This is a genomic window from Bacteroides faecalis (genome assembly GCF_003865075.1).
Taxonomy (GTDB): Bacteria; Bacteroidota; Bacteroidia; order Bacteroidales; family Bacteroidaceae; genus Bacteroides; species Bacteroides faecalis.
Genome location: NZ_BHWB01000014.1, coordinates 1 through 57,671, shown reverse-complemented (window position 1 = coordinate 57,671; position 57,671 = coordinate 1). Strand labels below are relative to the sequence as shown.

Annotated in this window: 52 protein-coding genes and 2 pseudogenes (1 of these 54 running past the window's edge); 20 read left to right on the top strand and 34 right to left on the bottom strand. The window is 40.7% G+C overall.

What is annotated here, in order from left to right; all coding sequences use genetic code 11:
• Positions 1 to 263, bottom strand: partial view of a DUF2867 domain-containing protein gene (locus EJF25_RS18580; RefSeq protein ID WP_117943556.1) — the 5' portion only. Its footprint begins 175 nt before the window's first position; only the first 263 of its 438 coding nucleotides appear in the window; it begins with the start codon at positions 261 to 263; its stop codon lies off the left edge, out of view.
• Between the two features lie 6 nt (positions 264 to 269).
• Positions 270 to 1,076 carry a KilA-N domain-containing protein gene (locus EJF25_RS18575; protein WP_125042318.1) on the bottom strand — a complete coding sequence of 269 codons (807 nt, stop codon included), beginning with the start codon at positions 1,074 to 1,076 and terminating at the stop codon, positions 270 to 272.
• A 286-nt stretch (positions 1,077 to 1,362) separates the two neighbouring features.
• Between EJF25_RS18575 and EJF25_RS18565 the strand changes: the two genes are divergently transcribed.
• From EJF25_RS18565 to EJF25_RS18540, 6 genes are all read left to right on the top strand, one after another.
• Positions 1,363 to 2,433, top strand: coding sequence for a DUF6047 family protein (locus EJF25_RS18565; RefSeq protein WP_004311888.1), 1,071 nt, complete (start codon positions 1,363 to 1,365; stop codon positions 2,431 to 2,433).
• A gap of 20 nt (positions 2,434 to 2,453) precedes the next feature.
• Positions 2,454 to 4,220, top strand: coding sequence for a DUF6047 family protein (locus EJF25_RS18560; RefSeq protein WP_004311887.1), 1,767 nt, complete (start codon positions 2,454 to 2,456; stop codon positions 4,218 to 4,220).
• Between the two features lie 11 nt (positions 4,221 to 4,231).
• The gene (locus EJF25_RS18555; protein ID WP_004315703.1) at positions 4,232 to 5,434 is read left to right on the top strand and encodes a DUF6047 family protein; all 1,203 of its coding nucleotides are present in this window, start codon (positions 4,232 to 4,234) and stop codon (positions 5,432 to 5,434) included.
• Positions 5,434 to 6,306: a hypothetical protein gene (locus EJF25_RS18550; RefSeq protein WP_004318625.1), complete on the top strand. Its 873-nt coding sequence runs from the start codon at positions 5,434 to 5,436 to the stop codon at positions 6,304 to 6,306. The genes EJF25_RS18555 and EJF25_RS18550 overlap by 1 nt, the downstream gene beginning before the upstream one ends.
• A 209-nt stretch (positions 6,307 to 6,515) precedes the next feature.
• Positions 6,516 to 8,408 (top strand): type IA DNA topoisomerase, encoded by a 1,893-nt coding sequence (locus EJF25_RS18545; protein ID WP_005680137.1) that lies wholly within the window; start codon positions 6,516 to 6,518, stop codon positions 8,406 to 8,408.
• Between the two features lie 11 nt (positions 8,409 to 8,419).
• Positions 8,420 to 8,638 carry a hypothetical protein gene (locus EJF25_RS18540; protein ID WP_004318621.1) on the top strand — a complete coding sequence of 73 codons (219 nt, stop codon included), beginning with the start codon at positions 8,420 to 8,422 and terminating at the stop codon, positions 8,636 to 8,638.
• Positions 8,639 to 8,672: 34 nt separating this feature from the next.
• Here EJF25_RS18540 and EJF25_RS18535 read toward each other — a convergent pair whose 3' ends face one another.
• Entirely contained in the window at positions 8,673 to 9,080 is a 408-nt protein-coding gene (locus tag EJF25_RS18535; protein WP_182423308.1) for a dihydrofolate reductase family protein, read from the bottom strand.
• Between the two features lie 658 nt (positions 9,081 to 9,738).
• Between EJF25_RS18535 and EJF25_RS18525 the strand changes: the two genes are divergently transcribed.
• Together EJF25_RS18525 and EJF25_RS18520 are read left to right on the top strand one after the other, a co-directional pair.
• A complete protein-coding gene (locus EJF25_RS18525; RefSeq protein WP_008771129.1) occupies positions 9,739 to 9,906 on the top strand; it encodes a helix-turn-helix domain-containing protein in 168 nt (55 codons plus the stop codon).
• Between the two features lie 5 nt (positions 9,907 to 9,911).
• The gene (locus EJF25_RS18520) at positions 9,912 to 10,223 is read left to right on the top strand and encodes a helix-turn-helix domain-containing protein (protein WP_004311879.1); all 312 of its coding nucleotides are present in this window, start codon (positions 9,912 to 9,914) and stop codon (positions 10,221 to 10,223) included.
• A gap of 65 nt (positions 10,224 to 10,288) precedes the next feature.
• On the opposite strand, the gene EJF25_RS18515 is transcribed toward EJF25_RS18520, so the two are convergent.
• From EJF25_RS18515 to EJF25_RS18475, 9 genes are all read right to left on the bottom strand, one after another.
• Positions 10,289 to 11,518 carry a site-specific integrase gene (locus EJF25_RS18515; protein WP_004311878.1) on the bottom strand — a complete coding sequence of 410 codons (1,230 nt, stop codon included), beginning with the start codon at positions 11,516 to 11,518 and terminating at the stop codon, positions 10,289 to 10,291.
• 503 nt (positions 11,519 to 12,021) lie between these two features.
• Entirely contained in the window at positions 12,022 to 12,657 is a 636-nt protein-coding gene (locus EJF25_RS18510; protein ID WP_125042317.1) for a M23 family metallopeptidase, read from the bottom strand.
• 16 nt (positions 12,658 to 12,673) lie between these two features.
• Positions 12,674 to 13,336 (bottom strand): B3/B4 domain-containing protein, encoded by a 663-nt coding sequence (locus tag EJF25_RS18505; RefSeq protein WP_125042316.1) that lies wholly within the window; start codon positions 13,334 to 13,336, stop codon positions 12,674 to 12,676.
• A gap of 28 nt (positions 13,337 to 13,364) precedes the next feature.
• The gene (gene pgeF / locus EJF25_RS18500) at positions 13,365 to 14,177 is read right to left on the bottom strand and encodes a peptidoglycan editing factor PgeF (RefSeq protein WP_125042315.1); all 813 of its coding nucleotides are present in this window, start codon (positions 14,175 to 14,177) and stop codon (positions 13,365 to 13,367) included.
• Positions 14,174 to 15,334, bottom strand: coding sequence for a GTPase ObgE (gene obgE, locus EJF25_RS18495; RefSeq protein ID WP_125042314.1), 1,161 nt, complete (start codon positions 15,332 to 15,334; stop codon positions 14,174 to 14,176). Before obgE ends, pgeF begins: the two co-directional genes overlap by 4 nt.
• Before the next feature lie 20 nt (positions 15,335 to 15,354).
• Positions 15,355 to 15,924 carry an adenylate kinase gene (locus EJF25_RS18490; RefSeq protein ID WP_125042313.1) on the bottom strand — a complete coding sequence of 190 codons (570 nt, stop codon included), beginning with the start codon at positions 15,922 to 15,924 and terminating at the stop codon, positions 15,355 to 15,357.
• A 33-nt stretch (positions 15,925 to 15,957) separates the two neighbouring features.
• A complete protein-coding gene (gene hpt, locus EJF25_RS18485; RefSeq protein WP_125042312.1) occupies positions 15,958 to 16,494 on the bottom strand; it encodes a hypoxanthine phosphoribosyltransferase in 537 nt (178 codons plus the stop codon).
• A 40-nt stretch (positions 16,495 to 16,534) separates the two neighbouring features.
• The gene (locus EJF25_RS18480; RefSeq protein WP_125042311.1) at positions 16,535 to 18,079 is read right to left on the bottom strand and encodes a peptide MFS transporter; all 1,545 of its coding nucleotides are present in this window, start codon (positions 18,077 to 18,079) and stop codon (positions 16,535 to 16,537) included.
• Positions 18,080 to 18,263: 184 nt separating this feature from the next.
• Positions 18,264 to 18,488: a winged helix-turn-helix domain-containing protein gene (locus EJF25_RS18475; protein WP_125042310.1), complete on the bottom strand. Its 225-nt coding sequence runs from the start codon at positions 18,486 to 18,488 to the stop codon at positions 18,264 to 18,266.
• Positions 18,489 to 18,780: 292 nt separating this feature from the next.
• On the opposite strand from EJF25_RS18475, the gene EJF25_RS18470 reads away from it, so the two are divergent.
• The 3 genes from EJF25_RS18470 (at position 18,781) to EJF25_RS18460 (ending at position 21,739) form a co-directional block, all read left to right on the top strand.
• Positions 18,781 to 20,292 (top strand): NAD(P)H-hydrate dehydratase, encoded by a 1,512-nt coding sequence (locus EJF25_RS18470; RefSeq protein WP_125042309.1) that lies wholly within the window; start codon positions 18,781 to 18,783, stop codon positions 20,290 to 20,292.
• A 72-nt stretch (positions 20,293 to 20,364) separates the two neighbouring features.
• Positions 20,365 to 21,429, top strand: a complete 1,065-nt coding sequence (locus EJF25_RS18465; RefSeq protein ID WP_125042308.1) for a DUF4831 family protein — start codon at positions 20,365 to 20,367, stop codon at positions 21,427 to 21,429.
• Between the two features lie 19 nt (positions 21,430 to 21,448).
• A complete protein-coding gene (locus tag EJF25_RS18460) occupies positions 21,449 to 21,739 on the top strand; it encodes a hypothetical protein (RefSeq protein ID WP_125042307.1) in 291 nt (96 codons plus the stop codon).
• Here the strand turns inward: EJF25_RS18460 and EJF25_RS18455 are convergent.
• The 15 genes from EJF25_RS18455 to EJF25_RS18380 form a co-directional block, all read right to left on the bottom strand.
• The gene (locus tag EJF25_RS18455; RefSeq protein WP_125042306.1) at positions 21,704 to 22,069 is read right to left on the bottom strand and encodes a PqqD family protein; all 366 of its coding nucleotides are present in this window, start codon (positions 22,067 to 22,069) and stop codon (positions 21,704 to 21,706) included. The genes EJF25_RS18460 and EJF25_RS18455 overlap by 36 nt on opposite strands.
• A 110-nt stretch (positions 22,070 to 22,179) precedes the next feature.
• On the bottom strand, positions 22,180 to 23,568 hold the full coding sequence (locus EJF25_RS18450; protein ID WP_125042305.1) for an MFS transporter: 1,389 nt from the start codon (positions 23,566 to 23,568) through the stop codon (positions 22,180 to 22,182).
• A 246-nt stretch (positions 23,569 to 23,814) separates the two neighbouring features.
• Positions 23,815 to 24,213 (bottom strand): preprotein translocase subunit SecG, encoded by a 399-nt coding sequence (secG, locus tag EJF25_RS18445; RefSeq protein WP_125042304.1) that lies wholly within the window; start codon positions 24,211 to 24,213, stop codon positions 23,815 to 23,817.
• A 7-nt stretch (positions 24,214 to 24,220) separates the two neighbouring features.
• Entirely contained in the window at positions 24,221 to 24,979 is a 759-nt protein-coding gene (locus EJF25_RS18440; protein WP_125042303.1) for a DUF8458 domain-containing protein, read from the bottom strand.
• A 5-nt stretch (positions 24,980 to 24,984) separates the two neighbouring features.
• Complete coding sequence (lptE, locus tag EJF25_RS18435; RefSeq protein ID WP_125042302.1) at positions 24,985 to 25,512, bottom strand: LPS assembly lipoprotein LptE; 528 nt, start codon at positions 25,510 to 25,512, stop codon at positions 24,985 to 24,987.
• Positions 25,499 to 26,722, bottom strand: coding sequence for a sigma-54 interaction domain-containing protein (locus EJF25_RS18430; RefSeq protein WP_125042301.1), 1,224 nt, complete (start codon positions 26,720 to 26,722; stop codon positions 25,499 to 25,501). Before EJF25_RS18430 ends, lptE begins: the two co-directional genes overlap by 14 nt.
• Positions 26,723 to 26,729: 7 nt before the next feature.
• Positions 26,730 to 27,824 carry a 4-hydroxythreonine-4-phosphate dehydrogenase PdxA gene (gene pdxA, locus EJF25_RS18425; RefSeq protein ID WP_125042300.1) on the bottom strand — a complete coding sequence of 365 codons (1,095 nt, stop codon included), beginning with the start codon at positions 27,822 to 27,824 and terminating at the stop codon, positions 26,730 to 26,732.
• Between the two features lie 4 nt (positions 27,825 to 27,828).
• Entirely contained in the window at positions 27,829 to 28,866 is a 1,038-nt protein-coding gene (locus EJF25_RS18420; protein ID WP_125042299.1) for a DUF4837 family protein, read from the bottom strand.
• Between the two features lie 19 nt (positions 28,867 to 28,885).
• Positions 28,886 to 29,920 (bottom strand): dual-specificity RNA methyltransferase RlmN, encoded by a 1,035-nt coding sequence (rlmN, locus tag EJF25_RS18415; RefSeq protein WP_125042298.1) that lies wholly within the window; start codon positions 29,918 to 29,920, stop codon positions 28,886 to 28,888.
• Between the two features lie 140 nt (positions 29,921 to 30,060).
• Positions 30,061 to 32,199, bottom strand: coding sequence for a peptidylprolyl isomerase (locus EJF25_RS18410; protein ID WP_125042297.1), 2,139 nt, complete (start codon positions 32,197 to 32,199; stop codon positions 30,061 to 30,063).
• A 120-nt stretch (positions 32,200 to 32,319) separates the two neighbouring features.
• Complete coding sequence (locus tag EJF25_RS18400) at positions 32,320 to 33,576, bottom strand: hemolysin family protein (RefSeq protein ID WP_125042295.1); 1,257 nt, start codon at positions 33,574 to 33,576, stop codon at positions 32,320 to 32,322.
• A gap of 19 nt (positions 33,577 to 33,595) precedes the next feature.
• Entirely contained in the window at positions 33,596 to 34,195 is a 600-nt protein-coding gene (gene lptC, locus EJF25_RS18395) for an LPS export ABC transporter periplasmic protein LptC (RefSeq protein WP_125042294.1), read from the bottom strand.
• Positions 34,196 to 34,238: 43 nt separating this feature from the next.
• Positions 34,239 to 35,564, bottom strand: a complete 1,326-nt coding sequence (locus tag EJF25_RS18390) for a tetratricopeptide repeat protein (protein ID WP_200832942.1) — start codon at positions 35,562 to 35,564, stop codon at positions 34,239 to 34,241.
• A 73-nt stretch (positions 35,565 to 35,637) separates the two neighbouring features.
• Complete coding sequence (bamG, locus tag EJF25_RS18385; RefSeq protein WP_125042293.1) at positions 35,638 to 36,912, bottom strand: BamG family beta-barrel-assembly machinery protein; 1,275 nt, start codon at positions 36,910 to 36,912, stop codon at positions 35,638 to 35,640.
• Positions 36,899 to 37,687 carry a type III pantothenate kinase gene (locus EJF25_RS18380; protein ID WP_200832941.1) on the bottom strand — a complete coding sequence of 263 codons (789 nt, stop codon included), beginning with the start codon at positions 37,685 to 37,687 and terminating at the stop codon, positions 36,899 to 36,901. Before EJF25_RS18380 ends, bamG begins: the two co-directional genes overlap by 14 nt.
• Before the next feature lie 370 nt (positions 37,688 to 38,057).
• On the opposite strand from EJF25_RS18380, the gene lnb reads away from it, so the two are divergent.
• The 5 genes from lnb (at position 38,058) to EJF25_RS18355 (ending at position 46,001) form a co-directional block, all read left to right on the top strand.
• On the top strand, positions 38,058 to 39,242 hold the full coding sequence (lnb, locus tag EJF25_RS18375) for a lipoprotein N-acyltransferase Lnb (RefSeq protein WP_125042291.1): 1,185 nt from the start codon (positions 38,058 to 38,060) through the stop codon (positions 39,240 to 39,242).
• The gene (locus tag EJF25_RS18370) at positions 39,242 to 40,816 is read left to right on the top strand and encodes an alkaline phosphatase family protein (protein ID WP_125042290.1); all 1,575 of its coding nucleotides are present in this window, start codon (positions 39,242 to 39,244) and stop codon (positions 40,814 to 40,816) included. The genes lnb and EJF25_RS18370 overlap by 1 nt, the downstream gene beginning before the upstream one ends.
• Before the next feature lie 105 nt (positions 40,817 to 40,921).
• Positions 40,922 to 44,242 (top strand): preprotein translocase subunit SecA, encoded by a 3,321-nt coding sequence (gene secA / locus EJF25_RS18365; protein WP_125042289.1) that lies wholly within the window; start codon positions 40,922 to 40,924, stop codon positions 44,240 to 44,242.
• Positions 44,243 to 44,379: 137 nt separating this feature from the next.
• Positions 44,380 to 45,492 carry a DUF6340 family protein gene (locus EJF25_RS18360; protein ID WP_125042288.1) on the top strand — a complete coding sequence of 371 codons (1,113 nt, stop codon included), beginning with the start codon at positions 44,380 to 44,382 and terminating at the stop codon, positions 45,490 to 45,492.
• Between the two features lie 62 nt (positions 45,493 to 45,554).
• Positions 45,555 to 46,001, top strand: coding sequence for a hypothetical protein (locus EJF25_RS18355; protein ID WP_125042287.1), 447 nt, complete (start codon positions 45,555 to 45,557; stop codon positions 45,999 to 46,001).
• A gap of 82 nt (positions 46,002 to 46,083) precedes the next feature.
• Here the strand turns inward: EJF25_RS18355 and EJF25_RS18350 are convergent, their stop codons facing one another.
• From EJF25_RS18350 to EJF25_RS18340, 3 genes are all read right to left on the bottom strand, one after another.
• Positions 46,084 to 47,991, bottom strand: coding sequence for a sensor histidine kinase (locus tag EJF25_RS18350; RefSeq protein WP_125042286.1), 1,908 nt, complete (start codon positions 47,989 to 47,991; stop codon positions 46,084 to 46,086).
• 113 nt (positions 47,992 to 48,104) lie between these two features.
• A complete protein-coding gene (locus EJF25_RS18345; protein ID WP_125042285.1) occupies positions 48,105 to 50,744 on the bottom strand; it encodes a valine--tRNA ligase in 2,640 nt (879 codons plus the stop codon).
• Between the two features lie 62 nt (positions 50,745 to 50,806).
• Positions 50,807 to 51,445, bottom strand: coding sequence for a hypothetical protein (locus EJF25_RS18340; protein WP_125042284.1), 639 nt, complete (start codon positions 51,443 to 51,445; stop codon positions 50,807 to 50,809).
• 153 nt (positions 51,446 to 51,598) lie between these two features.
• On the opposite strand from EJF25_RS18340, the gene EJF25_RS18335 reads away from it, so the two are divergent.
• Genes EJF25_RS18335 through mazG form a run of 3 tightly spaced genes read left to right on the top strand, consistent with a single transcriptional unit; the run spans position 51,599 to position 54,449 of the window.
• Positions 51,599 to 52,507, top strand: a complete 909-nt coding sequence (locus EJF25_RS18335) for an IS1595-like element ISBbi1 family transposase (protein ID WP_005807145.1) — start codon at positions 51,599 to 51,601, stop codon at positions 52,505 to 52,507.
• 53 nt (positions 52,508 to 52,560) lie between these two features.
• Positions 52,561 to 53,637, top strand: a complete 1,077-nt coding sequence (locus tag EJF25_RS18330; protein ID WP_125042283.1) for a DUF3810 domain-containing protein — start codon at positions 52,561 to 52,563, stop codon at positions 53,635 to 53,637.
• A gap of 23 nt (positions 53,638 to 53,660) precedes the next feature.
• Complete coding sequence (gene mazG / locus EJF25_RS18325; RefSeq protein ID WP_125042282.1) at positions 53,661 to 54,449, top strand: nucleoside triphosphate pyrophosphohydrolase; 789 nt, start codon at positions 53,661 to 53,663, stop codon at positions 54,447 to 54,449.
• A gap of 77 nt (positions 54,450 to 54,526) precedes the next feature.
• Here mazG and EJF25_RS18320 read toward each other — a convergent pair.
• The 4 genes and pseudogenes from EJF25_RS18320 to EJF25_RS18305 form a co-directional block, all read right to left on the bottom strand.
• Positions 54,527 to 54,987: pseudogene (locus EJF25_RS18320) on the bottom strand (hypothetical protein).
• A gap of 25 nt (positions 54,988 to 55,012) precedes the next feature.
• Positions 55,013 to 55,387, bottom strand: a complete 375-nt coding sequence (locus tag EJF25_RS18315; protein ID WP_125042281.1) for a hypothetical protein — start codon at positions 55,385 to 55,387, stop codon at positions 55,013 to 55,015.
• Positions 55,388 to 55,434: 47 nt separating this feature from the next.
• Complete coding sequence (locus EJF25_RS18310) at positions 55,435 to 55,983, bottom strand: RNA polymerase sigma factor (protein ID WP_125042280.1); 549 nt, start codon at positions 55,981 to 55,983, stop codon at positions 55,435 to 55,437.
• Between the two features lie 43 nt (positions 55,984 to 56,026).
• Positions 56,027 to 56,953: a ribonuclease Z gene (locus EJF25_RS18305; RefSeq protein WP_125042279.1), complete on the bottom strand. Its 927-nt coding sequence runs from the start codon at positions 56,951 to 56,953 to the stop codon at positions 56,027 to 56,029.
• Between the two features lie 302 nt (positions 56,954 to 57,255).
• On the opposite strand from EJF25_RS18305, the pseudogene EJF25_RS18300 reads away from it, so the two are divergent.
• Positions 57,256 to 57,671, top strand: a pseudogene (locus tag EJF25_RS18300) (phage integrase SAM-like domain-containing protein); the annotation flags it as partial.

The following is a 57,671-nucleotide window of genomic DNA, read 5'->3' as shown; positions in this document are numbered from 1 at the left end:
AACACAATTTCTAAATTAAGATGCTTATCATTTTTGCATACCGTTGCTATATTCTCGGATTCGATGTGTACTAAATCCGAGAAATCTTTTCCTTTTTTCAATCCCAAAGGTCTCACCATGACATTGCGAAATTTCATCAAAATGGTTATCCACTTGGGGGCAGAAAAGAATACTCCGGACAACTCGGCCGCATTTATAAATCTTACAGTATGGATTATATCGCTAAATTCATCCGTATAATCGTAATTCTTATTGTCTTTCATAATCCTTTATTTCAACAGCTTGCGATTTTGATTATCACCACTTTCCAATATACTCATTTGATGGATAGCTATTTGATTTAGCTTAACAAGACGTTCACGTTGTGCCATATTCTGTTCGATAAACACAGCATTTAGATTCTCCATATTCGACAAACAGATAAGTTCATTGATAGTAGCATAATCACGAATGTTTCCTTTCAATTCGGGATTCGCTTCTCTCCATTGTTTTGCTGTCATACCAAACATTGCCACGTTCAGCACGTCGGCTTCATTGGCATAAATAATGCTTGCTTGTATCGGTGTGACTTCCTTCGGAATAAGATTTTGCTTTATGGCATCAGTATGTATGCGGTAGTTGATTTTTGACAATTCACGTTTCGCTGACCAACCGAGCAGCCTTTGTTCTTCTGTCTTTAGCCGCTGATATTCCTTAACAAGAAGTAATTGGAATTTAGGAGAAATCCACATACCAAAATGATATGCTATATCCCGATGTGCATATGTGCCACCGTAGCGACCAGCCTTAGAACGAATACCGATGGCACTGGTTCGTTCTATCCACGTTTTCACTGAAAGCACAAAATTGTTACTTCCTGCCGCATTTTTAATTGTACCGAATTCGGTACAATTAAAATCGGGATTGTACAACATTTCCCATTCACCAAGATATTCGATAGTGCTTTTAAGGCTAAGCCAACGGAAGATAATATGCTCTTGTAGTTGGCTTCTTGCCATGTCTGTAAGGCTGATGTAGTCTTCTTCATTGTACTTGACAACGCTAATATCTGTATTTTGAACGGTAATTTTTGCCATTGTAATTGATGCATTGAGTTTCAATTACAAAGGTCGCTATAATTTGCGAGACTGCATCCTTTTTAATGGACTATTTACAAAGATAGGATGCAGTTTTTTCGATAGTAAGCATTATTTTCCGAATAATTATTATACCTTTGTATGCGTAAAGAGTTATTTGACAGCATAGCAACGCAAAACGCTGAAATTCGCACGGTTGCTAAATCGTTACCTCTATTTCTCAAACAATTCGCTAAAAGTTTATTCTTCAATCGGTTAAGTCAAACCGATAAAAATCTAAAATAATATGAGTACATACATTGGTTTCAATTTGAACAGCAACAGGCAGATTGAACATTTCCAGACCATAGAGAATCGTTATGGCATCAATTCAGATGGCGGCAAATTTCTTTTCGGGCAGGCAGAACTGGCCTTGAAAGGCTCCTACATTCCTAAGGAAGAAGTCTATTTAATACCATATCAGGGTGCTGTACAACCGGGGAACATTGAAAGGTTCATCAAGGACATGACCCATAACGGAGGACTGTCTTGTGCAACTCATTTCCCATTGCGGGATATCGCCTTCGTTTACGAGAATACATCTCCTTATGGCATCCATAATGTGGATAGCATCCAGAGAATGCTTCAAAAGGCCAAAGACAATCCCCTGCTGAAAAAACAACTGAACGCTTACCGCGCATTCCATCAAGAAAAGGAAAAAGATATCTACAACAGGGTGATTACTGCAATAAATACGAACCAGGGAGTCCTGATGTTCAATGATACCGGCAGGGGGATACAGTGTGCGCAGAAATACCTGCAGCATATTGGCGATAATTTCTTCTCGCCGGTTTACAGGGATGCGGATAAACTGCAAATATATTATTTCAGCACTTCCAATATCAATCTGATCAAAGAGGCGTCAAAGTGTTCGAACATGTTTGAACATGGCTTAAAAAAGATATACCTTCCCCAAAAGGCTCATTTCCTGGATTCAAATATGATAGCCAACTATACCCCGGCGGTAGAATGCAGCATGGCTCCCTCTTTGGAATGTTATAACCAACTGGCCGAAAAGTTGAATCTGGGCAAGAGCCAGAAGAATTATAACATAGGCGTACTCGACCGGATCTGCAAGACCGGGCAAATCGGGAATTTGGAAAAAGACAGCCGGTTCAACCATCAAAACAGCTTTGTCTCCCTGGATGAACGGATCAGGCTGTCTTATGTGGGGAAGCAGGATGGCACACTGCTGAAAAATGCACTTGAACGGACCATCAAGGATACGGCAAAGAGAATCCTACAGACGGACTATGCGGTACGGGGCTATGAACCGCCCAAACAGGAAAAGAAAAAGAGTAGAAGTATCACCATGTAACTATTTTAAATTTCAATCGTATGCAAAAGCAAGAGATTTCAAACATTATGATTTTCTTTGTTACCCAGGACTTGGAAGGGCAACCCCGACAACTGGAGATGCACCTGATGCCGGAGAAAGAAGTATCGATGATGAATCAACGATTCACCGAATACCTCCAGCGGCAAAGGGAAATGTACAAGCCGTCCCTTGTCCAAAGCCACTTGCCGGATCTTTATCTGTGCCGCTACCAGTTTCCGGCAGGAGTAAGCTACCCGGATATCCGGCTCTTTGACAAGGATAACAGCTTGGTACAAAAATTCATCACCCGGAACGGAGGAAGCATGCAGGGCAATGTCTCATTGCGCGGACTGGAATACCTGCATTCTCACGATGAAGAAAAAAGCCTGCCCATGCTGGTAGCCAGCGGACTTGCCGACCACCTGCTTGTACAGCCGGAAGCCAAACGGTTCGCGCTGGCACAGGATACTCTCCACGACGATCCGTCGGAAACCCTGACCGCCGTGGAAACCGCCAAAGGAGTGCTTCTGTTCGAATATTCCGGCTTTGGAAAGACATGCTGCCATGCCTATATGCAACATCTGGCCGACCGTTTCTTCATTACGGACGAAGAGAAACCGGAGTTTGTCAACCTGTACAAGCTGACCCGTCCGGACGCAGAAGTGGTAAAGGCATTCCAAGCATCTCCCAATGCCTTCTCCTTATATACAAACTCTTTTCTGCCGGAGAAAGCACAATATCTGGATGCGACTATCCTGCGGAATGCCCGGCTGGACAGGAGCCACCGCATAGAACCGACATTCGATGCCTATGACAAGTTTGCTTCCTCCTATAACGTGCTCCCCAGTATTGCCAATGCCCAGATACTCCGGTTACTATCCTTACAGGAAACCGCAGGAATCTATGGGATAGACTATACAACCAGAAGGATTCCGTTCATACACAAGAATTCTTTCAACTCCCAGTTCAATGCGCTGCAGAATATTCCGGCTGAAAATAAAGGCGGACAGGAGAAGGTCAAATCACAGATCCGGGATCAGGCGGCCTATATCCTGAAACGTGATTACGGGCTTATCCCGGACAGCCTGCAAAACAAAGAGATAGACCCCATCATTTCCCTCCAGACTCCCAAAGGAGCCGTCTACCTGCCCGCCACGGATGAAGGAGCCATCTATAAACAGTGTTACCTGCAATATCTGGCTGACCGTTTCTTCACTCCGGAAGTACAGGCTCTGGGACGAATCAGAGAATTCTATATTTCCTGCCCGAACCATAGCACGGAGCATTACATGCAGAAGCATCTGGACCTTTTCCGGTCCAATCCTTTCTACGGGCAGCTGGCGAAAATGCCATTGTATCCGATAGAGCAATCCGAGCTGTTGAAGAAAGGCGGCTATCCCATAGAGCCGACATACCATGCATTCAAACAGTTTACGGAAGATTACCGGCTTTCGGTAACGCCGGAGAATGCCGAGATATTCACCCTGCTCTTTATACGGGAATACGGATTACCGGCTGATTTCAATACTAATGAAAGCTATAAGGAGTTCACCCACAAAGGAAATTTTAAACCGCTGGATCAAGAAATGTCCGAACTGCAATCCAAAAAGGGATATAGTGAAAAGGCATTCTACAATATTCAAAACAGGCAGCAGCAACTCGCGGACAAGATACTTGGCCTGAGATACAGACTGACCTGTCCTCCGTTGCAACTGACCGGACCGGCGGCTTCGGAAAAGAGAAAGACGGCTTCCCGTCAGAACAAGTCACATAATCCCCGCATCTAAAACTGATTATCATGCCTGCATGGATGGAAAAAATAAAAGATACATTCACCGCTAAAGCGGATTTAAAGAGCCTGTTTATTGTGTTACAGCCGGATAATCAAGTCTCGACTGTCATGGTCGTGTCGTATGTTCCGACGGATAAGGACTCTTTTCAGGTATTTATGGATCTGACCGCCCGGATTGCTATGGATCAGAAAACCATACCGGATAACTTATTGCTGCATTTTGAGGGAATACCTGCTAAAGATATTCCTTTCACCAGCGAACTACCGGCGAAAGACAGTGAGAAAGCCCTCAGTTTCATCGCCTCTTACGGAGGCATCACTGAAAACAACTCCGTACCTTTACGGAAAGCGGCTTATTTGAGAGCATGCCAAAGGGAACTGACGGCAGAGAATATCCGGGATCTGGACTACTCACCAGCTTATAAGTGCTTTATTGCACACGAAGATGCGATGGAGAAGATTGCGGCAGGAAAGCAAGCCAAACAGTTCTACACCATAGCTGAAACGGAACAAGGTGTCCGCGTATTCAATGACGGACTTTCCGGGACTATAAAGTTTCGGGATTACCTGCAATCGACAGCGGACAATTTCTACTCAAGCTCTTTGCAGGATGTGGAGTCATTGAATATTTACCGGATAGAAACCGTCTCCCGCCGGATGCTGGAACTCTCCAACGGGAATCAGACCACCATGCCGCAGGCCGGGATGGAAATTCTGGCGAATTACAAGCCGTCCGTCACTTTCGACATGCATCCTACGGGAGAAAATCTCAACCGGTTTGTCACAGCCGGCGCATTGGAACTCTCTATCCGTAACCGGAACATTATGACACTTCAGGACATAGCAGCCAGAGGATACGCCCATTTACCGGCAGACGAATCGTTTGCCTATAAAAAGGATTTCTTGTTTGTGGAGAAAGGTATCCGTGAGATTACCCGGCAAAAGGAATTGTACCGGGATTATCCTTTCCGGCAGAAGATGGATGAATTACAAAATGCTGCCAGGTCATTGGCGCAAACACTGTTAAACAGGGATGGAGTCCGGAAGAACTATCATCGGGTAAGCCCGCCTGTTGTTGTTTCTAAGAAAGGAGAAGCTCAAACAGCCGAAAAACCGCAAGACAAGCCCGGACTGTCCTGTGGCAATGAAAAGAAAAAGGTCAAGACAAAAACCGCTTCCGTTAAAAAGCAGGCGAAGCCCAAATTATAATGCATATGGAACTGATAAATAATACATTCATTCCCGAAAAAGAGATACCACGTAGCCGCAGGGCTGCCGGAAGGAAAGCATTCCTGCAAACTTTCAGAAACCTGTTTACCAGCCGGAATCATTTCAGGAGATTCATGGATACTTACCGTTTCAACACGATCCGCTGGAGCGCGTCCAACCTCCACGAACCCTCATGGGGAAAACGGATCGGATTATTCTTTCGTACCAAAAATCCAATCGCTATCCTCCGGGATGATTACCGGAGCAATCGCAGTAATCTGTTGAATAAATGGGAAACGTCCAGCCTGAACCGTATCCAGATGGAACTGGTCCGAATGGGTAGTATGCCTATTCAGAATAAGGACAGACATACTTTCAAAGCTCTGAACAGCATTGAAAAGAAAATCAAACAACTGCAGGAATATGAAGGATGTCCCGATATGAGCCATGAAAAGCAGCTTCTGGCAACATACAAGTACATTCTTTCTTCTCCTTTTGACCGGAAGTTCGGAGGATTGCCACCCGATGAGATTTGTGGGATGCTTCAGCAGAACGGACTGTCTGAATCAAACCTTCCTTACCAAAATTACGAAGGAATCCTCCAGGGCCGTGAAACAGTCATGTACGAACTGGCAACCGGAAAGAACGGGGAGAAATACCTCCAACCGGCAGATCAGGTGAAACTGAATGCGGGAATGTCAGGAATCTCAATGGATTTAATCAGCCGTTTTCCGGCAAAGGAAATACCCCTGCCGAATCTGACGGAAAGCATACAAGTATCGGAAAAGAAAGAGAAGCTCTCCATTCCCAAAGAACCGAAGAAAAGGGTACGGAAAGAAAAATCAAAGGTCAAGAGTGTAAAAATTAAATAGTCATTCATATTAAAAAAGAAAGTAACATGAAAACAATTTGTATTTGTGAGAAGCCCTCGGTGGCACGCAGCATTGCCCGGGTCCTGGGCGTAACGGAGAAACAGGAAGGATACTTGAGTGGGAACGGATATGCCGTCACATGAACTTACGGCCATCTGTTGGCATTGGCCCTGCCTCAAGACTACGGCATTGTCCATGTGGAAAAGGAGATGCTGCCTATTATTCCCGACCCGTTCAAACTGGTTGTCCGTCAGATTAAAACCGAAGATGGATACAAGGCTGATCCGACGGCTCTGAAACAATTGGAAGTAATCCGTAAACTGTTGGGTCAGGCTGATCAAGTGATATCCTGTACTGATGCAGGGCGGGAAGGAGAGTTAATTATGAGATATGTGCTTGAATATCTGGGATATCATAAGGAAACCAAACGCTTGTGGATATCTTCCATGACAGAAAAATCGATACGGGAAGGATTTGATAGCCTCAAATCAAGTAAGGAGTTTGACAACCTGTACCGTGCCGCTAAAGCCAGGAGAGAATCAGATTGGGTCGTCGGTATGAATGCCAGCCTGTCTTTGAGCATGGCTGCAGGCAAGAGTAACTATTCTCTGGGAAGAGTACAGACACCGGCACTTGGCATGATTTGCCGTCGATATCTGGACAACAGGGATTTTATAGCCAAACCCTATTATCTGCTACAGCTACGGACAACGAAAGCAGGGAAAGAACTCGTCTTAACCTGTACCGGGAAATATGATACACCGGAAAAACTCGATGTGGACCGTAAAAAAGTGTATGAAGAGACGACAGCCAAAGTGGTGCAAGTGGAGAAGAAAGAGGTTCCAGAAGAAGCTCCGCTACTTTATGACCTGACCGCCCTGCAACGAAGTGCCAATACCAAACTCGGACTGACCGCAGAACAGACGCTGAACATTGCTCAAAAATTATATGAAGGAGGCTACATTTCGTATCCCCGTACCGGATGTAGCTATATCACAGAAGACATCTTCGAACAAGTCCCTTCCCTCATCGGCCTGCTTAAGCAACATCCCCGTTTCACATGGCATGCGGAAAACCTCTGTAACCAGCCTTTAAACCGGCACTGTGTGGACGATAGCAAGATGACGGACCATCATGCGTTAATCATTACGGAGAACTATCCCCAGAGGCTTTCCCTTGACGAGCAGAATATCTATTCCATGATCGCGGGACGCATGTTGGAGGCTTTCTCCGGCAAATGCCTGAAAGAAACGGTATCCGTACAAGCGGACTGTAACGGCGTTCTTTTCGGGATAAAAGGAAGCCAAATCAAAGTTCCGGGGTGGAGAGGCATCTATAACGAACCCAGTGAGAAAGAAGAAGGAAGTCTTCTGCCCGAATTTCAGGAAGACGAAATATTGCCCGTGCTCGGTATTGATACATTGGTCAAGAAAACCAAACCGCAGCCCATATTCACTGAGGCAAGCCTGCTTGCTGCGATGGAAGGTTGTGGCAGAACATTGGACGATGAAAAGGAAAAAGAGGCAATGGAGGATTCCGGCTTGGGTACACCGGCTACACGTGCCGGAATCATCGAACTGCTCATTGCCAGACACTACGTGGAAAGAAACGGACGGTCACTGATTCCCACTCCCAAAGGACTGGAAGTATATGATATTGTAAAAGAGAAGATGATCGCCAACGTGAGCATGACCGGAGGGTGGGAATGCGCCTTGCATGAAATCGAAACCGGCAAAGTTTCCACGGAAACATTTACTCAGAGCATCAATTCCTATACCCAACAAATCACCTCGGAACTGCTTGCCCTGAAACTTAACCATCCGGACTTGCCACATTGTAACTGCCCCAAATGCGGAGCAGAAACGATTATCGTCTTTAACAAGGTCGCCAAATGCAGCGATCCCAATTGTGGGTTCCTGTTATTTAGAACGTTCAACGGCAGGGAACTGACGGATAATCAGATGCTCCTGCTGCTATCGGGGAAACGTACCGGATATCTGAAGTTTACCAGCAAGAAAGGAAAGAAGTATGAGGCATCACTCGAGCTGGATGACAATTACAGGATTGAGATGACTTTCAAGGATAATAAACCTAAAAAATAAAGAAGCGACTTATGAAAAAAGAAATGGAAGAGATACCGGATGAACTGAATCCGGACTTAATGCTGAATACGATTGCTTCCGAACTGCTGATCAAGATAGCCAAAGGGGAGATTGATATCCAGAAGCTGGTCAGGAAACAACTCTCGGACAGGGGAATCGATGACCAACGGAACTGGATAGGACCGGACAAGGCAAGAAAATATTGGGAGAAATATAAGATGCCTGTCTAAACCAAGTCAGTCAGGATAAGAAGATAATTGCAGGTTATTCAATCCGTTTGTAGGCCAGCCTGCAAATACCGGATCTGAAACATTTGTTCCCGGTCATTTCCCATGAGGAAGGACCGGGAATTTCTGTAAACAGACGTATGCCGTCCCCTTGGATATACGGTGCGACAAAAAGGATGATTTCATCCACCAACCAGTATCTGAACATGCTGCTTATAACGGAAATTGTATCCGGAGCCGCTTCTATGAAATAAATATCTTCATTTTTCTTTTTCCATTGTGTCAATGAGATGAAAGATACATCCGGCCCGAGAGTCTGTGTAGCACGTTCCCGTATTTTGGTGAGGCCATATTTGTTCGGATTATCCCACAAAGGGGAAGAAACAGTCCTGTCGAAGAGGTATCCGTCAAGAGTAGTGATTGCAAGTAATTGGAGTTTTGCCATAAGTATAATATTTAACCTATAAATATTATTCGGCAGAAGTATTTGAGAAAGCGTGGCCTTACCCAACTCCAAGACGGAGGTTCTGGTAAACCTATGAATAGTAGCTGTGTAAGCCACGCTATGACAAAGCATAGCATAAGCAATACACAAAAAGCCTCTATTCATTGAAATTTACCAGATTTCCGTCTTGAGACATTCTGCGAATGTTATGTCTATATCTAATTGGAAGGCTATTGCCTGCCATTTAAATCTATATTTCGTTCCAAAGATACTCATATTTCTGATTTCTCCGAAGAAATCCATATCATAAAGAAATGTGGCAGGGCAAAAAAGGAAAAAAGATGAAAGAGTTACCATTTGTATAAGGGATGTCGGATTTCACGACTCCCCCGTTAAATAAAAAGTATAAGAAAAGCTACGCTGACAAAAAATGACTATTAATGACTATTAACGACACTGGAAACTAAACGATTGATTTATAGTAATATTCCCTTTATCTTGCACCCAATTTCATTATTCACAATTTAATTTATAAATCATGGAACTGACAATTATCGAAACAAGTGCTTATCAGGACTTGAAGAAACAACTAAGTATGCTGTCCGTGCAAATGATGGACTTTCAAAAGAAAATAGCCCCCGTAACACCGGACAAGTGACTGGATGCGCAGGATGTGTGCCTGGCTCTCAATATTTCCAAAAGGGCACTGCAGACTTACCGGGATAACGGGCTGATTCCTTATTCTAATATCGGTGGAAAATTCTTTTATAAAGAAGTGGACATCCAGCAAATTCTGGAGGAAGGACTAATCAAAAAAAGAAAATAAAGAGTATGGCAGACATTATCACTAAAGATTCGGAAGAGTTCAAGGAACTTACCGGATGGATCAAACGGACAGGAAAAAATCTGGAGGCTGCTGCGGCACGGATACGTCCGACGATTGCAGACGAACATTATCTGAGTGGAGATGAGGTATGCCGGATGCTTCATGTTTCCAAGCGTACATTACAAACACTACGGGATGAAAAGGCAATACCTTATACCTCAATTACCTCTGTCGGGGGTAAACTGCTCTATCCGGAAAGCGGGCTATACGAGGTACTAAAAAAGAACTATAAAGATTTCAGGCGTTACTTGAAATAAGCAACCTGCCTGAATACGAAAAACACCCTTCAACATTTGCTGAAGGGTGTTTTTTCATACTTATTCTAATTGGCCAAGCGATACACGGAACCAATCTTGTCGCACATCCTATCCGTATCTTCCCCAACCTTCGGATTGATCAGTTCAGCATAGACTTGTGTGGAAAGAATCGATTTGTGTCCTAATACTTTTTGCAAAGTTTCTAACGGCATGCCTTTCAATATAGCCAAAACTGCAAAGGTATGTCTCCCGATATGAGGGGTGATATTTACATTACAATCACACTTTTTCCCTAAAACCTTAAAACTACTTTTCATGGTTTCATAATCACCGACGGGGAAAACGCAATCAGGAGAATCTTTCTTTTTGTTATCACCCTTATACTTTTCTACAAGTTCAATTGCTATAGGTAATAATTTCACGACGTATGCTACGCCTGTTTTTATACGGTTTCCCATGAGCCATGTGCCACCATCAGAATCTGTATGGATATTCTTATAAGTAATTGCTTTCAGATCTGCGAAGGCGAGGCCTGTGAAGCACATGAAAAGTAGCATGTCACGCATAGCCTGCTGACGTTTATACCTCAATTCTACATGTATAAGCCTCTGCAGTTCTTCTTCAGAGAGAAATGAACGTCTTTTATATCCCGGCTTACATCCAAAACCCGTGAAGGGATGAACTTTTATTAAACCTTTCTCTTGAGCGATATGCATTAGCCATTTCATGGTATTAACACGTCCGAATGCTGTAGAACTGGCCGAGCCGCATGTGCCCAACATCCAATTATAATAGTCTTCAATAAAATCTTTGTCAAGTTCATCAAGTGCAATGTCCTCAACATTCTTTTTGTCTTTCAAAAAAAGCAATGCGCTCTTATAATCGGCTACTAAACCAAGATAGGTGCTTTTTGCCTTTTCCTTGCCTACTTTCTCCTTGTATGACTCAAGCTGTTCCCTGAAAAGCTCCATAAGGGTGTGGGAATCTTCTTTAAAACCGACATAGCGGCTATAGACTTTCTTGGCTGTGACAAAACTGTCATGATCGCATATGTATTGGTAATGCTTGGCAATTTGGGCTTTGGCATTATCAAGTTCCTGGTTTAACATTCTAGCTTCTTCGGATTTCCCTTTAGCCCTATTAGCTTTGGCGTCCCATAAAGAAATAGACACCTCCTTCTTACAGCTAAAGCAAGCTGTGGTCTTGTTGATGGTAATACGTCCCATTACAGGTACTTTACCATTCTTAATCGATTGATTTTTAGTGTAAAACAACACTCTGAATGTACTTCTCATAACTCAACTTTTTTAGTTACAAATTTAATTACTGTTGAGGTATTTGAAGTTATGAAGAATAATGCAATATATTGAAAACTAATGCCTTATATCCGATTAGTAGGCAAATTGGAAGAGGTAACAGATAAGTAACATAACTCACTCCCAAATATGCTCTATTTAGCTTTATTCACCACATCCGATTAAAACATTAGTTTTATAACTATTTGAATTTTAATAGGTTTGCACTATATTTGCGCATCTTGAAAAAACACTTTGTTTCCCCATATGAAACAATGTGTTCAAAGACTCAGAACAATGTGTTCAAAGGCTTGAAACAACATGTGGAAAAGAAATAAAACGAACCTTATTAATCTAATATGTTATTAATAAATCAGGTGATAGGTGATAGATGTGGTGATAGGTCTTTTTTCAACCTATCACCACTTGAATGTCCGATGAACAAGGGAATACCGGATGCCGGTGATAGGTTGATAGAGAAAATGCTGTTTTTTTACAGGAGGCTATTTTTTGTTCTGAGCAATACAATTATTGTCCTGGTTTTGTTTCACAATAATTCCATTTCCGTTTTTTGTGCATTTGATAGACCCCTTCCGTAATGTACCATCTTTCAGATTAAAAATTATATTCGGATTGAAATGCTGTCCATTGATACGGGTTTCAAAATGCAGATGTTCCGTAGTTGCCCGCCCGGTACGACCGGTCAGACCGATAGGCTGCCCTGCTTTTACTTTATCTCCGCTATGAACTAAATTCTGGAAATTATGGCTGTAGATAGTTTCCAGTCCGTTAGCATGACGGACCACTACCACATTTCCATAAGCACTATAAGGTTTCGACATACGCACTACTCCGTCGAAAGCACAACGGATCGTATCTTTAGCACATGTCTTGATATCTGCACCCGAATGTCCTTTACGAGCACCATAAGCAGAAATTACTTTACCTCCCGGCAATGGGAAAGCATAGCCCTTTTCTTTCAAAGAATCCAAATGCAAATAAATACTTTTGTTTTGCGAAAAAAGTCCCGGAGTAACTACGCGGATATGGTTCACTTCCATCGAAGAGAAAGATGGCTTATCTTGTGCCTGTATAGAGATAGAAAATAAGATAGCGATTAATAAGGTGATGTTTTTCATGGTTGTTCTTCTTTTATTAAAAATAGACGATTTCTCCTCCTACCGAGTCTGTGTATTTCTGCAATAAAGACTGAATCATTTCAACAGCTTCTCTCAATCCTTCTTTTCCATTATAACCATTGACAATAGCAAGAATATGAGTCGTACCGATATCCATTTTAGTTCTCTCATTATCACTGGTAGGCGTACCTATTCCACCGACCGCATCCCGATAAACCGGTAATCCTTCGATATTCAACACACCTCGTCCGATACCTTCGAATGGTTCATTAGCCTTACCAATTCCCAGTTCCAGTTGATTTCCCTGTATTTTATCCGCATCAAAGCCACCTATAGAATGTCCCGTACGAAGAGATACCAAGTTGATAAGATCAACCAATGTATCAATCTGATATAAAGGAATCCCGCGCATCAAACGACGACGTAAGGCTTCTGCCGAAGGGCGATACCGACCGGGATCTTTTCCACAACGCTTATATGCCTCACGAGTAGCAGCAATTACAGGTTGAAGTTTGATATCATCTATCTGTGTAGTAGTAGTCAGCTCTCTGGTAAATTCATTAATTTCATTCCAAAGCCCTTCACTGTACGTCGAATTTTTGACTGCCGCATATACAGCAGCTCCGGCAAACACCGGACAAGCTTGTCTTATTTCCTGAGATACTTTTAGTTCAAACATAGTAGATACATTTCAAAACAGCATAAACTCAATCATTGATCATAATCCCCGACAACATACGACCGGAATTAATTCCCAGCCTGCGTGCCGAGAAGAAATCTTCGTGATTCTTATAGGTACATATACCCGATACCTCAATTTGATTTGCAGGAACTCCGGAATTCAACAATTCAATCCGATTTGCTTCCCATAAATCAATATGATGTTTTTTCGTTTCCTCTTTCCACAGAGAGATGCGTGACATATCAAAATCTTCCTTACGAAATGCTTCAAACACTTCCTCCCCTACTTCAAACGATTCGAGTGAAATACTGGGACCAATACAAGCAATGACATCCTCTCCTTGGGTTCCGAACTTTTGATTCATGTGGTACAGTACTCCTTGAACAATATGTTTCACAGTCCCTTTCCATCCGGCATGAACAGCAGCCACTACCTGAAGTTTTTTATCATAAAGTAATACCGGCACACAATCGGCCGTTGAGACACAAATACAATACCCCGGCTTGGCAGTTATCAATGCATCGATACCTTCCAATACTACCCGTCTCATAAACAACGGAAGTTCGAAGTAGTAATCATCGATCACCAGACTAGCGTCATTATGAACCTGTTGCGGAATGATTAAGTCTTTTACAGGATGTTTTATGCTTTGCAACAAATTGAATTGATTCAACAAAACATTCTTTGACTTGTCCTCCGTATAAGGCGAACAATTAAATGCACCATATTTTCCTTTACTACACCCTTTACGACGTGTAGTCACAAAATGAGAAATGTTGGAATAAGAGTTTAATAACTCATATCCCAACAATCTTTCATCTTTTGTAATTGCGATCATTTTTCTTCCCCGTCTTCGTATTCGTAATCCAAATCGTCTTCGTCCTCTTCCAACTCTTCCTCATATTCATAGTCAAGATCTTCATCCTCGCCCATGTCCTTGAGTTCTTGTTGCAATTTAGTTACATCTTTCGGACGATGAACAATTGCTTCTATCTTATTGCTCTCCTTATTCAGTTCCTCCCAAAGAATATCCTTCAATACGGAAATTCCTAAGCCGGAAACAGAAGATATAAATACATGAGGAATGCCTTCGGGCAACGTCGGTTCTATCTCATCCATCAATTCCTGATCGAGCATATCACTCTTTGTAATAGCAAGCACCCGCTGCTTGTCGAGCATTTCAGGATTGAAAGTAGCCAGTTCGTTCAGCAATACTTCATATTCTTTGCGAATATCATCACTATCTGCAGGAACCATAAACAAAAGCAATGAGTTACGTTCGATATGACGCAGGAAACGCAATCCTAATCCTTTACCCTGACTAGCGCCTTCGATAATTCCGGGTATATCCGCCATAACGAATGACTTTCCGTCACGATAGGAAACAATACCCAGATTAGGTTCGAGTGTAGTAAACGGATAATCCGCAATCTTCGGTTTCGCCGCAGAAATAGCAGAAAGAAGCGTAGACTTTCCCGCATTCGGGAATCCTACCAAGCCGACGTCAGCAAGAAGTTTCAACTCCATGATAACAGTCATTTCCTGCATCGGTTCCCCCGGCTGTGCAAAACGTGGAGCCTGACGGGTAGCTGTCTTGAAATGAGAGTTACCCTGGCCACCTCTTCCACCTTTCAGAAGAATCACTTCTTGTCCATCTTCCGTCACATCGCAAAGGTATTCCCCGGTTTCGGCATTATAAACGACCGTCCCACAGGGAACCTCAATTACTTTATCTGCACCGTCTTTTCCGAAACTACGGTTCTTACTTCCCGATTCGCCATGTCCCGCCATTGCATGACGGTCGAACTTCAAGTGAAGCAATGTCCAATAGTTACGGTTACCGCGCAAGATGATATGACCTCCTCTTCCGCCATCGCCCCCGTCGGGACCTCCGTTAGGACAATATTTCTCGCGCCTCATGTGCGTAGAGCCTCTTCCGCCCTTACCGGAGCGACAGTATATCTTTACGTAATCAACAAAATTCGATTCAGCCATATTCTTTCTATTCCTTTTAATTAAATGCTATCTACTACTTTGCAGATATCAGCAAAAATACCATCCATCGTACCTAAACCGTTGATGTGCTGATATTTTTTTTCTCCTTTATACCAATCGATCAGCGGAGCAGTTTGTGAATGATAAACAGTCAGACGTTTCTTAATTGTTTCTTCGTTGTCGTCAGCACGACCGGAGTCTTTTCCACGTTTTATCAGACGAGTCATCAGTTCATCTTCCGGAACTTCCAAGTCCAACATAACAGAAACATCCTGTCCTCTTTCAGCTAACATCTTCTTCAATGCTTCTGCCTGTGCAATTGTTCTTGGAAAACCGTCGAAAATTACACCTTTACTATCTTTAAAACCATCAAATACGCTTGCCAGAATATCAATCATCAATTCGTCAGGAATCAATTGACCCTGATCGATATAGCCTTTAGCAGTTTTGCCCAGTTCCGTACCATTCTTAATTTCTGCACGCAATACATCTCCTGTTGAGATGTGATTAATACCATACTTCTCTACAATACGCTCGCTCTGTGTTCCTTTTCCAGAACCCGGAGCACCGAAAATTACAATGTTCAACATCTTTTCTACCTAAAATTTAATTTGTATTTGATTTTAATCTATCACAGTATAAATATCGGGATAATTACGCCCGAAACCGTCATAATCCAATCCGTAGCCCACGATAAAGTCGTTAGGTATTTCCATCGCTACATATTCAATATTCAGATCTACTTTCAGTTTATCCGGCTTTACCAACAGAGAAGCGATGTGAATGGCTTCGGGATTACGTGTCCCCAATGTTTCCAGCAATCGTTGCATAGTAAATCCCGTATCTACAATATCTTCCACTATAACGACCGTACGTCCGGCAATATCTTCATTCAGACCTATTACTTCTTTTATCTTTCCCGTAGAAGTCACTCCTTGATAAGAAGCCAGCTTAACAAACGAAATTTCGCAAGGGATTGTGATATGTTTCAGCAAGTCGGCAGTAAACATAAACGAACCGTTCAACACACTAAGGAAGAGCGGATTCTTACCAGCCAAATCACGATTAATTTCGTTCGCTACCCGAATCACTTCTTTCTGAATATCCTGTTCTTTAATAGAAACAGCAAATTGTTTATCTTTTATCTGAATGGTATTCATAACCGGTTATTTTAAAAAATTTGAGGCAAAAGTACAATTTTTATTCCACTCCATGCATCATCTTCTGTAATTTCTTCGAAAGGAGGAACAGAATCAGGGAAGCAACACCAGACATTACTACGAACATCATAAAGAAATCGTACATGCTGGCAATCTGAAAACCAAGAATTGATTTTACCTTTCCATCTTCGGGATAAAGTCCGCCCAGCATACCTGCAAACTTATTGGCTGTGGCTGTAGAAAGATACCAGATACCCATCATCAGGGAAGCAAAGCGCAACGGGCTGAGTCGATTGACCATCGAAAGCCCTATAGGAGACAATGCCAGTTCACCCATTGTGTGAATAAAATAAAGACCTGTCAGCCAAAACATACTAACTTTCACACCGGGAATCGCATCTTTCACTCCAAAGCAAATAAAAAGATATCCCAATGAAAGGAGAAGTAAGCCGATCGCTTGTTTGGTCGGAGAAGACGGTTCCATTTTGCGCTTATTCAGAAAATTCCATATTTCCGGCATAATATAAGCCAACAATACAACAAAAAGCGGATTGAAGGATTGGAACCAGGAAGCCGGCATTTCCCAACCTAAAATATCACGATTGGTTTGTTCAGCTGCAAAAAGTGTCAGAGAAGCACCGGCCTGTTCGTAGGCAGCCCAAAAGAATATAACAAAGAAAGCTACAATATAAATCACAAAAATACGACTGCGTTCAACTTTCGTCAATGAGCCATCCAACAGAATAAGAATAGGGAATACAATACAAGCGGTAAAAATACCGATACTTACCCAATCTCCGCTAAAAGCATAGCTGAAGCAAACTAATAGAACGGCTGTCAGCAGAGTGATGATAATACCATTACGCCACTTGGTTGCCGAATTCATCTTCGGGTGTAGGATGTGCTCGGCTTTATCTTCTTTCTTTTCACGTTTTGCGTCAGGAATAATACCAATAGGTTCTCCGGAAGGATTGAAAAGATATTTGTTCTTCTGAGTTTCAAAAAGGATTACTGTGAATAGTGTCATAATACCGGATGCAAGAAATCCCCATTTAAAATCCTGTGGGTTTCCGGTTTCTCCCAAATATCCGCAGATTAAAGGGGCAGCAAAAGAACCGACGTTTACTCCCATATAAAAGATAGTATAAGCAGTATCGAGACGTTTATCTCCCGGTTCATAAAGTTGTCCGACAAGGGAAGAAACGGTAGGCTTAAAACAACCATTACCTAATATAAGGAAGCCAAGCCCTCCATACATTAGCCAATGTGCGAGTTGAGTATTATCCAATGTAGAGGCACTCATAAACATCATGAATTGTCCGACTGCCATCATCACTGCTCCCCAGAATACCGAACGACGAATTCCCCAATATTTATCGGCAATATAACCACCGATCAAGGGAGTCAGATAAACTAATCCGGTATAGCTGCCATAAATCGATGCCGCAGCTTCTTTATCAAACATTAAAGCTTGTGTCAGGAAAAGAATGAAAATGGCACGCATACCGTAATAACTGAAACGTTCTGCCGTGCTTGTTGCAAAAATAAGATAAAGACCTTTCGGATGCCCTTTCAATGCACTCATAAATATAAATGTTAGTAGTTTACGAGTTGCAAAGGTATAAAAAATAGATTAAACGGCTCATAAAAGCAGGTTCTTATGAGAAGATAAAGATCAAAACACAGTGAATTCCATTCATCCACCTTATTAAGTTTTCAACAGTGTAAATAATCGGGTGGACACCAACCTGCATACAAACAGATCCATTTCAACCAAATGTAAATTCTATGTTCTCAATACTTGCAAAAAGCATTTCATCTCTTTTCCGAAGAAAGATTTTGTTTTCCCTAGCTAACCAACCGATAGCCAGAACTACATCTTCAAATGTCAAACCCAAGTCGCGACATAAGTCAAACATAGACAGTTCACCTTTTTCATTTAAGATACGCCATACTTTTCCAGCATTTACGCCAATTTTAGTTTTCTCCATCATGCAAACTTTAAAAGATTAAACAATATATTTATAATCAAGATTGTAAGCATAGGAAAATAATATTATTTTATACTATCACAAAGATAATATTTTTTCGCAGAATAACAAATAATCAGCCTTTTCATATTCAAATAATATTAAAAAGGAAGATATATAAATACTGATACAATGACTAATCAGTAAATGAGTAGTGAATAGCAACTCATTTTTCTTTGTGCTATCTTTATCAATAAAAGGATTAATTCAGAGTTTTTGTGTAAATTTGTAGGTCGAAAACCAAAAGAACATTACAATGAAAATATTCCCAAGCAGTAGTATTAAAAGACTGGACGCTTATACCATTGAGAACGAACCGATTACCTCAATAGATTTGATGGAACGTGCCGCAAAAGCACTTACTAAATCCATTACTCAAAGATGGGATACGGAAACACCTGTCACTGTCTTTGCAGGTCCGGGAAACAATGGTGGCGATGCACTTGCCGTAGCCCGTATGATGGCAGAGAAAGGATATGAAGTGGAAGTATTTCTCTTCAACACAAAAGGAGAACTTTCTCCTGACTGCCAAACGAACAAGGAGTTGGTAGAAATGATGGAAGAAGTGAAATTCCATGAGATCAGCACACAATTTGTTCCTCCGACATTAACTTCCCGACATCTGGTAATCGATGGTTTGTTCGGTTCCGGACTGAATAAACCTCTCAGCGGAGGATTCGCTGCCGTTGTGAAATATATCAATTCTTCACCAGCTACTATCTTATCCATTGACGTTCCTTCGGGATTGATGTGCGAAGAAAACACATTTAATGTCAAAGCACATATTATCCGTGCTGATGTTACTTTTAGTTTGCAATTTCCAAAATTAGCATTCCTCTTTGCCGAAAATACTGAATTTGTAGGTGAATGGGACATCTTGGATATTCAATTGAGTCAGGAAGGTATCGAAGCAACTGAAACGAACTACGAGATGTTGGAGGTCGAAGAGATTCGTTCTTTGATCAAACCACGAAAGCAATTTGCTCATAAAGGAAACTTCGGACATGCTCTGCTGATAGCAGGTTCCAAAGGAATGGGAGGAGCATCTGTATTGGCTGCACGTGCTTGTCTTCGTTCAGGAGTGGGATTGCTCACTGTACACGCACCGTTCTGCAATAACAATATCCTGCAAACCTCTATTCCCGAAGCAATAGTAGAAAACGATGCTAATGAAACTTGTTTCGCTATACCAACCGATACGGATGACTACCAAGCTGTAGGCATTGGTCCGGGACTTGGACGAAGTAGTGAAACCGAAACTGCTTTACTGGAACAATTAGAACATTGCCAATCACCCGTAGTATTGGATGCAGATGCACTAAATATTTTAGCCAATCATCACCATACGCTTACTCATCTCCCTAAAGGTTCTATCTTGACTCCACATCCCAAAGAGTTAGAACGTCTGGTCGGGAAATGTCAGGATTCCTACGAACGACTAATGAAAGCTTGTGAACTGGCACACACCGCAAAAGTACATATCATACTAAAAGGAGCTTACTCTGCTATTATCACTCCCGAAGGTAAATGCTATTTCAACCCGACCGGAAATCCGGGAATGGCAACCGGAGGCAGTGGCGATGTACTCACCGGAGTGATATTAGCGTTACTCGCCCAGGGATATTCTGCAGAAGAAGCTGCTAAAATAGGCACTTACATACATGGCCTGGCAGGAGATTTCGCGCAAAAGAAACAGGGTATGATAGGACTTATAGCAAGTGACATTATCTCCTGCCTTCCTACCGCCTGGAGATTGGTAAGCGAATAAAAGTTAAGAACTTACAGATTTATAAATAACTTCATTAACTTTGTTTTCAGAATCAGCAAAAAATAACCGAATATGAAGAAATTAATAATAGCAACCGGACTATTAATAGCAACTACCGCTTATGCACAGACTGAAGTATTGACAGGTGTCACGCGGGGAAAAGATTATGGAGTAGTGTATACCCTCCCAAAAACACAGATTGAACTTGAAATTAAAGCAAATAAAATAAAATATACTCCGGGTGAATTCAGCAAATATGCCAATCGCTATTTACGTTTGAATAATGTTTCTACTGATCCTGAAGAATATTGGGAGCTTGCGAGTGTAAAAGTTACTCCGATAGGTGTACCCAACGGTGATGCGACCTATTTTGTCAAACTAAAGGATAAGACCGTAGCTCCCCTAATAGAACTAACGGAGAACGGAGTTATAAAATCAATAAACGTTCCTTATACCAAAAGTAATACTCCCAAGGCGCCTGTAGCAACTCCTACTATACCCAATAAAGCAAATCCTCGTGATTTTCTCACAGAAGAAATCCTGATCGCAAGCTCCACTGCTAAGATGGCAGAATTGGTTGCCAAAGAAATTTATAATATTCGCGAAAGCAAAAATGCCTTATTAAGAGGACAAGCTGATAATACACCTTCGGATGGCGCACAACTGAAAATCATGATTGACAATCTGAATGCACAGGAAGAAGCTATGACCGAAATGTTTGCCGGAACTCGCGACAAAGAAGAAAAAACATTCACTATCCGTTTGACTCCTGATAAAGAGTTTGAAAATGCAGTTGCTTTCCGCTTCTCTAAAAAACTGGGTGTAGTTAGTAATGACGACTTAGCCGGAGTTCCTTATTATATCAATTTGAAAGACTTGAAAACGGTTAAAATGCCGCAAGAAGACGAAAAGAAGAAAAAGGATTTGGATGGAATTGCTTACAACGTGCCAGGACAAGCATTGGTAACCCTGACCGATGGCAAAAAGAAACTTTACGAAGGGGAAATTCCCATTACCCAGTTTGGAGTTACAGAATATCTGGCTCCGGTCTTATTCAACAAAAGCTCAACCATCAAAGTATATTTCGATCCTAATACCGGTGGTCTGCTCAAAGTAGAAAGAGAAGAGAACAAATAACCTCTTAAATAATAAAACTATGGTAGGAGAAGGATTTGCATTTGACATGATACGGCGAATTAAGCTTAACAAAGAAGCTTCCCGTTTGCGACGAGAACATGCCAATGAAAGAGTCCGGCGCATGCATTCTGCTGAGAGTCACTACCCGTTGCCAGATACTACTCCTGAAGAAATAGAGAAGATTCTTCACGAATCTGAAGAAAAGAAAGAGAAAGATGAAAGTTACTTTAAATGGGGAGGTTTCATCATTTTCGGAGCACTGATTGTAGTCGCCCTAATTGCTTGGGATATTTTCCTTATTTATAATTAATTTGATAAATCCATCTTTCTGTAACTGATAAAGATAAACAGACACACGAGACTCGTAGCCTGCTTCATGATGAAAGTGGTCTGCGAGTTTTTCTATAATATTCTGAACCGTTCTCTTATTGTCTATCAACTCCCAGACAGCCGTTCCATGTTCTTCCAAACGTACATGAATCTCCTTTGACATTCCTTTGGGAACCAGATAACGATTCACCCAAGAACGTTTGAAACGGGGAAAGGAGAGAATCATCTCCTCTCCTTCCTTCACCGCTGTAATATGTTCACTACGACAGGGAATAACCTCTAACAGGTTTATTTTCTTTTTCTCCGCCATTATTTTATCTTTTTGTTGTCTGCATCCTCATCTAATGTGATTTCCAAATCACATTAGATGATAACTTACATCAAACTCTTTTTGTATCGGATACAGAAATAAAATATAGTTTATTTCTTGATATTAGGTTCTTCCAGACCATAACCTTTCTTCCGGTTTTCTGCTTTCAACAGCAAAGCAACAATCAAAGCCAGTACGCCGAAGATAGCAAAAATTGCCATTGGCAATGTATAATCATAAGTCTGTGCACCCTCTACAACCGGACCTTTACAGTATGAATTAAGCACCCATCCAATCAACAAAGGTACACCCATCAATCCCCAATTCTGCACCCAGAAAATTAAGGCATAAGCTGTACCCAACTGTTTTTCCGGAATAATCTTAGGAACAGAAGGCCACATTGCAGAAGGAACCAGAGAAAATGCAAATCCCAATATAATCATAATCACAGTAGCAAACCACCATACATTCAATATAGGAAGAGCAAACATAGTATGTACAAAAATCAACATAATGGAACCAATTACCATCAATGTAGCACCCTTACCAATCCGGTCATATAATGAACCGAACAAAGGTGTCAGCACAATAGCACCAATTGGCAACAATCCGGGAATGGTTCCTGCCAACTTCGGATCCACATTATATTTCTGTACCATCAAATCAGCCGCATACTTAATAAACGGGAATACTGCTGAATAGAATAATACGCACAGCAAAGCAATCAACCAGAAACCTTTGTTAGTGATAATATATACAATATCTTTCATGCGGAACGGTTCTTCCGGCTCCAAGCCTTCTGCATCCAATGAAGCATCTAGTTTCCTGTCGTAAAAAGTATATATAAAGAAAGCGATAGTTCCTACACAAAGCATTACCAGACAAAACAAAATAGGAGCAGGAATATTAGTATGGAAAGTTCCGGTCTCGTCTGTAGTACCGAAGAAGTCTGCCAAAGGAACAGTCAGCACCATAGCCAATGTCGTACCGATACGCGCAGTAGCCATCTCAAGTCCCATAGCAAGAGCCATTTCTTTTCCTTTAAACCATTTCACTATAATCTTGGAAACCGTAATACCAGCAATCTCCACTCCCACCCCAAAGACAGCATATCCAATGGCAGCAAGTGTTACCTGCATCTTAAATCCGAAAAGCATCGAACTTTCAGGAAATGTGGTTGATATCGCATAATATTTTAGTCCACAACCGAATACCATCAACAAACATGCTCCCATTCCTGTGAAACGGACACCCATCTTATCTAGAATGATGCCACCAAAAATCAGCATTAATAAGAATACATTGAACCAACCATAGGCACTCGTAAAAAAACCATAGTCCAAACTATCCCATAACAGTTCTTTCTCCAACATGGGTTTTAAAGGTGACATGACGTCGGTAAGGAAGTAGCCGCACAACATTGTAAAAGCGACCAATGCAAGAACACTCCAACGCAGCATTGCGGAGTCATTCAATTTTTGTTTCAATTGTTCTGTCATTGTTATATTTCAAAAAGTATTAATAATCAGACTACGGGCAACAAAGGTAGTTAAATATCGTTTATTTCCCTCACAAAGAGTTTGTTTTTACAGGAAAAAGTTAAACGCAGAATCCATGAATTACCCGGATATTCATTTACTCTGGGCACTTCATTCAATCTGCGCTTAAAAAGAGAGTGATGCAGTACCATTCTTCCGCATCCTCAAAATAGTTTTAACCGAATAATACCGATGTCTTGCTGAATGTTACTCTGCTGCCGGAGCAGGAGTTTCAGCAGGTGCCGGAGTTTCTGTTGCAGGTGCAGATTCTGCAGGAGCAGCATCTGTCTTAGGAGCGGCTGTACCGGTAGGCATGTTATACGGATTGGTTTGTTGTTCTTTCCTTGCTTGTTCCATTACTGCATCTTGTGTTTTAGATTTATCAGAAGGAACTACATAAGCAGTCGCAATGCTCATTACAACCATAAAAGCAGCTAAGCCCCAAGTTGCCTTTTCCAGAAAGTCAGTAGTCTTACGCACGCCCATGATAGCGTTTGATGAAGAAAATCCGGAAGCAAGTCCGCCTCCTTTTGAGTTCTGAATCAGCACAATGAAGCACATCAACACGGCTGCAATAACCATTAAGATAACGAATAATAAGTACATTTTTGAGTTATTTTGAATTAGCGTTAATAATCAATTTCTCCAAAAATCTGATTTGGTCTGCAAAGTAAGCATTTTTTTTTGGATATTTCAAACTTAATTTTTTAATTATTTCAAGTGCTTTTGAATATCGTTGCTGTTTTACATAAATTTTCGCCAATGTTTCTGTAAAACAGCTATCGTCTTCCTCTTCTTTGTCAAGAGTCTCTTCCGAAGGGATAACAGGCACTGCATCTTCTTCCTTTAAAGGTTTCACACATAATACAGATTCACTTTCACTTTTCTCAATAAAGCCATCAATAAGTTCATGTCCTTTTAATGGAGGACTCGTTTCTGCCGATTCACTTGCTACGGTTGTATCTTCTAAGAGATAAGGTGTATAGTCAATGGAATAATCGAAACTCGTCTGGTTGGTCACTTCTTCTGGAGCTGTTGAAAGGAAAGCGTCGATCAAGGCTAATGTACGGTCTACAGAAGGCTCTTCTTCTAACACTTCAGTTAAAGTGATGTCTTTATCCTTAGCTTGGATAATAAAACGTTCACCTTCGATCAGATGAAACAGCTTGCGCCGGTCAGAAATATAAAGGACTGCCTTTCGAAGTTCTGCACCAAAATTAATATCATGGAGAATATATAAATTCTTTAGATACAACAAACGGATCGACTGAAAATATGGATAACGTGCGAGCATATTGCGTAGCTCGTACAACGTATCCCTATTCAGCGTCTCAGGATGCTGAATCCATTGTTCAAGATTAACAGAAGTCATTAAAATTACCAGTTTGCTACAGTTGCATTAAATATTTGGTCGGTTATCTCTTTCGTCATTTCAGCAATCAATCCGTCCTGTACCGCCGTCAGCAGTTGAGTGGAAGAATAGGTACGGAAAGCCGAGAATTGTTGTTCGAAGTCCTCAGCATGATTGGTATTATTGACAAAGCGAACATTCACTGTGATAGTCAGCTTAGTTTCCGAAGAGTACCCATCGGCAGATACTGCCTGGTTGTATTGATTGTAGCCTGTTATTTCTCCATCGATCTGCAAGTCTGCATTTTGATTCGGTTTCAGTAATTGCAAACGTGTTTGACGAATAAATATATCTTTCAAATCCTCATTAAACTTGGTTGCCAACGGAGCATACACATATTCCGACTTAATCGGAAAATCGGCAATCGAAATGGTTTTTACTTTATCATAATTGATAGAGGAACCATTAAACTTATAGGAAACAGTACACGCAATCACTACTACCGGTAATACGAATAGTACCGCAACACGTGATATCTTCTTAATCCAATCCATATTCTTTTATTTTTCTGTAAAGGGTACGCTCGGATATATTCAAATCCTTTGCTGCGCTCTTCCGCTTTCCATGATGCTTCTCAAGAGCCTTGCGTATCATTTCTTTTTCAACTTCATCCAACGACAAGGACTCTTCTACATACTCCTCGGTGTCTTGAATATCATCATCTTCATCTTTACAAACAGCAGTCTGTACCGGGTGAATGATTGCAGGAACAGATGGTTGACGTGCAGTCACTACGGGAGTAGACACAATCTGACCTACCTGCTCTGCCCGTTCAGCCATCATATTATGTACCATCTTTTTCAGTTCCGCCACTTCTTGACGCATATCAAAGAGAACGGAATAAAGTATCTCCCGCTCGCTTTCAAAGCTTTTACTTTCACGCGTGCCCAATAAAGCTGGTAGGCGTTGTATATTCTGTTGAGGAAGATACGTATGTAAGATATTCGCCGTAATTTCCCGGTTAGTCTCAATGATCGAAATTTGCTCGGTAATATTCTTCAACTGCCGCACATTTCCCGGCCAAGGATAGGCAAGTAATACTTGTTTAGCATCATCCGTCAGCTGAATAGCCGGCATATGGTATTTCTCTGCAAAGTCGGCGGCAAACTTACGGAATAACAACAGTACATCGTCTCCCCGCTCGCGCAAAGGAGGTATCTGAATAGGTACTGTATTTAAACGATAATATAAATCTTCCCGAAAACGCCCCTGAGCAATCGCCTGTGATAAGTTTACATTAGTAGCCGCCACAATGCGTACATCCGTTTTCTGTACTTTAGACGAGCCGACCTTGATAAATTCACCACTTTCCAGAACACGTAGCAAACGGGCCTGTGTAGGCAACGGCAACTCTCCGACTTCATCCAGAAAGATTGTCCCCCCGTCAGCCTCGCCAAAATATCCTTTCCGCTCACCAATTGCCCCTGTAAATGCCCCCTTCTCGTGCCCAAATAACTCAGAATCAATAGTCCCTTCAGGTATAGCTCCACAATTGACAGCAATATACTGTCCATGCTTCCGTCGGCTGTATTGATGAATAATCTGTGGAAAACTCTCCTTTCCCACACCACTTTCTCCGGTAATCAGCACAGACAAATCGGTAGGCGCTACCTGTATGGCAACATCAATGGCTCGTGACAACGTTTCGGTATTACCAATAATACCGAAACGTTGTTTCACTTGTTGTATCTCCGCTTTTGTCATTGCTTCCTTAATCTTCGTCTACTGTATCCAGTTTTAGTTTATCACTATCATCTCGTTTCTCATAATATTGCTTCCGCAATGGATTTACACGAGCTGCTTTTTCACGCTGGCGATTGCGAAATACATCAATTGCCACATAGATAGCTTGGCGAAAAGAATCTTCGCTAGCCAATCCTTTGCCCGCAATATCATAAGCCGTACCATGTGCCGGAGAGGTTCGGACAACCGGCAAACCTGCAGTATAGTTCACTCCATCATCCATTGCCAAAGCTTTGAACGGAGCCAGTCCCTGATCATGATACATCGCCAGAATTCCATCAAAGTGAGTATAATTGCCAGATCCCATAAAGCCGTCAGCTGCATAAGGACCATAACAAAGAATTCCTTTTTCCTCCATTTCCTTCAATGCAGGAATAATCACTTCTTGTTCTTCCATCCCCAACAGCCCCCCATCACCTGCATGAGGATTCAATGCCAACACAGCAATACGGGGAGCACCAATACCAAAATCTTGTTTCAAACAACGATGAAAAATCATCAATTTTTCCTGAATTAATTCTTTTGTGATGGTAGTAGCAATCTCCCTTACCGGAATATGAGTTGTAACCAATGCCATACGAAAATCTCCTTTCATCAGGATCATCAGTGATTTATTACCTTCACCTAGACGTTCCTCGATATATTCAGTATGCCCAGGAAAAGAGAACTCTTCCGATTGAATCGTATGTTTATTAATCGGAGCCGTAACGATCACGTCAATCAACCCCTCACGATATTCCTCAATAGCACGTTCCAAAGCGCCTAATGCTGCTTTACCCGCTTCTGGATCAGGTTTGGAAAACTCGACTTTTACTTCGTCATCGGTGCAGTTCACTACACTCAGACGATTATAAGAAGCCTCAGAAGCCGAGTTTATAATACTAAAATTAGTCGGTATGTCCAAAGACTTGCGATGATAAGCAGCTACTTTAGGCGAACCATATATAATCGGAGTACACAACTCCAGCATGGTAGGATCAGAGAATGCTTTCAAGATCACCTCATAGCCTACCCCATTAATATCTCCTTGGGTAATGCCGATTTTTATTTTGTTATCTTCCATGTTTTTATTTTTTAGTTTTCTCCGCTTCCCTAGTCTCTCCCAATGGTATTTGTGATTCCTGCACTTCTCCCGGAAGTTTCAGTGTATACAAAGAAGCCTCTACTTGGCGGAGTAAATTACGTTTCATTTTTTCGGGTGAATATACAAATACTTCTGCTACAACAACTCGATGGTTCTTTTCATCTACGCGTGAATGTGATACAAACGGACCACCCATAAAGTCACCTTCCATACGCCACAATCCACGTGCCTCCAATGCATACTTATCATGTACCCGGATCGGACGGACACTTGTACGCAAAGAATCTGTAGACATATAAACACCTTCCTTAAATCCGGGAATATTAGCTTTCATAAAAGAGTCACGCTTATGCACAAAATATTCCTTAGTAAAGGTGTCCTTATCCGTATAAGGATATGAGTATATTACAAAATTCTGGTCAGCTGCGCCTTTGTTGGTAGAAGCCCAGAAAAAATCCTTTCCTGTCTTATAATTAGCCAATTCCGAAGGAATCCATATATCAGCACCAAACAAGCTATCCACTCTGGCAGAAATATAGTTATTGTGTTTTTTCTCCAACGAAATAATCTGGCGATTCATCTCAGCGCGAGTAAAGAAGTCGATTATAACCTGTTTATTCTCAGTTACAAATTTCTCGAACTCCTCTTCATTCGGGGCCTGAATGGTCAGAATCAACTGCGGTGAAGCATAGACATCTTTTGCGAATTTGAAAGATCCTTTCGTAAAAGTATCTTTAATATCTACAATGATAATATTACGAATCAACTTTAACGTAGAATTATAATCTTTCGATGAAGTATACATAATCCGGAAAGAAGATTCCGGCTGCGGCAAACCAGGCATTTCGGAGTCAAGTACATCATGTAAGGCTCTTCCTGCAGCACGGTCCCATACACCGGGATCCACAACAACTAGAAGTTCATACGGACGACCACTGGAAGTATGATTTCCTCCCATGCCACATGAGACAAAGACGAAGGCTATTAAAGCCATGCTCAAATAAAAAAAGTACTTTTTCATGATGATCGGTTTTTATAAATTAACTTTTGTTATTTTCCCCCTGTTTCGCTGTCGATAACATGCCACAAGCAGCAAAGATATCTTCTCCTCTTGAAGCGCGAATCGTTGTAAACAATCCATGTGAAGTGAGATAATCACGAAAACGAGTCATCGTCTCCATATCAGTTCCTTCTAAGTTTACTCCCGGAATGGCATGAAAACGGATTAGGTTAATCCGGCAATCCAATCCACGAAGTAATTTCAATAGTTCCTTAGCATATACCTGCGAATCATTGAGTCCTTTAAAAACAATGTATTCAAACGAAAGTCTACGCTGTTTACTAAAATCATAGTTTTTTAACAGTTCCACGATCTCGATTATAGAAAAAGCTCTCTCTGCCGGCATTAACTCTGAACGCTGTACCGATAGCGGAGAATGCAGACTGATAGCTAGATGGCAATCACTTTCTTCAATAAATCGCTGCAATCCTTTTCGCAAACCAATCGTAGATACTGTAATGCGCTTCGGACTCCAAGCATATCCATAAGGAGCTGTCATAATCTCCAATGCTTTTAATACTTCATCCAGATTGTCAAGCGGTTCGCCCATCCCCATCAAAACAACATTTGTCAGTTTGTCTCTATCGGGCAATGAGTGAATCTGATTGATAATCTGGTTGGCAGTCAGATTAGCCGTATAACCCTGTTTTCCAGTCATACAGAACTTACAATTCATCTTACAGCCTACCTGAGAAGAGACACAAAGTGTTGCCCGGCCATCATCTGGAATATAAACTGATTCTACAAAATTACTTTCTCCAACGCGGTAGAGATACTTCACTGTACCATCGACCGAACGCATTTCATCCACAGGAGTATATGCTCCTACTTCATAGCCCTCCTTCAGCAACTCCCGATATTTCAACGACAAGTTCGTCATTTCATCGATTGAAGTTACTTTCTTATCATATAGCCACGATGCAATCTGTTTGGCAGCAAAACTTGGCATACCCAGTTTTTTCGCCACCGACTGTAGCTCTATGAGAGTCATTCCTAAGAGAGGAAATTTAGACATTTTTCTTTCAGTTCATGGTTTATATTTGCAAATGTAAGGAAATAAAGTCGATTTACGTATAGTGTGGATGTAAAAGTTAACAAAAAAGGTCGTTCCCCGAAGAGGAACGACCTTTTGAACTTATCGTTTTACGATTAATTTTAGAAGAACATATAACGAGTATCTTTCACATTTGCTTTCAGATACAAGTCATTCATCAAACGACCAGCAAGGCGTTCGTGCATAGAAGTTTGTTTAGCTTCTTCCTCTTTTGCATCAAATGTTTCGTTCAGTTTATCCTTAGCATACATTTGCAATACATATACTCCGGCATTACCCTTAATAGGAGCACTCAATTTATTCATCTCAGCAACAGATGCATAAGCACCTACCAACGGCTCATTGCTACGCAAAGCTGCTACATAAGCAGGAGCGCCAAACGTAACCATCTTCAAAGAATCGCTAACTGCACCCTTCATAGCCTTATACTGATCCAATGAAACCGCATTGGCTGCTTTCATATCAGCCATAATCTTTTCAGCTTTCTTATCTTTGATGATCTCAGCTCTCAACTGATCCTGTACTTGTTTCAAAGAACGGTATCCTTCCGGAGTAATGCTAACCAGACCTACTACAAGCATATGATCACTTTCACCACATTCATACAGTCCTGAAACTTCACCCGGTTTTGCTTTATCAAACACCCATCTCAAAGCCTCTTTAGTACCTCTTACACCTCCGATAGCATGTTCGTAGCTATATAGGTTTTCTCTATCGAGCAATTTATAGCCGGCTTCTTCTGCATTAGCTACCATCTTCTCTACTGTAGGATTAGCAGCAATAAACTGGCTGAAATCATTATAAGCGCGGTTGTATGTATCCTTACTGAATTCTACTTCACGTTTGATAACAGCAACTTTATATTTGTCCTTTACAGCTTTCTTGTTAGTCACCTGAAGAATAACATTCGCCTGACCCATAGGCAGGTTAGTCAATTCATTTACATTTGCATTGGTAATAGTTGTAATAAATTTCAGGTTATCACCATCAATCTGTGCACCTTCGTACTGTGCAGAAGTCAGCCAGCTAGTATCACCATTCTGACCATATTTCTTAGCTAATTCTACGAAATCTGCTCCCCCCTTAATCGCATTATAGATACTGTCAGCCAATGTTTTCGTTTTATCAGCATCTTCAGCAAATACTTGAATCTGACGGAACTCGATAGAATCGGAAGCAGCAGTTTTAGCAACCAATTTAAAAGAATTGAGCGTATTATCAGTTCCATTATAATAAGGTCCGTAAATAGAACCTACAGAAACTGAATCCAAACGAGCAACAACATCTGCCGGGAAAGCAGTCTTGTTATAGAACAAGTCTACATAAGGAACTTCAGAGCCAACCGAGCGAATGAAAGAAGTATAATCTTCTGCTGTAGCCAATTGTTCTGTAGCTTCATCTACTTCTTTCTGGATAGCAGCTCTGTCTTCTGCACTTGCAGTTACCTGTACGTCGATATATTTAATATCGCGGGCTTCCTGATATTGTTTGAATTGCTCTTTTTTCTTATTATAAAGGTTTTTCAATTCAGACTCAGATACAGTCAATGTAGAATCTACTACTGTAGAATAAGGAACAGCAGCCATCAACAAATCATACTGATTTACTCTTGCATCGAAAGCATCCTGAGCTTCTACAGGGTTAGAGATAAGAGACTTCGTGATTAATGCCTGATATTTCTGTGCCAGACGGCTTTGGATCAATGTTTTTTCAATGAAGCTCCAATATTTATACATATTGTTATATTGTTCAACATATTGAGGCGGCATTTGACTTTCATTCATCTTAGAGTATTCTACTAAGAATTTATTCAGCATATCCTTGTCAAAGCGACCCGTTTGTGGGTTGCGGAAAGGAGTCTGTTGCAACAAAGGATTAGCACCTGTGTTCAGAATGTCTTGAATTTCAGTAATAGAGACAGTCAATCCCAATTTGCCTGCTTCTTTTTCAATCAGTTTATTGTTTACATAAGAATTCCATACTTCGTCGCGCACCTGGCTGGTTTGTTCGTCATTCAGAGAATTCAATCCACGTGAAAGCTTTAACACTTCGGTATATTCTTCGACTAAAGATTGAAACTCCTGAGCAGTAAGAGCATCTCCGTTCACCTCACCTACGTCATGCGTCTGATGCGGCTGCAGCACCTTCCATGCGTCACCCGCAATGAAGGCAAACAGCGCCAAGCCGATAACAATCACCAATAGAGGTCCTTTCGACCTGATGTTTTGTAATGTTGCCATTTTGATTAATATAATTTATGTTTATTATTTATTTCTTCCTAATGTCATTTTAGCGCACGAAGATACAAAAAATGCTAATATGCTTCTATTTATTAGCCAAAAATTTCATGTCTATCGTCATTATTCCATGACTTTTAGTCGCACAAGTTCTATTTTAGTCGCCGTAACCTTGATTATCTTGAACTGATAACGTCCTATCCGAATCAATTCATGCAATTTCGGAAAACTTTGATATTGGTTAAGAATTAATCCTCCCACTGTCAGATATTCGTCCGATTCGGGCAGATCAAGTCCAAATGTTTCATTTACCTTTTCAATCTCCAGACGGGCAGACAATACATACTCATGCTCCCCAATCTGTTTGCAGATATAAGAAGTATTATCATGTTCATCTTCAATGTCACCAAAAATCTCTTCTACCAAATCTTCCAGAGATACAATACCGGATGTACCTCCAAACTCATCCACTACCACAGCAATCGTCTTTTTTTGTTGCATGAAAAGCTTCATCAACTTATTGGCAGACATCGTTTCAGGCACAATCGGGACTTTCTTCACATTATTACGCCAATCATCCGGATTACGGAACATTTCTGACGAATGGATATAACCTACCACATTATCTATATTCCCATCATATACAATGATCTTTGAAATTCCTGATTCTATAAAACGTCCCTTCAGTTCGTCTAACGAAGTAGTCAGATCGACAGCCACCACTTCAGTACGAGGGACGATGCAATCGCGGATCTTTATATTTGAGAAATCAAGTGCATTCTGAAATATCTTCACTTCCGTATCAAGTTCCTCTTCATTCTCAGCATTACTGATACTCGTTTGAACAAAATAATCCAGATCCACTTTACCAAAAACTTTGTCAGACACTTCTTTATTCACCTCCAATCCAAAAATACGTAGAAATAAATAGGACATTCCGGAGGAAAATTTAGAAATTGGATACAGAACAACATAACAAATAAAGAGAGGAACAGCGAACACATTCAAAACCAGATTCGGATTAATCTTGAATAATGTTTTCGGCAAAAACTCTCCCGTCACCAGGATAATCAAAGTAGAAATAACAGTTTGAGCCAGCACCATCAAGAAATGACTTTCTATAAAATTCGATAACAGATTATCACCGATAATCTGCGCCATTAAGATACCATAAATAACCAGAGCAATATTATTTCCTACCAACATGGTAGAGATGAATTCATTTGGATTTTTAAAGAAGATGACAAGAATACGCGAAGTAATGCCTCCTTTACGTTCCATTTCGAAACGTAACTTATCTACTGAGACAAAAGCGATTTCCATCCCCGAAAAAAATGCGGAGAAAGCCATCGTGATAAGTAAAGAGAAATAGATATTCATAGCTTATTTCACAAAATCCTTATTTCAGTGAATCCGGTTGAGAAATCGGTTTTACTTCCGGTTGAATATTGGGTTCATCATCCACATCAAAAATACCAGATACATTACGGAAAACATATTGAGTAAATTGTTCGTTTGAATCAAATCCGTATGAATGGATAACTCGTTCAGGTTGTTGAATTCGAATAAACCGATCGGTATATACTTTTTTAGTTGCCTGATTCCAGTAAAGCAATTCTGTATTGAAACGCTCTCCTGCCCGGTTTTGTATATCCACATGCCCTATCAGCTTCCAAAGCTTTTCTTTGTCATAATAGTAGGCAGTATCTGCTTTAATACTGGCTTCTACATGAAAGATAGAGTCAAATTGTTCCAGATATACCCCCTTCTCAAAAGCCCAATACGAAGGTATTTTACGGTCATACACCAACCATTCTTCAGTATCTACCTTGTAACGAGTCACTCCCGAATCAGAAATAAAAGTGGTTACTCCCAAAGTTTGCATTACCGGCAACGAGTCACGTTCGGTAATAGCATCACCCATAGCTTTTTTCTTCCCTCCACAGGAGGAAAATAAAAGAAGCATAACAACTGCCCCACAGGCAATTGTTATGCTCATGCATTTATGCAATAAACGTATACTTCGTTTTCGCAACATAGAGTTATCTAATCGTTGTAGTCTCTCCAATCCAGCCACCGACTGTAATACGATCACCAGCTTTATAACCTAACATAAAGAGGTCTTTAGCTTGCGGAGTGTGAGCTGAATATAAAGCAATCTGTTTATTAGCTTCTTCTGCTACACTCGGATCCACAGCTTTTGCACGCTGTAGCTTATCAATGATTACAAAGTAGGTACATTTATTTAATGCAGGCTCATCACTCCAGTTAGGACTAGTTGCATATAAGGCAGCTATCAGCATATAAGGATCACCATAATTCTCATTAAAACTAATGGCCTTCTGACTATAAGTTCTGGACTGTGCCAATTTTTTTGCTTTATATAATGCAACAGCAGCTTTAAAAGCATACTCAGCCTTCTTCACATTATCTGTTTCCAAATCAATAGCTTCATCAAAGAATTTCAGAGCTTCATCAAGATCACCTTTTTTGTTTGCTTGCAGTGCACAGGCAATAGCAGCATCAGCTGTTGGCTCCATCTTGTAAACATAATATCCTGCTTGCAGATAAGCCTCACTCTCTGTACATTTCATCTGTTTCAAGATATCGATTATCTTCTTTAAAGAAGCGATATCTGCTTTGTCAGCTTCCACTTTAGGACCATAAATAGCCTGTAAAGATTCACAATCAGCAGCACCACTCCCTACAAACAAAGCGACCAGATTGTCTTTGATTCCTTTCAATCTTTCTTTATTAGCATCCACTGTCTCAGCAGCCAAAATAGCTTCCATATATTCAGATGCATTCAGATAATCCTGAATAAATTGTTCCTTATGAGCAGGATCTGCCTGTAGTTTATCGAAAGATGTTTGGAAAAAATAAAAAATAACCGCCGGATCAGCTTCCGCCTTTACGGTATTTACAGATTGACTGAACCATTGATAGAGTTGATTTAAATCAACTTTGGGTGCAAAAGACATATAATCCAAAGCTTTGATACCTAAAATTTCATCAACAGAAGCCACCTTGACTCCCTTTGCCAAAAACTCAGGAGTATATTTCATACGTAAATCATGCGTATTCATCAATTCATCAAAATACTTCTGGTATTCCGGATTATTTTTATCTTTGATTTGTCCCATCAAACCTTTCAGAATTTTAAATCCATCACTAAAAGTATAGTAACGAAGTGTCGGACAATTTTCCAGAACAGCTTTCCAAGGAGTATAAGCGTCTTTAAAATTTCCAGCTTTCACTGCTTCATGTGAGATACTACTATTCGAATTACAGTTAGCATCATCCTGCGCCATTACAGTAGTCGCCCCGGCCGATAGGAACAACATAGCTACAAGCGTCTTAATTTTCATTGTATCTAAATTTTAGTTGTTATTATTTAGTCGTCTATTCTCTCTCAAATTTTTCACTTTACTTTATTTCACTTTACTCTACTCTGCGTTTGAAGAACCAACGTTCATTAAACGTAAGTCCTATGCTCACGCGGAATATATTTTCATTTAACATATTCATTTCTTTTCCTTTCACGTGAACAAATTGTCCACTAATGCTAAGGATAGAGCGCGAACGAGGAACAGGCAAACCAAAACCAGCTGTTACACCAAATTCGGTTGAAGCCTTTTTACCCTCAATCTTATAATACGGTGTGGAATAAAAAGCTCCCACACGATATTTTACATGGGCGAGATAGGAACGTCCCAACAAATTAGGGATATATTCCGCACCCACAGATATTCTTGAACGATCACAAAAGGCATACGTCTCATCAAAACTCTGACGTAAATCCTCATCACTCGTTGCAAGAGATGACTTTACCTTTGACCATTTCTGTAGGCTATAATCCATACCTACTGTCAGGCGTCTGTCATATTTATAAGTAACTCCGACTCCAAAAATATTAGGGGTCTCCAATGTTGCGTCCGGAGTTACAGTAGTGATCGTACTAACCTGTCTAGTGACTGTAAAATCATTTTTCAGGCTCTTCTTCGGAGTATAAACTGCACCAAAAGTCATCAACCCTTTTTCATTGAGCTTTTGTGTATATTGCACACCGAAATCCAACTTATAATCCGAAACGGATGTCAATGTACTTTCTTGATATGAAAAAGCACTGGACTCGTTCGGAAAGAATTGATTGCGTATACGAGTAATATCACCCCAAAAATAAGACACATTCATACCTACCGACAAGTTCTTCAACACTTTCACTCCCAGTCCGACATACAATTGGTGTAAACCACCATCGCCTGTAAAGCTTCTACTATATTGCAATCCGTTATCTGTAGTCTTTGTATCCGACACCGAATATCCAACACTTGAATATGGCAACAAACCAATACTCATCGCCATCCATGGCTGCAAACGAAATTGCATGGCAAGATAATCTAAACTGGAATTCTTTGCATTTAGTTTCACATCTCCGCTGCTAATGTTCATATTCTGCATAGTAACACCCCCTTCAAACAGGAATGTTAACGAATCAATAGCTGTATACGAAGCAGGATTCAGCACATTGATCTGCGCTCCATCCCGGAGTCCGTAAGCAATTCCTCCCATTGCCTTGCTGTTTCCAAAATACTGGTCAGACAAATCGCCGAAGCCATATCGTGTATAAGGAGAGTTTGTATTATTCTGGGCAATTGCCATTCCGGTAATCATTGTGAGCAAAAGCGCACAAATCGTGTGTTTATATCCTATCATTATTATAGTTTAAAATTCTATTTAATCCTTTCAACACTAAAAATCTATCTGCAAAGATGACACTTTTTACGTTGGTTTCAAAAGAAAATTCATCTCCGCCCGTTAAAAAAACCAAAAGTTCAGGATATTTATGCTTCATAGACTCAATATAACCTGAAATCTCATATTCAATCCCTTTCAACACTCCTGCCCGCATAGCAGACTCGGTATCCTTTCCCATCGGGAGTTTACGCCCATTGGAGTCTATCAACGGCAAGCGTCCGGTAAACTGATGCAGAGCTTTGAAACGCATCTGCATACCCGGAGATATATTGCCACCATGATATTGTCCTTTTGAATCAATAAATTCATACGTAATACAAGTCCCGGCATCAACCACTAAGATATCCTTATCGGGAAATTGTTCATTGGCCCCTACTACGGCAGCCATACGATCGTATCCCAATGTTTCGGGAGTTTCGTATAAATTAACGACTGGCAATGGAGTTTGATGATTTAACCACAACAGAGGAAACGATAATGCAGCTAGATCTGCCAAAACCTGCTCATTCAAATCAATGACAGTAGCAACAATTCCTTGTTCTATCGGATATTGGGCACAAAGCTTAGCCAAACAACCCAATGAATGATTGGATTCGGTTAGCACCTCGACCATATCATTATTGTCGAAAAGTGCTACTTTAGCCATTGTATTTCCTATGTCAATAATTAAATTCAATGCTTTTCCTTCTTTTGCGGGCGCAAAGGTAAAGCAAAAAAAGAGAACTAAAAGCATCTAAAGAGAATTATCTTTCCAAATGTATTTTTTCAATATCAAAAACTGCCTATTTTTCACAAAATCGAACTATATATTTATCTATACTGCAACATTTATCAATTATGATTGTTTCGGCATGCGTTTTTAATCATTTTAAATTACACACAAACTCATTAGTTATCGGACGATTATAAGCTATTCGAGACTGTTTCGTATGAGTTTCATAAAAACAACAATTTTTAAAGAAAAACAGAGTCTCTAAATACATTAAACAGAAGCTCTGTTTCACAAAAGCAGAACCTCTATTTATACAAAACGGAGCCTCTCTTTTTCACGAATCCAACTATTCTTTGTATCTTCGCCGCGAAGATAAAACAGGCACTTTTTTATGAAACAGACTATTTTATATATGTTGATTCCTTTTTACTTGTTATTTCTACCCTACGGACAGGCGAAAGCAAGTAACGATTCCATTCGGGTGAGTCTTTTGACATGTGCTCCCGGAGAGGAAATTTATTCTTTATTCGGACATACAGCTATCCGTTACGAGAACCCGGCACAAGGAATTGATGTCGTTTTTAATTATGGTATATTCAGCTTTAACGTACCTAATTTCGCACTCCGTTTTTCGCTCGGTGAAACAGACTACCGACTGGGAGCAAGTGATTATGACAGCTTTGTAGCCGAATATACAAGTGACAACCGCAGTGTATGGCAACAGACCCTAAATTTGAATGAGGAGGAAAAAGCCCATCTTTTCAATCTCTTGGAAGTAAATTATCGCCCGGAAAACCGTATCTATCGCTATAATTTTTTCTATGATAATTGCGCTACCCGTCCACGTGATAAAATAGAAGAATGTATCACAGGCAAAGTTATTTATCCCGAAGCCCCTCAGGATGGTTCCCGTTCTTTTCGGGATATTATCCACCAGTATTGCAAAGGTCATCCATGGTCACGTTTCGGTATAGATTTCTGTATCGGCAGCGAAGCCGATCGCCCGATCAGCCGACGACAGATGATGTTTTCTCCGTTCTATCTGATGAATTTCTTCGCTAATGCAAAGATAGATCATGACGGACAACAGCGCCCACTTGTTACATCCACAGAAACAATTGTCGACGTGGTGCCTGATAGGAACAAGAACGGTTGGCCCCCTACCCCTCTGCAATGCACGTTACTCGTGTTTATAGTAACCGCTGCCGTTACCATCTACGGCATCCGCAAGAAAAAAGGACTTTGGGGATTTGATCTTATCTTATTCGGTATTGCCGGTCTTGCAGGATGCATACTTGCTTTCCTTGCTTTATTTTCAGAACATCCGGCTGTCAGTTCAAACTATCTGCTGTTTGTATTTCATCCGGGACAACTTTTATTCCTTCCCTACATTATATATTGTATCCGAAAAAGGAAAAAATGTTGGTATATGACTTTAAATGCCATTGTTTTAACATTATTTATAGTGCTTTTTCCACTCATTCCGCAAAGAATTGACTTTGCTGTCGTACCTTTGGCACTCAGTTTGCTGATACGTTCAGCGAGCAACATGATTTTGAATTATAAAAAGAAATAATGAAAGGACTACTAACTTCTCTTATCACCGTACTCACATTCACAGGGCTACAGGCTCAGTCTCTTCCCGCTTCTCCCAAGTTAGTGGTAGGATTGACTATTGATCAATTACGTACGGACTATCTGGAAGCTTTTTCCTCACTTTACGGAGACAGAGGATTCAAGCGAATCTGGAAAGAGGGAAGAGTATTCTGCAACGCTCAATTTACTTTTAACAACGTAGATCGCGCTTCTGCGATTGCTGCTATATATACCGGTACAACACCTTCTCTCAATGGAATTATTTCCAACCAATGGATGGATGTTTCCACTTTGCGACTGGTAAATAGTACGGATGATACCGCATATATGGGATACTACGGAGACATGACTTGTGCTCCGACAAAGCTTTTGACTTCTACTATTTCCGACGAACTGAAAATAGCCACTCAAGGTCAGGGACAGGTATATGCCATTGCTCCTAGCTGTGACGCAGCCATATTCTCCGGCGGACATGCCGCTAACGGAGCTTTTTGGCTTAACCCAAATACCGGAAAATGGAGTGGAACCACATATTACGGAGAATTTCCATGGTGGGCAAGCCAATATAATGATCGCCAAGCTATTGATTTCCGCATCTCCAGTATTATCTGGGAACCGGTTTTTCCTAAAATGATGTACACATTCCTGCCAGATTGGCGGGATGAAGCATTCAAATATAAATTTGACGACGACCGTCAAAACAAATTCAGAAGATTTATCACAAGCCCTTTTGTAAACGATGAAGTGAATATGCTGGCAGATGAAGTCATGACCAAAGCACTTCTGGGTACGGATGACATTACTGACTTACTGTCACTGACATATTACGCAGGCAACTACGCGCATAAATCCGTACAGGAATGTGCCATGGAAATACAAGACACCTATGTTCGTCTGGACCGCAGTATCGCCAATCTATTGGACATTCTGGATAAAAAAGTAGGTTTACAAAACGTGCTGATTTTCATCACTTCTACCGGATATACAGACAGTGAATCAACGGATTCGGGGGTGTATAAGATTCCTACCGGGGAGTTCCACCTGAATCGTTGTGCTGCCCTGCTGAATATGTTCCTGATGGCTACTTACGGCGAAGGAAAATATGTAGAAGCTTATTACGATCAACAGATTTACCTGAATCACAAATTACTGGAACAAAAGCAACTGAACCTAATAGAAGTACAGGAGAAGTCTGCAGAATTCCTGATACAGTTTAGTGGAGTAAATGAAGTATATTCTGCCCACAGACTCCTACTGGGAGCATGGACTCCAGAAATTTATAAGATACGTAATGGTTTTCATCGTCAACGCTCGGGAGACCTGGCAATCGATGTGCTCCCGGGATGGACCATTGTCAATGAAGATACCAATTCAAGTAAGGTTGTACGTCATTCGTACGTACCTTCTCCGCTGATTTTCATTGGTCACTCAGTGAAACCGGCTATCATACAGACACCTGTAACAATAGACCATATTGCGCCAACTCTGGCTAATTTCATGCGCATACGGGCACCAAATGCCTGTACAGCAGCTCCTATTACCGATATCCGGTAAAAATTTCCCCGCAAAAACAAGGCGTAAAGTATAAATAAATCAGCATTTTAATGTAACTTTGCGCACGTTATCTCAGTACGATAAATAATAAACATAATAATACAAATGGGATTTAATGAAATTTTAAGCTCGATTTTTGGAAATAAATCCACTCGAGACATGAAAGAAATCAAACCCTGGGTAGAGAAGATCAAAGCTGCTTACCCTGAGGTTGAAGCACTTGACAATGACGCTCTACGTGCCAAAACGCTAGAACTCAAGCAATATATCTATGACTCGGCTAGCGCTGAACGTGCGAAAGTGGAAGAATTGAAAGCAAGTATCGAAAGCATAGAGCTGGAAGATCGTGAAGAAGTTTTCGCTCAAATAGACAAGATAGATAAAGAAATTCTGGAGAAATACGAAAAGGCACTGGATGAAATATTACCGGTGGCTTTCTCTATCGTAAAAGCAACAGCCAAACGTTTCGCTGAAAATCCGGAAATCGTAGTTACTGCTACCGATTTTGACCGCGAACTGGCTGCATCAAAAGACTTTGTACGTATCGAAGGGGATAAAGCTATTTACCAGAATCACTGGATGGCTGGTGGTAACGATACATTGTGGAACATGGTTCACTATGATGTACAGTTATTCGGTGGTGTGGTTCTGCACAAAGGTAAAATTGCGGAAATGGCAACCGGTGAAGGTAAAACCCTTGTGGCTACCCTCCCTGTGTTCTTGAATGCATTGACCGGAAACGGTGTACATGTAGTAACTGTGAATGACTATCTGGCGAAACGTGACTCCGAGTGGATGGGACCGCTTTATATGTTCCATGGATTAAGCGTAGATTGTATCGACCGTCACCAGCCGAACTCTGATGCTCGTCGTCAGGCTTATCTAGCCGATATCACATTTGGTACTAACAACGAATTCGGTTTCGACTACTTGCGTGACAATATGGCGATCAGCCCGAAAGACCTTGTACAACGCCAGCACAACTATGCTATTGTCGATGAGGTAGACTCTGTATTGATTGACGATGCCCGTACTCCGTTGATTATTTCCGGTCCAGTCCCTAAAGGCGACGACCAATTGTTCGAACAACTTCGTCCACTAGTGGAACGACTTGTAGAAGCACAAAAGGTATTGGCAACCAAATATCTGTCTGAAGCGAAGAGACTGATTGCCTCGGATGATAAAAAAGAGGTTGAAGAGGGATTCCTTGCATTATACCGTAGCCACAAATGTTTGCCGAAAAACAAGGCATTGATTAAGTTCCTCAGTGAACAGGGAATCAAAGCCGGAATGTTGAAGACAGAAGAAATCTACATGGAGCAAAATAACAAACGTATGCACGAGGTTACTGACCCGTTGTATTTTGTTATTGAAGAAAAGCTGAACAGCGTAGATTTGACTGATAAGGGGGTAGATTTAATTACCGGTAATTCAGAAGATCCGACTTTATTCGTACTTCCTGATATCGCAGCACAGCTTTCTGAACTGGAAAATGTGCCGGGACTGACAGAAGAACAGAAACTGCAAAAGAAGGATGAGTTACTGACCAACTACGCTATTAAATCAGAACGCGTACATACAATCAATCAGCTACTGAAAGCTTACACCATGTTCGAAAAAGACGACGAATACGTAGTAATCGACGGACAGGTGAAGATTGTAGACGAACAAACCGGACGTATCATGGAAGGTCGCCGTTATTCTGACGGATTGCATCAGGCTATCGAAGCTAAGGAACGTGTGAAAGTGGAAGCTGCAACGCAGACATTTGCTACAATCACATTGCAGAATTACTTCCGTATGTATCATAAGCTTTCCGGTATGACCGGTACTGCCGAAACGGAAGCCGGTGAGCTTTGGGATATCTACAAACTCGATGTAGTTGTTATTCCAACCAACCGCCCAATTGCTCGTAAAGATATGAACGACCGCGTTTACAAGACTAAACGTGAGAAATATAAAGCTGTTATCGAAGAGATCGAGAAACTAGTTCAAGCCGGACGCCCGGTATTGGTGGGTACTACCTCGGTAGAAATCTCAGAGATGTTGAGCAAAATGCTTACAATGCGTAAGATTGAACACAACGTATTGAATGCTAAACTGCACCAAAGAGAAGCTGATATTGTTGCCACAGCCGGTATGAGCGGAACAGTAACCATTGCTACCAACATGGCCGGTCGTGGTACCGACATCAAGCTGAGCCCGGAAGTAAAAGCGGCAGGTGGTCTTGCCATCATCGGTACAGAACGTCATGAGTCACGTCGTGTAGACCGCCAGTTACGTGGTCGTGCAGGACGTCAAGGTGACCCAGGTTCTTCTGTATTCTTTGTATCATTGGAAGATGATCTGATGCGTTTGTTCTCTTCCGACCGTATTGCCAGTGTTATGGATAAACTTGGTTTCCAGGAAGGCGAAATGATTGAGCACAAAATGATCTCTAATTCTATTGAACGTGCACAGAAGAAAGTAGAAGAAAACAACTTCGGTATCCGTAAACGTTTGCTGGAATATGATGATGTGATGAATAAGCAACGTACAGTTGTCTATACAAAACGCCGTCATGCCTTGATGGGTGAACGTATCGGTATGGATATCGTAAACATGGTTTGGGACCGTTGTGCAAACGCTATCGAAAACAACGATTACGAAGGCTGCAAGATGGAAATGCTTCAGACATTGGCTATGGAATGTCCGTTCACAGAAGACGAATTCCGTAACGAGAAGAAAGAGGTAATGGCAGAAAAGGCTTTCGCAATGGCAATGGAGAACTTCAAACGGAAAACAGACCGTTTGGCTCAGATCGCTAATCCCGTTATCAAACAGGTTTATGAAAACCAGGGACAAATGTATGAGAACATCTTGATTCCTATCACAGATGGTAAACGTATGTACAATATCTCTTGTAACCTGAAGACTGCTTATGAAACTGAGTCTAAGGAAGTAGTTAAGTCGTTCGAGAAATCAATTCTGTTACATGTTATCGATGAAGCATGGAAAGAAAACTTACGTGAACTGGACGAACTGAAACACTCTGTACAGAACGCTAGTTACGAACAGAAAGATCCGTTGTTGATTTACAAATTGGAGTCTGTTACATTGTTTGACGCAATGGTAAACAAGATCAATAACCAGACAGTCTCTATCTTAATGCGCGGACAGATTCCTGTACAGGAAGCTCCTGATGAACAAGCTCCACGACGTGTGGAAGTTCGCCAGGCTACTCCGGAACAACGTCAGGATATGAGCAAATACCGCGAACAAAAACAAGATCTTAATGATCCGAACCAACAAGCTGCCGCTAGCCAGGATACCCGCGAACAACAAAAACGCGAACCGATACGTGCAGAAAAAACAGTAGGACGTAATGATCCTTGTCCATGCGGCAGTGGCAAGAAATACAAAAACTGTCACGGAAAAAATGCTTAGTTTATGAATAGCTAAGTATGCCCTATTCGTGACTGAAAAAAAAGAAAGCCTCAAACAGTTTTTAACCGTTCGAGGCTTTCTTTTATTCATTTAAAATAGTATCTTTGTTTAAACTTAACTACTAAATATTCGGCACTATGGCAAAATTAGATTCATTGGCATTTGCCTGCATATTCGTACTATTCTTTGGCAGTTGCCAAAGTTTGGAACAAATCCCTATCGAATATGTACATCCTGCGGAAATATCCTTCCCGCCTGAACTTCAGAAAGTGGCTATAGTGAACAACTGTAGTACTCCACCAGACAGTGCATTGATTTTGGCAGCTTCTGCTCCGGAAAGTATATTTAAAATGATGCATATGAAAGGTGCCTCAGCTTATGCTAACGGCGATCCCCGAATTGTAGCCGAATCCCTCGCTGCAGAAATTGCAAGCCAAAACTATTTTGAAACAGTTGTTATCTGCGATTCTGCCTTACGAGCTAATGATAGAATCCCTCGTGAAAGCACATTAAGTCAGGAGGAGGTTCGTACATTAACATCGAATTTAGGAGTAGATTTCATTATTGCAGTGGAAGGTGTACGGTTTATAACTGGAAGATCAGTCTATTATCCGGATGATTATGGTATCTATGAAGTGGCAATAGATCTAAAAGCTTTTCCCACTATAAGAATATACCTCCCTACGCTAAAGAAACCGATGAACACTATCACAGCTACCGACAGTATTTATTGGGAAGAAATTGGTACGAAAGAACAAATAAACGCACGAATGATTTCGGAAGAACAAATACTAAAAGAAGCTGCTGAGTTTGCAGGTACGATTCCTGTTAAATATTTAATCCCGTACTGGAGAAAAGACGCTCGCTTTATTTATACGAATGGGTCCATACAAATGCGTGATGCTAGCGTTTATGTACATGAAGGCTCATGGGATGATGCCTATAAGCTTTGGCTAGAAGCGTTCAATGGTACAAAAAGAAAAAAGAAAAAAATGAAAGCAGCTATCAACATCGCTGTTTATTACGAAATGAAAGATAGCATTGCCAAAGCAGTGGAATGGGCAACCATAGCACAAAAAATTGCCAAAAAAATCGACAAGGTAGATCAAATGAAAGATAGTATGAATGTAAATTTGAGAGATATTCCCAATTTCTATCAAACGTCACTCTATGTCACCGAATTAAATAAAAGATATGACTCATTAACTAAGATAAAAATGCAAATGAGTCGATTTAATGATGATTTTTAAAAAAATCATGCAGCAATTATTATTTTTTTCATACCTTTGAACTAACAAAAAGAAGGAATCCCATGAAATTGAGCCAACAATCACTATCTACCATCGAATCGGCTATCCAAAAGGCAGTCGGTAAATATGTATGTGGCTGTGAACAGACAGTCGTAACAGATATTCATTTGCAACCCGACCAGACATCTGGACGACTCAACATTTTTAATGACGATGATGAAGAACTAGCTGACGTGATGATTGAGGAATGGGCCACTTATGAAGGTGATGATTTTATGGATAATGTAGAACCTATCCTGCGCAATCTTCTTTGTAGAATGAAAAATGCCGGTGATTTTGAAAAGGTATCGATTTTAAAGCCTTATTCATTTGTATTGGTAGACGAAGAGAAGGAAACTGTAGCCGAATTGTTGCTGGTCGATGATGATACTTTATTAGTCAGTGATGAACTACTAAAAGGTCTGGACAAAGAATTGGATGATTTTCTGAAAGAGTTGTTGGAGAAATAAAAAAGACCACAATATAGTGATCGCCGGAAAAAATACTCTATTTACTTCCGGCGATTTTATTTTTCACTGATTATCATCTGTTCTAAGAGTCTGGCCGACTTACTCTATAAGGCAAAATAAACCAAAAAGTAGAACCTTTCCCTTCTTCCGACTTTACTCCGATCTTACCACCCAACCGTTCTACAATCATACTACAAATAGAAAGTCCTAAGCCTGTCCCCTGAATAAACGGATTATATTTTACAAAACGTTCAAAAACATGCTCACATTGTTCATGTGACATTCCACAACCTGTATCGGAAACATAAAAATAGATATTATTAGCATCCTCTTTACGATATCCCATACATATAGAGCCACTTTCTGTAAATTTGATAGCATTCACAACAAAATTGGACATCAACTGCATCAATCGATTCTTGTCTACATATAAACTACATTCCGGCAAACGTTCAGTAAATATAATACTCACCTTATTTCCCTTTAAACGCAATTTCATACTTTGTTCAATCTCTTCCATGACTTGGTTCACATCTATCAACGAAGGATAAAAATCAAAAGTACCCGCTTCAATCTTCGACATATCAAGGATATCGTTTATCAACTGAAGCAGCAAATTCGTATTTGTTTCAATGATATCAGTATATTCACGCATTTCTTTTTTGTCTTCTACATCCGGCAGCATATTGGCAAAACCCACAATAGCATTCAACGGAGTACGTATCTCATGACTCATATTTGCTAAAAAAGCCGATTTCAACTTATTAGCCTGCTCTGCCTTCTCCATTGCATCTCTAAAACGATCATATGCTTTCCGAAGAATGTGAATGTAATAGGAAATAGCAGCTATCAGAATGAGTACGATCACCAGACAAGACAGGATAACAGTCCTGTATTGTTCAAAGAAAGTTTTAGGTGAGTTAATATAAACAGCGTTACCCGGATAACGATAAGAGGGAATATTATGAGATTCAAGTACAGGATAACAAAGATACGCATTTTCCTTGCCACCTACGCTCTCCGGAATATCCCGTGCTTGCTCACCGGATAATATCCGATTTAATATACCTAACAATGAATCTCCAAAAGATTCTGCCGAAACATAATAACCTCCGGCAAAAGTATTATTAGACAAATCTTCGGATGAGAGAAGAAACAGAGGTGAAGGAGTAAAATTAGTAATGATATCCTGAATATGATCGAAAAGATAATTATTATCATCCTTATTATGAGACTCAAACCAAGAATAATATATAATTCCGGTATTCGCTTTATAGCTACGTAAAGTATCTAACAATAATTCTGTAGACATTTCTGTAGTTGATAACAAATCTAATGTCAAATCAGGGAAGTTTGCCTTTACTGCATCTTTCACATCTCCACGAGTTTCTTCGCTGATATAACGATCATCGGAGATAAATGCAAGACGCTCCATCTCAGGTATCAACTGATACATCAGGTCTACCGTTTCCTTGACATAATAATGCTGCGTTAAAGTAGTAAGGTTATATCCCTGCCTCCACTTTTCAGCCGGAACACTGTTTGCTTCCGTTAATGAAGCATGTGAAAGCAATATGTCCATTGTAGCGGGCAAACGGTCACGAGAATTGGTTATAATTACCGGAACTTCTTTCCATATATCGTCAAAAAGTTCCCTGCAAACAATCCACCCGGGATCTCCGATCATAACAACCGCCGTAGGAGGAAAGGGATATTTCTGTCGTAAATAAGTGACCATAGCTTTCACTTCCACTGTATCAATCAAAGCCGGAACAGACAATGATTCCGCTTTTACCGATATACCCTTGCTCCGAAGTTGATCATGTACATACCAATAAAAATTTTTAGCCCAAGGAAGATTAAAATTGATGGAATTCAAAACCAGTATCTCTTTTTCAGATTGCCCGTTACGAGCTGATGCAGTCAGAAAGGTTCCTCCCAGAAGAAAGAACAAGCCATAAAAGACGGCAATTCTCAGTACTTGTTTCATTCGTGTTGTAATAAATAGATTAGCAAAGATAGTATTATTTTCTTATCTAAAAAAGAAAGGCACCTCAAATTCCTGAGGTGCCTCTTATTTACACATTATTAAGTATCAAATCATTATGATTTTTTTAGTGCAGCAATACTTTCTTTTAAAGAACTGATAATACTTTCTGCATCTGCCTGTTTCTTACGTTCAAGTTCAAGTACAGCTGCCGGAGCATTATTTACAAACTTCTCATTACTCAATTTCTTCATGACTCCCTGCAAGAAACCTTCCTTATGTTTCAGTTCAGCTTCCATACGGGCGATTTCAGCTTCCACATCAATCATATTTCCCAATGGAACTGCATATTCGGCCGTTCCTACCATAAAGGAGGAAGCTCCTTCTGCTTTAGAGGTAACCACCTCGATAGATGAAAGGTTACACATCTTTTGAATAACCGCATTGAACGCAGCTACCGGATTTTCTCCTACAACCTGCAGTTCGAGTGCCTCTTTCTGTGCTATGTTCTTTTGAAGGCGAATACTACGGATATTACTAATCACTTCTTTCACTACTTCAAACTGCTGAACAATCTCTGTATCTACATAAGTATCCAAAGTCAAAGCACTTACCATTAAACTTTCGCCCTCTTCCGCATTACGTTCATACATCTGTTGCCATAATTCTTCTGTAATGAACGGCATAAACGGATGGAGCAAATGAAGCAGATTATCTAAGAAACAAAGCGTAGCATTATGAGTACAACTATCGATACCTTGTCCATAAGCCGGTTTTATCATTTCCAGATACCAGGAAGAGAACTCATCCCAGAACAACTTATACACAGCCATCAATGCTTCACTCAAACGGTATTTACTAAACAGATCCGCCATCTCGGCAGCTACCTCATTTTGTTTGGATTCAAACCATTGGGTAGCCAGATTAGCAGCCTCCGTAGGTACCAGCGTCTTATCTACCTGCCAACCTTTAATTAAACGGAAAGCATTCCATATCTTATTGCAGAAGTTACGCCCTTGTTCGCAAAGCGCATCATCAAAAAGAATATCATTTCCGGCAGGAGCTGAAAGCATCATACCCATACGTACACCATCAGCACCGTATTTCTCTATCAGTTCCAACGGATCAGGAGAGTTACCGAGGGATTTGGACATCTTCCGTCCCAATTTATCGCGAACGATACCTGTGAAGTAAACATTCTTAAACGGCATCTTTCCTTCATATTCGTAACCTGCCATAATCATACGTGCCACCCAGAAGAAGATGATATCCGGTCCCGTTACCAAATCACTTGTCGGATAATAGTAATTGATCTCTTCATTTCCCGGATTGTTGATTCCATCAAACAGAGAGATAGGCCACAACCAAGAAGAGAACCAAGTATCCAGACAGTCTTCATCCTGACGGAGATCTTCTATTTTCAAGTTAGCATTGTTTGTCTTTTCTTTAGCCTTCGCCAGTGCTTCTTCAGGGGTCGAAGCTACAACATAGCCCCCTTCCGGTAAGAAGTATGCGGGAATACGATGTCCCCACCACAACTGACGGCTGATACACCAGTCTTTGATGTTTTCCATCCAGTGACGGTAAGTATTCTTATACTTAGCAGGATAGAACTTCAGTTCATCATTCATGACCGGAGGCAATGCCATTTCTGCAAAATGCTGCATTTTGAGAAACCACTGCATAGACAGTTTAGGCTCAATCACAACATTAGTACGTTCTGAATACCCAACTTTATTCGTGTATGCTTCTGTTTTCTCCAATAAATTCGCAGCTTCAAGATCTTTCTCTATCTGCTTACGAACATCGAAACGATCCATACCGATATACATTCCGGCAGCTTCGCTCAATGTACCGTTATCATTGAAAATATCGATAGTAGGCAGATTATATTTTTCTCCCAACATATAGTCATTCACATCGTGAGCCGGGGTCACCTTCAAACAACCGGTACCGAATTCGATGTCTACATAATCATCTTCAATCACAGGAATGACACGATTTACCAACGGAACAATCACTTTCTTGCCTCTCAACCATTGATTCTTTGGATCATTCGGATTTATACACATCGCCGTATCACCCATGATCGTTTCAGGACGGGTAGTTGCTACAACTGCATAACGACCTTCCGGATCACCTTCTACTTTATAACGGAGATAATACAGTTTGCCATGCTCCTCTTTATAAATAACTTCTTCGTCAGAAAGAGCCGTCAAAGCTTTCGGATCCCAGTTCACCATACGGACACCGCGATAAATCAATCCTTTATCAAATAGATCGACAAAAACCTTTATTACACTTTCACTACGCTTTTCGTCCATTGTGAAAGCAGTACGTTCCCAGTCACAAGAGGCACCGAGTTTACGAAGTTGTTTCAGAATAATACCTCCATGTTCGTCTGTCCATTCCCATGCATGTTTCAGGAACTCATCACGAGTCAAATCCGTTTTCTTGATACCTTGGGCAGCAAGTTTGTTCACCACTTTGGCTTCCGTAGCAATAGATGCATGGTCTGTTCCCGGTACCCAGCAAGCATTTTTACCTTCCATACGGGCATGACGAACTAAAATATCCTGAATGGTATTATTAAGCATGTGTCCCATGTGGAGCACACCTGTGACGTTAGGAGGCGGAATGACGATGGTGTAGGGTTCACGACCATCGGGTTTCGAACTAAATAAACGGTGTTCCATCCAATACTGGTACCACTTTCCCTCCACGTCAGCGGGATTGTACTTACTTGCTAATTCCATGTTGTTTTATATATAATATGATAGTTTCGAAAAATAACGGGTGCAAAATTAATAATTTTAATTCAAATCTGACCACCCTTAGGCTGATTCTGTGGACGGAAAGAGAATTTATATCCCTCATAAACAGCAATTACATAAAATAAGGTACTCATAGAGACCAAATTTTCTTCTATTATTGAAAAGACTGTTTTAAAATCAGCTTGTGTTAAAACTTCAAAGAAAGGCATATCATACTCTCGAGAGGCAAATCCAATAATAGAAAAAAAATCCCCCAAGACACAGCTTATCAAAGCCAAAGCTCCACCTATAATTCCGAAAATTGGACGTATCCCTTTTCCTTGTCGCATGGCAAAACCTACAACCAATCCGATAGCAATTGCCATATATCCAATTTGATAGCCTGTAGAAACAGAAACCAGTCCCCATGCCACCGCTCCGACCAAACTAGCGATTATAGCCAGCAAAAGTCCTTTCAGTAGATTTTCTTGAGCAAGTAGCTCTTCTCTTGTCATCGTTACCGGAAAATCCTCCGGTTTAGGGGGAGCCATTTTGGTTAGTTCTTCATCGTTCTCAAAATTTTCACACTCTTCTTCAAAAGCTGGAAATTCTCTGGAACGCTTGCAAACGAGTCCCTTTCCATTGACGAAATCACGTGATACACAATTTCGGCAATACTTTTCAATTTCTTCTGTAGTAGCCATCTTTTAATTCCGTTTATGGTTAACAATCGAATTAGTATTAACAGTTTTTTTGCAAATATAGAGGTATTTTTTCGCGTTACATTTATTAATTGTCTGATTCTCCGCAAACACACCTAATATTTTTAGTATATTAGCGCTCAAAAAGCAGGGATTATGAACATATTCAGTTTTACGGCTCATTTCGGTTCGGAGGAAGATTGTCGTTTGCATTTCAAGGAGCAGCGTGATAAGGAAGGGGTTGTCTGCAAGCGATGCGGGGGCACTTCCCATTATTGGTTACAGGGTAAATGGAGTTATGAATGCAAAGGTTGCCGTTTCCGCACCTCGTTGCGCAGCGGTACGATCATGGAGAGCTCCAAGCTGCCGTTTCTGGTGTGGTACAAAACGATGTTCCTGATGAGTTGCACAAAAAAGGGATTCTCCACCAACGAACTCCAGAAGCAATTAGGATTGAAGCGTTACGAACCGGTATGGGCGATGGTACACAAACTCCGCAGGGCGATGGGCAACCGGGATGCAAGGTATACACTGGAAGGGATGATAGAACTGGATGAGGGTTACTTTTCGGTGGCCAGTAAGGAAATCGAGCGAGGCAAGGGTACACGTGGCCGGGGAGCCGAGGGAAAGCAGAACGTTGCGGTGATGGCCGAAAGCACCCCGTTGGAAGATATCGAAACGGGCAAAAAGGAGAAGCATGTGCGTTATTTCAAGGCCAGGGTACTGGATAGCCATCAAAGTGAAGGAATCAACGGCGTGGTCAGGGACTGCATGGAGGATGATGCCATCGTATTTTCGGACAAAAGCACTTCTTACGTTGACATCTCCGATCTGGTGGAATTGCACGTCACCGAGAAATCAGACGCCAAAACCACCAAGGAAACACTCAAATGGGTGCATATCGCAATCAGTAATGCAAAACGGACATTGCTGGGCAACTACCATAAAATCAAAAGGAAATACTTACAGTTGTATCTCAACGAGTTTATTTACAAATTAAACAGACGGTATTTTGGAGACAAACTCTTTGACAGACTAGTAATTGCGAATATAACAGGTGCATAAACGGATAATCAGAATTAATTGCATATTTTTGTTACTTCAAATCTTAATAAATAATGAAACGAAGGTTAAAAATTAGATATATCATTCTAGGAGTACTACTACTTCTCGTATGGATGACACAATGGATTCCTGCTCTGGCAACTATCTATTCTCAGAAAGTCTACCCGGGCATATCTTATGTTTTATCAGCATTTTCCAACATATTTCCTTTTGCAATAGGCGATCTGTTTATTTTTCTCAGCATTGTAGGTGTCATAGTATATCCTATATATGCCAAGATTCGAAAGAAATTATCCTGGAAGAAAATCTTGTTAAATGACATAGAATATCTTTTATGGATTTACGTATGGTTCTATCTGGCCTGGGGACTCAACTACTCACAAAAAAACTTTTACCAACGAACCGGAATTCCATATACGGCCTATACGCCGGAAAACTTCCAGACTTTTGTAGACGAATACATCACACAGCTAAACCGTTCATATACTCCTTTAAATAACATTAGCCAAGATTTAATTCGTAAAGAAAGTGTACGGTTATACAATCAGCTTAGTGACAGTCTTGGCGTTCACCGTCCACCGCACGCTAATCCCAAAGTAAAAACAATGCTGTTTACTCCATTTATTTCAATGGTAGGTGTAACCGGCAGCATGGGACCTTTCTTCTGTGAATTTACTTTGAACGGTGATCTACTTCCAATTAATTATCCGGCTACTTATGCTCATGAATTAGCTCATTTACTCGGTATTACTAGTGAAGCGGAAGCTAATTTCTATGCTTATCAAGTTTGTACTCGTGCGCAAGCAACAGGAATTCGTTTCTCCGGTTATTTTTCAGTACTCGACCATGTATTAAGTAATGCCCGAAGATTACTATCAGAGGAAGAATACACTACACTTTACAAACGTATCCGACCGGAAATTATTGAATTAGCCAAGCATAACCAAGCCTATTGGTCAGCTAAATATAGTCCCATTATCGGGGATATCCAAGACTGGATTTACGATCTCTACCTCAAAGGGAATAAGATCGGAAGTGGAAGACAGAATTATTCCGAAGTAGTAGGCTTACTGATCTCTTATCAAGAATCATTAAAAGATAAAGAGAAAAAGATTGAACAGAAAAATTAATCATAAAATAAAATAGAAACAAAATGTCACATACCAGACAAGAACAGATGGAAGCCTTCGGACGCTTCCTGGATATTCTCGATGAATTACGTGTAAAGTGTCCCTGGGATCGTAAACAGACCAATGAAAGTCTGCGTCCTAACACAATAGAAGAAACTTATGAGCTTTGCGATGCAATAATGAAAAATGACAAGCAAGATATTTGCAAAGAGTTGGGTGATGTACTTCTGCATGTTGCTTTCTATGCCAAGATAGGTTCAGAGACAGGAGATTTCGATATCAAAGATGTATGCGACAAACTCTGTGATAAATTAATCTTCCGCCACCCACACGTATTCGGAGAAGTAAAAGCAGAAACAGCCGGACAAGTATCCGAAAATTGGGAACAATTGAAACTGAAAGAAAAAGATGGTAATAAGAGCGTATTAAGTGGAGTTCCTGCCGCACTTCCTTCACTCATCAAAGCATACCGAATTCAGGATAAAGCACGCAATGTAGGTTTCGACTGGGAAAAGCGGGAACAAGTATGGGAGAAAGTAAAAGAGGAAATTGGTGAATTTCAGGAAGAAGTTGCCAATATGGATAAAGAGAAAGCGGAAGCAGAATTTGGAGATGTGATGTTCAGCTTAATCAATGCAGCACGCTTATACAAAATCAATCCTGACAATGCACTGGAACTTACAAACCAGAAATTTATACGCCGTTTTAATTATCTGGAAGAGCATACCATCAAAGAAGGAAGAAATCTCAAGGATATGTCACTCGAAGAAATGGATGCTATCTGGAATGAAGCAAAGAATAAAGGATTGTAAGTGTCAGCAAAAAAATTAACGCGTATTTAATCCATCCAGATCAAAATACGCGTTAATTATATGCTAATTATAATAATTTATCGGCCTCTCTTCGGATCATTTCCTCCACGATTCATAGCTTTCAGCATTTCTCTGTGAAAACGAGTTTCCGCACGTTGCACAAGAAATATCTTCTTCCAGGTTAGAATCTTTTTAAACTTATCCAGATAAGTTTTGTCCAAACGATCGGCTTCAATTCGATTATCACATATCTTCCCGATAATTTCTTCATATTGTGTTTCAGTAGCATTATCTTCTTTTCCCTTACGCATCAACGTCCAAGAATCATCATTCAACTTCTTCTTTTATCCTGAAGTTCAAAATAGAGTGGGAAAAACTTTGTTGCCTCCTCTTTTGTCAATCCTGCTTGTTCTATAATAAATGCTTTTTGCTTTGCCCTAAATTCATCAGGAGTCAAATGCTGCTCACATCCGTCGGCTGCCAAAAGAATGGGAACGAAACTACATAATAAAACGACTAAAGCAATTAATTTCTTCATTTTAAATATTCAAACTTTTAATTAATCATTCTACACTTGCGTCACTCAGATAAACATATAATGAATAGTCATCCAACATAGCACCTTCTACCGCAAAATCAATCATCTGATCGGACACAACTTCTGTTTCAGGTTCCGGTGCTACCACATCATTATTTACAGGCTTATGATCCGATGATGCGACCCGGATAATCAGGGCAGCCCCCACAAACATAGCTGCCATATATACTAACGGTTTTAGCCTTGTCCATGTGCTAACGGATTCATCCTTAAAAACAACTTTTTCTTTTTCAGGAAGTTTATCCATTACCTCTGAAGTCAAATTTTCAAAGTATCCTTCAGGAACTTTGAAGGAATGCTCCTTTCCAATTTTCTTCAATAGGATATCTTCTTCTTTCATACGTTTTTCTCCTCTCTTTTTGTTAGACGTAATGCAACTTAAAAGGTTTAATCAATCTCTTCGAAAAACTTTTCTATTTTCTTCACTGCGTGGTGATAAGAAGCTTTCAATGCTCCGACTGAAGTACCAAAAATCTCAGACATATCTTCATACTTCATTTCCTGATAATATTTCAAGTTAAACACCATCCGCTGTTTCTCGGGCAAAGACATCAACGCCTTCTGTAATAGTAGTTGTATCCGGTCACCGGAAAAGTAAGAATCACTTTCAAGATTTTGCACACTCATAGCTTCGGGATCATCAATAGCGACCGTATTGGCACGTTGTTTATTCAGAAAAGTAAGACACTCATTCAGTGCAATGCGATAAAGCCAGGTAGAAAGTTTAGCCTCAGCACGAAAATAATCAATGTTCGTCCATGCCTTAATAAAAGTATTTTGAAGGAGGTCGTTCGCATCTTCATGCGACAACACCATCCTACGTATCTGCCAATACAGTTGCTCACTGTATTGTGACACGATCATTTCAAATCCTTTCCGCTGCGTACTCTCCTCCTGAAGAAGCTCCAGCACTTCGCGTTCGTTATAAGGGGTCATAATTTCTTGTATTCTGTATTTTTGTTTATGGTTTCAATTCTGGTTATTCGTTGTTTCCAACAGAGATACAAAGGTTTTCTTTCGCCAAGATTGTCGCTGGAAAAATCCCTGACGCTTCTTCTAATAATATCTGTTCATTTTCATAACGTGCCGAAAAATGTCCGATTACTAATTGCTTGACTTCTGCTGCTCGGGCTATCTCTGCTGCTTGTGCAGCTGTTGAGTGAAACGTCTCTTTGGCTCTTGCTGCTTCGTTTTGAGCAAATGTAGCTTCATGAAATAACAAGTCTACTCCTTTTATCTGTTCTACTATCTCTTCCCGATAGCAAGTATCAGAACAATAAGCATACTTTCGTACCGGTGATGCAGGACGTGTCAGACGCGAATTGGCAACAGTCTCACCCTCAGGAGTCACATAATCTGCTCCATTCTTAATCCGGTTCAACTCATAGACAGGAATCTGATAGAAATCAATCATATCTCTGATAATGTGATTGGGACGTGGCTTCTCTTCGAACAGAAAACCGCAAGAAGGGATACGATGCCTCAATGGAATAGTAGTCACTGTAGCCGAACGGTCCTCATATATCAAAACGGGTTCGTGAGTTTCAAACTCATGAAAGAAAACCTGATACGTCAGCTTCTTGCAAAAGAAGTCTAGCAGTGGAGCAAATAATTCTTCCAAACCTTTCGGAGAATGAATATGTAAGTCAGCTGTACGTCCCAGTAACCCGAATGTAGATATCAACCCCAACAACCCAAAACAATGATCGCCATGTAAATGAGAAATAAAAATATGGTTCAACCGAGAGAACTTCAACCGGGATTTGCGTAACTGCATTTGCGCACCCTCGCCACAATCAATCATAAAAAGCTTTTCACGCAGATTCACAACCTGCGATGTTGCAAAGTGGCGGGTAGTAGGCAAAGCAGAGCCACACCCAAGTATATATAATTCGAATTTTTCCATACTATGCAAATATAGGTGATTTAAACTTCACAGCACCACTAACAAAGCAAAAAAATAATAATCACAGAAAAAAGGTACTCCGAAAACCGGGCTTTCTTTTTTTCGAAATGAATTTTAAGCAGGCTTAAAATTCATTGATTGATAACATGTTAGTAAATGGTGTAAGCACAGATTAAACTGTATAACCATTATTTCGCTGAGAGTCCTACTTTTTTCATGTAGGCTTCTGTAGGTTAATTAAGCTGACTTTATACCCGCTAATGCGAATTAAAAGTACCATTTAACTAACACATTATCATTTTATGTACACAATCAACATCCGGAGCAAACAAAATCCCAAGGAGCAGAAAAAGGTCAAGCTGGAGATGATATTCTTCCAAACCGGCTATGCCCGCGTGCCAAAAGTATTAAATATTACCGGTCTATTAAAGGACTGGGACGTCAAATCACAGAGTTTCCGTAACGATAGTACGGAAGCGGCTACCAAATACAAACTGTTGTTCAGTTTGCGTACCAAATACCTGCCTATAACCGATATGTGGAAATCGGAAGAACATAACTGGTCTCCGGTTCAACTTTCACATTGCTTTGGCGAGATGAAACAAACTCAGTCAGAGGTCAAAGTCAAATCGGTTCTTCAAATGACTGACTATTTCGAATCACATTTCAAAAAAGAAACGCAGATACACATGATACTATCTCTCTCTTTTCTCCTCCT

Coding starts and splice junctions, on each gene's coding strand:
- EJF25_RS18575 (WP_125042318.1), bottom strand. CDS start 1,076: ATGGCAAAAATTACCGTTCAAAATACAGATATTAGCGTTGTCAAGTAC.
- EJF25_RS18565 (WP_004311888.1), top strand. CDS start 1,363: ATGAGTACATACATTGGTTTCAATTTGAACAGCAACAGGCAGATTGAA.
- EJF25_RS18560 (WP_004311887.1), top strand. CDS start 2,454: ATGCAAAAGCAAGAGATTTCAAACATTATGATTTTCTTTGTTACCCAG.
- EJF25_RS18555 (WP_004315703.1), top strand. CDS start 4,232: ATGCCTGCATGGATGGAAAAAATAAAAGATACATTCACCGCTAAAGCG.
- EJF25_RS18550 (WP_004318625.1), top strand. CDS start 5,434: ATGCATATGGAACTGATAAATAATACATTCATTCCCGAAAAAGAGATA.
- EJF25_RS18545 (WP_005680137.1), top strand. CDS start 6,516: ATGCTGCCTATTATTCCCGACCCGTTCAAACTGGTTGTCCGTCAGATT.
- EJF25_RS18540 (WP_004318621.1), top strand. CDS start 8,420: ATGAAAAAAGAAATGGAAGAGATACCGGATGAACTGAATCCGGACTTA.
- EJF25_RS18535 (WP_182423308.1), bottom strand. CDS start 9,080: ATGGCAAAACTCCAATTACTTGCAATCACTACTCTTGACGGATACCTC.
- EJF25_RS18520 (WP_004311879.1), top strand. CDS start 9,912: ATGGCAGACATTATCACTAAAGATTCGGAAGAGTTCAAGGAACTTACC.
- EJF25_RS18515 (WP_004311878.1), bottom strand. CDS start 11,518: ATGAGAAGTACATTCAGAGTGTTGTTTTACACTAAAAATCAATCGATT.
- EJF25_RS18510 (WP_125042317.1), bottom strand. CDS start 12,657: ATGAAAAACATCACCTTATTAATCGCTATCTTATTTTCTATCTCTATA.
- EJF25_RS18505 (WP_125042316.1), bottom strand. CDS start 13,336: ATGTTTGAACTAAAAGTATCTCAGGAAATAAGACAAGCTTGTCCGGTG.
- pgeF (WP_125042315.1), bottom strand. CDS start 14,177: ATGATCGCAATTACAAAAGATGAAAGATTGTTGGGATATGAGTTATTA.
- obgE (WP_125042314.1), bottom strand. CDS start 15,334: ATGGCTGAATCGAATTTTGTTGATTACGTAAAGATATACTGTCGCTCC.
- EJF25_RS18490 (WP_125042313.1), bottom strand. CDS start 15,924: ATGTTGAACATTGTAATTTTCGGTGCTCCGGGTTCTGGAAAAGGAACA.
- hpt (WP_125042312.1), bottom strand. CDS start 16,494: ATGAATACCATTCAGATAAAAGATAAACAATTTGCTGTTTCTATTAAA.
- EJF25_RS18480 (WP_125042311.1), bottom strand. CDS start 18,079: ATGAGTGCATTGAAAGGGCATCCGAAAGGTCTTTATCTTATTTTTGCA.
- EJF25_RS18475 (WP_125042310.1), bottom strand. CDS start 18,488: ATGATGGAGAAAACTAAAATTGGCGTAAATGCTGGAAAAGTATGGCGT.
- EJF25_RS18470 (WP_125042309.1), top strand. CDS start 18,781: ATGAAAATATTCCCAAGCAGTAGTATTAAAAGACTGGACGCTTATACC.
- EJF25_RS18465 (WP_125042308.1), top strand. CDS start 20,365: ATGAAGAAATTAATAATAGCAACCGGACTATTAATAGCAACTACCGCT.
- EJF25_RS18460 (WP_125042307.1), top strand. CDS start 21,449: ATGGTAGGAGAAGGATTTGCATTTGACATGATACGGCGAATTAAGCTT.
- EJF25_RS18455 (WP_125042306.1), bottom strand. CDS start 22,069: ATGGCGGAGAAAAAGAAAATAAACCTGTTAGAGGTTATTCCCTGTCGT.
- EJF25_RS18450 (WP_125042305.1), bottom strand. CDS start 23,568: ATGACAGAACAATTGAAACAAAAATTGAATGACTCCGCAATGCTGCGT.
- secG (WP_125042304.1), bottom strand. CDS start 24,213: ATGTACTTATTATTCGTTATCTTAATGGTTATTGCAGCCGTGTTGATG.
- EJF25_RS18440 (WP_125042303.1), bottom strand. CDS start 24,979: ATGACTTCTGTTAATCTTGAACAATGGATTCAGCATCCTGAGACGCTG.
- lptE (WP_125042302.1), bottom strand. CDS start 25,512: ATGGATTGGATTAAGAAGATATCACGTGTTGCGGTACTATTCGTATTA.
- EJF25_RS18430 (WP_125042301.1), bottom strand. CDS start 26,722: ATGACAAAAGCGGAGATACAACAAGTGAAACAACGTTTCGGTATTATT.
- pdxA (WP_125042300.1), bottom strand. CDS start 27,824: ATGGAAGATAACAAAATAAAAATCGGCATTACCCAAGGAGATATTAAT.
- EJF25_RS18420 (WP_125042299.1), bottom strand. CDS start 28,866: ATGAAAAAGTACTTTTTTTATTTGAGCATGGCTTTAATAGCCTTCGTC.
- rlmN (WP_125042298.1), bottom strand. CDS start 29,920: ATGTCTAAATTTCCTCTCTTAGGAATGACTCTCATAGAGCTACAGTCG.
- EJF25_RS18410 (WP_125042297.1), bottom strand. CDS start 32,199: ATGGCAACATTACAAAACATCAGGTCGAAAGGACCTCTATTGGTGATT.
- EJF25_RS18400 (WP_125042295.1), bottom strand. CDS start 33,576: ATGAATATCTATTTCTCTTTACTTATCACGATGGCTTTCTCCGCATTT.
- lptC (WP_125042294.1), bottom strand. CDS start 34,195: ATGAGCATAACAATTGCCTGTGGGGCAGTTGTTATGCTTCTTTTATTT.
- EJF25_RS18390 (WP_200832942.1), bottom strand. CDS start 35,564: ATGAAAATTAAGACGCTTGTAGCTATGTTGTTCCTATCGGCCGGGGCG.
- bamG (WP_125042293.1), bottom strand. CDS start 36,912: ATGATAGGATATAAACACACGATTTGTGCGCTTTTGCTCACAATGATT.
- EJF25_RS18380 (WP_200832941.1), bottom strand. CDS start 37,687: ATGCTTTTAGTTCTCTTTTTTTGCTTTACCTTTGCGCCCGCAAAAGAA.
- lnb (WP_125042291.1), top strand. CDS start 38,058: ATGAAACAGACTATTTTATATATGTTGATTCCTTTTTACTTGTTATTT.
- EJF25_RS18370 (WP_125042290.1), top strand. CDS start 39,242: ATGAAAGGACTACTAACTTCTCTTATCACCGTACTCACATTCACAGGG.
- secA (WP_125042289.1), top strand. CDS start 40,922: ATGGGATTTAATGAAATTTTAAGCTCGATTTTTGGAAATAAATCCACT.
- EJF25_RS18360 (WP_125042288.1), top strand. CDS start 44,380: ATGGCAAAATTAGATTCATTGGCATTTGCCTGCATATTCGTACTATTC.
- EJF25_RS18355 (WP_125042287.1), top strand. CDS start 45,555: ATGAAATTGAGCCAACAATCACTATCTACCATCGAATCGGCTATCCAA.
- EJF25_RS18350 (WP_125042286.1), bottom strand. CDS start 47,991: ATGAAACAAGTACTGAGAATTGCCGTCTTTTATGGCTTGTTCTTTCTT.
- EJF25_RS18345 (WP_125042285.1), bottom strand. CDS start 50,744: ATGGAATTAGCAAGTAAGTACAATCCCGCTGACGTGGAGGGAAAGTGG.
- EJF25_RS18340 (WP_125042284.1), bottom strand. CDS start 51,445: ATGGCTACTACAGAAGAAATTGAAAAGTATTGCCGAAATTGTGTATCA.
- EJF25_RS18335 (WP_005807145.1), top strand. CDS start 51,599: ATGAACATATTCAGTTTTACGGCTCATTTCGGTTCGGAGGAAGATTGT.
- EJF25_RS18330 (WP_125042283.1), top strand. CDS start 52,561: ATGAAACGAAGGTTAAAAATTAGATATATCATTCTAGGAGTACTACTA.
- mazG (WP_125042282.1), top strand. CDS start 53,661: ATGTCACATACCAGACAAGAACAGATGGAAGCCTTCGGACGCTTCCTG.
- EJF25_RS18315 (WP_125042281.1), bottom strand. CDS start 55,387: ATGAAAGAAGAAGATATCCTATTGAAGAAAATTGGAAAGGAGCATTCC.
- EJF25_RS18310 (WP_125042280.1), bottom strand. CDS start 55,983: ATGACCCCTTATAACGAACGCGAAGTGCTGGAGCTTCTTCAGGAGGAG.
- EJF25_RS18305 (WP_125042279.1), bottom strand. CDS start 56,953: ATGGAAAAATTCGAATTATATATACTTGGGTGTGGCTCTGCTTTGCCT.